This is a genomic window from Cytobacillus gottheilii, assembly GCF_900166665.1.
Taxonomy (GTDB): domain Bacteria; phylum Bacillota; class Bacilli; order Bacillales; family Cytobacillaceae; genus Cytobacillus; species Cytobacillus gottheilii_A.
Window position 1 is genome coordinate 2,912,720 of the sequence record NZ_LT800494.1, and the last position, 57,671, is coordinate 2,970,390.

Annotated in this window: 51 protein-coding genes and 1 other annotated feature (2 of these 52 running past the window's edge); of the genes, 6 read left to right on the forward strand and 45 right to left on the reverse strand. The window is 40.1% G+C overall.

All coding sequences use genetic code 11. The features are described from left to right. Together B7E07_RS14340 and B7E07_RS14345 are read right to left on the reverse strand one after the other, a co-directional pair. Nucleotides 1–374, reverse strand: partial view of a YicC/YloC family endoribonuclease gene (locus B7E07_RS14340; RefSeq protein ID WP_080846502.1) — the 5' portion only. It extends 496 nt beyond the left edge of the window; only the first 374 of its 870 coding nucleotides appear in the window; it begins with the start codon at nt 372–374; its stop codon lies off the left edge, out of view. A 137-nt stretch (nt 375–511) separates the two neighbouring features. Next, nucleotides 512–3,190 (reverse strand): calcium-translocating P-type ATPase, SERCA-type, encoded by a 2,679-nt coding sequence (locus tag B7E07_RS14345; protein WP_080846503.1) that lies wholly within the window; start codon nt 3,188–3,190, stop codon nt 512–514. Between the two features lie 144 nt (nt 3,191–3,334). On the opposite strand from B7E07_RS14345, the gene B7E07_RS14350 reads away from it, so the two are divergent. From B7E07_RS14350 to spoIIP, 3 genes are all read left to right on the forward strand, one after another. Next, complete coding sequence (locus B7E07_RS14350; RefSeq protein WP_080846504.1) at nt 3,335–5,044, forward strand: Rqc2 family fibronectin-binding protein; 1,710 nt, start codon at nt 3,335–3,337, stop codon at nt 5,042–5,044. 727 nt (nt 5,045–5,771) lie between these two features. Next, entirely contained in the window at nt 5,772–6,314 is a 543-nt protein-coding gene (locus tag B7E07_RS14355) for an RNA polymerase sigma factor (RefSeq protein WP_139785640.1), read from the forward strand. Continuing rightward, a complete protein-coding gene (gene spoIIP, locus B7E07_RS14360; protein ID WP_080846505.1) occupies nt 6,301–7,212 on the forward strand; it encodes a stage II sporulation protein P in 912 nt (303 codons plus the stop codon). The genes B7E07_RS14355 and spoIIP overlap by 14 nt, the downstream gene beginning before the upstream one ends. Before the next feature lie 379 nt (nt 7,213–7,591). Here spoIIP and B7E07_RS14365 read toward each other — a convergent pair whose 3' ends face one another. Both B7E07_RS14365 and B7E07_RS14370 read right to left on the reverse strand, forming a co-directional pair. Then, the gene (locus tag B7E07_RS14365) at nt 7,592–8,191 is read right to left on the reverse strand and encodes an alpha/beta hydrolase (RefSeq protein WP_257391458.1); all 600 of its coding nucleotides are present in this window, start codon (nt 8,189–8,191) and stop codon (nt 7,592–7,594) included. An 8-nt stretch (nt 8,192–8,199) separates the two neighbouring features. Continuing rightward, nucleotides 8,200–8,676, reverse strand: coding sequence for a DUF5662 family protein (locus tag B7E07_RS14370; protein WP_080846507.1), 477 nt, complete (start codon nt 8,674–8,676; stop codon nt 8,200–8,202). A gap of 828 nt (nt 8,677–9,504) precedes the next feature. Between B7E07_RS14370 and B7E07_RS14375 the strand changes: the two genes are divergently transcribed. Further along, nucleotides 9,505–10,011 carry an NUDIX domain-containing protein gene (locus tag B7E07_RS14375; protein WP_080846508.1) on the forward strand — a complete coding sequence of 169 codons (507 nt, stop codon included), beginning with the start codon at nt 9,505–9,507 and terminating at the stop codon, nt 10,009–10,011. Nucleotides 10,012–10,370: 359 nt separating this feature from the next. Here the strand turns inward: B7E07_RS14375 and B7E07_RS14380 are convergent, their stop codons facing one another. Further along, nucleotides 10,371–11,534, reverse strand: coding sequence for a GNAT family N-acetyltransferase (locus B7E07_RS14380; RefSeq protein ID WP_306807564.1), 1,164 nt, complete (start codon nt 11,532–11,534; stop codon nt 10,371–10,373). A 351-nt stretch (nt 11,535–11,885) separates the two neighbouring features. On the opposite strand from B7E07_RS14380, the gene B7E07_RS14385 reads away from it, so the two are divergent. Then, a complete protein-coding gene (locus B7E07_RS14385) occupies nt 11,886–12,263 on the forward strand; it encodes a VOC family protein (RefSeq protein WP_066446779.1) in 378 nt (125 codons plus the stop codon). A gap of 135 nt (nt 12,264–12,398) precedes the next feature. Next, nucleotides 12,399–13,271 (forward strand): hypothetical protein, encoded by an 873-nt coding sequence (locus B7E07_RS14390; RefSeq protein ID WP_080846509.1) that lies wholly within the window; start codon nt 12,399–12,401, stop codon nt 13,269–13,271. Nucleotides 13,272–13,563: 292 nt separating this feature from the next. Here B7E07_RS14390 and pyrE read toward each other — a convergent pair whose 3' ends face one another. The 40 genes from pyrE to ftsL all read right to left on the reverse strand — a co-directional run. After that, a complete protein-coding gene (gene pyrE / locus B7E07_RS14395) occupies nt 13,564–14,199 on the reverse strand; it encodes an orotate phosphoribosyltransferase (RefSeq protein ID WP_080846510.1) in 636 nt (211 codons plus the stop codon). Then, complete coding sequence (gene pyrF, locus B7E07_RS14400) at nt 14,196–14,912, reverse strand: orotidine-5'-phosphate decarboxylase (protein ID WP_080846511.1); 717 nt, start codon at nt 14,910–14,912, stop codon at nt 14,196–14,198. The genes pyrE and pyrF overlap by 4 nt, the downstream gene beginning before the upstream one ends. Beyond that, nucleotides 14,884–15,825, reverse strand: coding sequence for a dihydroorotate dehydrogenase (locus B7E07_RS14405; protein WP_080846512.1), 942 nt, complete (start codon nt 15,823–15,825; stop codon nt 14,884–14,886). The genes pyrF and B7E07_RS14405 overlap by 29 nt, the downstream gene beginning before the upstream one ends. Continuing rightward, nucleotides 15,822–16,604, reverse strand: a complete 783-nt coding sequence (locus B7E07_RS14410; RefSeq protein WP_080846513.1) for a dihydroorotate dehydrogenase electron transfer subunit — start codon at nt 16,602–16,604, stop codon at nt 15,822–15,824. Before B7E07_RS14410 ends, B7E07_RS14405 begins: the two co-directional genes overlap by 4 nt. Then, nucleotides 16,601–19,813 carry a carbamoyl-phosphate synthase large subunit gene (gene carB / locus B7E07_RS14415; protein WP_066446794.1) on the reverse strand — a complete coding sequence of 1,071 codons (3,213 nt, stop codon included), beginning with the start codon at nt 19,811–19,813 and terminating at the stop codon, nt 16,601–16,603. The genes B7E07_RS14410 and carB overlap by 4 nt, the downstream gene beginning before the upstream one ends. After that, a complete protein-coding gene (locus tag B7E07_RS14420) occupies nt 19,810–20,898 on the reverse strand; it encodes a carbamoyl phosphate synthase small subunit (RefSeq protein WP_080849204.1) in 1,089 nt (362 codons plus the stop codon). The genes carB and B7E07_RS14420 overlap by 4 nt, the downstream gene beginning before the upstream one ends. Beyond that, nucleotides 20,895–22,181 (reverse strand): dihydroorotase, encoded by a 1,287-nt coding sequence (locus tag B7E07_RS14425; protein ID WP_080846514.1) that lies wholly within the window; start codon nt 22,179–22,181, stop codon nt 20,895–20,897. Before B7E07_RS14425 ends, B7E07_RS14420 begins: the two co-directional genes overlap by 4 nt. Next, entirely contained in the window at nt 22,144–23,085 is a 942-nt protein-coding gene (locus B7E07_RS14430) for an aspartate carbamoyltransferase catalytic subunit (RefSeq protein ID WP_080846515.1), read from the reverse strand. Before B7E07_RS14430 ends, B7E07_RS14425 begins: the two co-directional genes overlap by 38 nt. A gap of 166 nt (nt 23,086–23,251) precedes the next feature. Continuing rightward, nucleotides 23,252–24,550: a solute carrier family 23 protein gene (locus B7E07_RS14435; protein WP_066446800.1), complete on the reverse strand. Its 1,299-nt coding sequence runs from the start codon at nt 24,548–24,550 to the stop codon at nt 23,252–23,254. Between the two features lie 153 nt (nt 24,551–24,703). Further along, entirely contained in the window at nt 24,704–25,252 is a 549-nt protein-coding gene (gene pyrR, locus B7E07_RS14440; RefSeq protein WP_080846516.1) for a bifunctional pyr operon transcriptional regulator/uracil phosphoribosyltransferase PyrR, read from the reverse strand. A 196-nt stretch (nt 25,253–25,448) separates the two neighbouring features. Beyond that, a complete protein-coding gene (locus tag B7E07_RS14445; protein ID WP_080846517.1) occupies nt 25,449–26,360 on the reverse strand; it encodes an RluA family pseudouridine synthase in 912 nt (303 codons plus the stop codon). Continuing rightward, nucleotides 26,332–26,826 (reverse strand): signal peptidase II, encoded by a 495-nt coding sequence (gene lspA, locus B7E07_RS14450; protein ID WP_080846518.1) that lies wholly within the window; start codon nt 26,824–26,826, stop codon nt 26,332–26,334. The genes B7E07_RS14445 and lspA overlap by 29 nt, the downstream gene beginning before the upstream one ends. 76 nt (nt 26,827–26,902) lie before the next feature. Continuing rightward, nucleotides 26,903–27,187: a hypothetical protein gene (locus B7E07_RS14455; protein WP_080846519.1), complete on the reverse strand. Its 285-nt coding sequence runs from the start codon at nt 27,185–27,187 to the stop codon at nt 26,903–26,905. A gap of 869 nt (nt 27,188–28,056) precedes the next feature. Then, the gene (gene ileS, locus B7E07_RS14465; RefSeq protein WP_080846521.1) at nt 28,057–30,828 is read right to left on the reverse strand and encodes an isoleucine--tRNA ligase; all 2,772 of its coding nucleotides are present in this window, start codon (nt 30,826–30,828) and stop codon (nt 28,057–28,059) included. An 89-nt stretch (nt 30,829–30,917) separates the two neighbouring features. Further along, nucleotides 30,918–31,176: a binding site (T-box leader), on the reverse strand. Nucleotides 31,177–31,222: 46 nt separating this feature from the next. Then, nucleotides 31,223–31,738: a DivIVA domain-containing protein gene (locus tag B7E07_RS14470; protein WP_080846522.1), complete on the reverse strand. Its 516-nt coding sequence runs from the start codon at nt 31,736–31,738 to the stop codon at nt 31,223–31,225. Between the two features lie 89 nt (nt 31,739–31,827). After that, nucleotides 31,828–32,601 (reverse strand): YlmH family RNA-binding protein, encoded by a 774-nt coding sequence (locus tag B7E07_RS14475; RefSeq protein WP_080846523.1) that lies wholly within the window; start codon nt 32,599–32,601, stop codon nt 31,828–31,830. A 275-nt stretch (nt 32,602–32,876) separates the two neighbouring features. Then, the gene (locus B7E07_RS14480) at nt 32,877–33,143 is read right to left on the reverse strand and encodes a YggT family protein (RefSeq protein ID WP_080846524.1); all 267 of its coding nucleotides are present in this window, start codon (nt 33,141–33,143) and stop codon (nt 32,877–32,879) included. A 5-nt stretch (nt 33,144–33,148) separates the two neighbouring features. Then, the gene (locus B7E07_RS14485) at nt 33,149–33,598 is read right to left on the reverse strand and encodes a cell division protein SepF (RefSeq protein WP_066446819.1); all 450 of its coding nucleotides are present in this window, start codon (nt 33,596–33,598) and stop codon (nt 33,149–33,151) included. 21 nt (nt 33,599–33,619) lie between these two features. Beyond that, nucleotides 33,620–34,291: a YggS family pyridoxal phosphate-dependent enzyme gene (locus tag B7E07_RS14490; protein ID WP_080846525.1), complete on the reverse strand. Its 672-nt coding sequence runs from the start codon at nt 34,289–34,291 to the stop codon at nt 33,620–33,622. Nucleotides 34,292–34,301: 10 nt separating this feature from the next. Then, nucleotides 34,302–35,120: a peptidoglycan editing factor PgeF gene (pgeF, locus tag B7E07_RS14495; protein ID WP_080846526.1), complete on the reverse strand. Its 819-nt coding sequence runs from the start codon at nt 35,118–35,120 to the stop codon at nt 34,302–34,304. Between the two features lie 64 nt (nt 35,121–35,184). Continuing rightward, the gene (locus B7E07_RS14500; RefSeq protein WP_080846527.1) at nt 35,185–35,451 is read right to left on the reverse strand and encodes a YlmC/YmxH family sporulation protein; all 267 of its coding nucleotides are present in this window, start codon (nt 35,449–35,451) and stop codon (nt 35,185–35,187) included. Nucleotides 35,452–35,696: 245 nt separating this feature from the next. After that, nucleotides 35,697–36,476, reverse strand: a complete 780-nt coding sequence (gene sigG / locus B7E07_RS14505; protein ID WP_066446830.1) for an RNA polymerase sporulation sigma factor SigG — start codon at nt 36,474–36,476, stop codon at nt 35,697–35,699. 488 nt (nt 36,477–36,964) lie between these two features. Then, entirely contained in the window at nt 36,965–37,684 is a 720-nt protein-coding gene (gene sigE, locus B7E07_RS14510) for an RNA polymerase sporulation sigma factor SigE (protein WP_080846528.1), read from the reverse strand. Nucleotides 37,685–37,746: 62 nt separating this feature from the next. Next, nucleotides 37,747–38,685 (reverse strand): sigma-E processing peptidase SpoIIGA, encoded by a 939-nt coding sequence (gene spoIIGA / locus B7E07_RS14515; protein WP_080846529.1) that lies wholly within the window; start codon nt 38,683–38,685, stop codon nt 37,747–37,749. A 426-nt stretch (nt 38,686–39,111) separates the two neighbouring features. Beyond that, a complete protein-coding gene (ftsZ, locus tag B7E07_RS14520) occupies nt 39,112–40,269 on the reverse strand; it encodes a cell division protein FtsZ (protein ID WP_080846530.1) in 1,158 nt (385 codons plus the stop codon). Nucleotides 40,270–40,323: 54 nt separating this feature from the next. Further along, nucleotides 40,324–41,607, reverse strand: a complete 1,284-nt coding sequence (gene ftsA, locus B7E07_RS14525) for a cell division protein FtsA (protein ID WP_080846531.1) — start codon at nt 41,605–41,607, stop codon at nt 40,324–40,326. A 410-nt stretch (nt 41,608–42,017) separates the two neighbouring features. Beyond that, on the reverse strand, nt 42,018–42,380 hold the full coding sequence (locus tag B7E07_RS14530; protein ID WP_080846532.1) for a small basic family protein: 363 nt from the start codon (nt 42,378–42,380) through the stop codon (nt 42,018–42,020). Further along, entirely contained in the window at nt 42,380–43,108 is a 729-nt protein-coding gene (locus B7E07_RS14535; RefSeq protein ID WP_176215209.1) for a DUF881 domain-containing protein, read from the reverse strand. Before B7E07_RS14535 ends, B7E07_RS14530 begins: the two co-directional genes overlap by 1 nt. 142 nt (nt 43,109–43,250) lie before the next feature. Then, complete coding sequence (locus tag B7E07_RS14540; RefSeq protein WP_257391459.1) at nt 43,251–43,940, reverse strand: DUF881 domain-containing protein; 690 nt, start codon at nt 43,938–43,940, stop codon at nt 43,251–43,253. Beyond that, complete coding sequence (locus B7E07_RS14545) at nt 43,930–44,718, reverse strand: cell division protein FtsQ/DivIB (protein WP_080846534.1); 789 nt, start codon at nt 44,716–44,718, stop codon at nt 43,930–43,932. The genes B7E07_RS14540 and B7E07_RS14545 overlap by 11 nt, the downstream gene beginning before the upstream one ends. A 160-nt stretch (nt 44,719–44,878) precedes the next feature. After that, nucleotides 44,879–45,787, reverse strand: coding sequence for a UDP-N-acetylmuramate dehydrogenase (gene murB / locus B7E07_RS14550; protein WP_080846535.1), 909 nt, complete (start codon nt 45,785–45,787; stop codon nt 44,879–44,881). A 54-nt stretch (nt 45,788–45,841) separates the two neighbouring features. After that, nucleotides 45,842–46,945: an undecaprenyldiphospho-muramoylpentapeptide beta-N-acetylglucosaminyltransferase gene (murG, locus tag B7E07_RS14555; RefSeq protein WP_080846536.1), complete on the reverse strand. Its 1,104-nt coding sequence runs from the start codon at nt 46,943–46,945 to the stop codon at nt 45,842–45,844. Nucleotides 46,946–47,249: 304 nt separating this feature from the next. Further along, nucleotides 47,250–48,350, reverse strand: coding sequence for a stage V sporulation protein E (gene spoVE, locus B7E07_RS14560; protein ID WP_080846537.1), 1,101 nt, complete (start codon nt 48,348–48,350; stop codon nt 47,250–47,252). A 91-nt stretch (nt 48,351–48,441) separates the two neighbouring features. Further along, nucleotides 48,442–49,794 carry a UDP-N-acetylmuramoyl-L-alanine--D-glutamate ligase gene (murD, locus tag B7E07_RS14565; RefSeq protein WP_080846538.1) on the reverse strand — a complete coding sequence of 451 codons (1,353 nt, stop codon included), beginning with the start codon at nt 49,792–49,794 and terminating at the stop codon, nt 48,442–48,444. Nucleotide 49,795: 1 nt separating this feature from the next. Beyond that, nucleotides 49,796–50,770 (reverse strand): phospho-N-acetylmuramoyl-pentapeptide-transferase, encoded by a 975-nt coding sequence (gene mraY / locus B7E07_RS14570; protein WP_080846539.1) that lies wholly within the window; start codon nt 50,768–50,770, stop codon nt 49,796–49,798. A 1-nt stretch (nt 50,771) separates the two neighbouring features. Then, nucleotides 50,772–51,218, reverse strand: a complete 447-nt coding sequence (locus tag B7E07_RS14575) for a hypothetical protein (protein WP_080846540.1) — start codon at nt 51,216–51,218, stop codon at nt 50,772–50,774. Between the two features lies 1 nt (nt 51,219). Further along, entirely contained in the window at nt 51,220–52,680 is a 1,461-nt protein-coding gene (locus B7E07_RS14580) for a UDP-N-acetylmuramoyl-L-alanyl-D-glutamate--2,6-diaminopimelate ligase (RefSeq protein WP_080846541.1), read from the reverse strand. A gap of 426 nt (nt 52,681–53,106) precedes the next feature. Then, on the reverse strand, nt 53,107–55,026 hold the full coding sequence (locus B7E07_RS14585; RefSeq protein ID WP_080846543.1) for a stage V sporulation protein D: 1,920 nt from the start codon (nt 55,024–55,026) through the stop codon (nt 53,107–53,109). A gap of 96 nt (nt 55,027–55,122) precedes the next feature. After that, nucleotides 55,123–57,342, reverse strand: a complete 2,220-nt coding sequence (locus tag B7E07_RS14590; protein WP_080846545.1) for a penicillin-binding protein — start codon at nt 57,340–57,342, stop codon at nt 55,123–55,125. Beyond that, nucleotides 57,342–57,671, reverse strand: partial view of a cell division protein FtsL gene (gene ftsL, locus B7E07_RS14595; protein ID WP_080846548.1) — the 3' portion only. Its footprint extends 30 nt past the window's final position; 330 of the gene's 360 nt are visible here — the last part of the coding sequence; the start codon falls outside the window, past its right edge; the stop codon is at nt 57,342–57,344. Before ftsL ends, B7E07_RS14590 begins: the two co-directional genes overlap by 1 nt.

The window sequence follows — 57,671 nt, forward strand, 5'->3', positions numbered from 1 at the left end:
GCGCTTGAAACCTCGCTTTCTTCTATGTACAAAAACTCTTCCCGCATTAAATCTTGTACGGTAAGTCCAGAAAGATCGTATTTTTCACTGATTTTCTTCATGTTTTCATAGTACTGATGCAGCAGCGGCCAATCAATCACCATTTCCTTAGCGGATGCGCCTTCTTTTGTCACTGCTGAAAATATTTCTATTCTACCACGTTTAATGGATTTTGAAAGCCGTTTTTTAACTTTTTCCTCAAAGTGTACATACTGCTTTGGCAAACGCATCATATATTCTGCGAATCGATGATTAACCGTTTTGATTTCGATGGTGATGGTAAAAAGGTCATGTTCCTTTTTACTGCGGCCGAAACCAGTCATACTTCTGACCATTTATATACACTTCCTTTGTAAAACAACATTCTTTGTTCATATGTATGTTATTTGCCAATGTGCTGGCGGAAATCTTGTTTAAATAAAAAAGAAGGTAATAGAGCGCATCTCTACTACCTTAAGGATTATATCATACTTTATTTCTTTTTACTTAGCAAAAATGAAAAGGCAAGTAAAAATGTTGGAACTGCTGATAATCCTAGGATCATTAACCAATCCTTCGCTTCAATTGACACCGTATGGAAAATTGGCTGCAGCGGCGGATAATAGATAACAGCAAGCATAAGCAGAACAGAAGAAATGACGGCCCATACTAAATATTTATTGCCAAACGGATTACGCGACAGCACGGATTTTTCACTGCGGCAATCAAACACATGAATAAGCTGTGCCATTACCAATGTTGCAAATGCAACGGTTTGTGCATAAGCAAGATGATCAGGATGTGCTTCATATGCAAACATAAAGGCAAGCAGCGTAACAATCCCAATGAGGAAACCTCTTGAAACAACCTTCCATCCAAGTCCTCTTGAAAAGACGCCTTCTTTTGGATCACGCGGTTTCCGCTTCATCACATCGTCCTCAGGCTTATCCAGTCCAAGCGCCATTGCTGGCAATCCGTCTGTTACAAGATTGACCCATAGAATTTGAATAGGTACAAGCGGCAGCGGCAGCGCAAGCAGCATCGCAAAAAGCATAACGAGGATCTCCCCTACATTCGATGCCAGCAAATAGCGAATAAATTTACGGATGTTTTCGTAAATATTTCGTCCTTCTTTGATTGCTGACTTGATTGTTGCAAAGTTATCATCAAGCAGCACAAGTGAGGATGCTTCTTTTGCTACATCTGTACCTGTAATTCCCATTGCAATGCCAATATCTGCAGCCTTAATCGCTGGTGCATCATTGATGCCATCCCCTGTCATCGCAACAATATGACCGCGGTTTTGGAGCGCTTTAACAATCTTCAATTTATGTTCTGGAGAAACACGTGCAAACACAGTCACATCTTCAACCACATCTTCAAGCTCTTCTACTGACATATCTGCAAGTGATTTTCCTTCCATCACCTTTGAAGATCCTGTTAAAATACCAAGCTGCTTCGCAATCGCAGTAGCCGTAATCACATGATCTCCAGTGATCATGACGGTTTTAATGCCTGCTTCCTTACATTCCTTAACAGCTTGCTTCACCTCAGGACGCGGCGGATCAATCATTCCCTGCAAACCGATAAAAGTTAAGTTCTTCTCTGCTTCACTTTCTTCTAAAATAACTGTGTTAGCAGGTATTTCTTTAAACGCAATTGCAATTGTTCTAAGTGCATTAGAAGCTAGCTCTTCAATAGCATTTTGAATGTTTCCTGCCATATCCTTAGACAGCAGCTGACGTCTGCCATTCCATAGGATTGAATCGCTGACGCCCGCTAACACATCCGGCGCCCCTTTTGTTACGATGAATTGGCGGCCATTTTGATCTTTCACAACAATACTCATCATCTTTCTTGTTGAATCGAACGGAAATTCGTTAATGATACTGTATTGGTTTAAAAGACTGCCGCGGCTATAGCCCGCTTTCATAGCAGCCACTAATAACGCGCCTTCAGTCGGATCACCGTCAACAATATATTCTTTTTCTTTCTGTTTTACTTCAGCGTGATTACACAGCATGCCAAACATCAGCATTTGCTGCAGGGTTTTATCATCTTTTGGATCGATCCTTGATTCATTTCGGTAAAACTGCCCTTGAGGCTCATAGCCGACTCCATCTACCTTCCACTGTTTACCGCCAGACCAAATATCTGTCACCGTCATTTTGTTCTGCGTCATCGTTCCTGTTTTATCAGAACAAATAACAGATGCACAGCCAAGCGTCTCGACCGCAGGAAGCTTACGCACAATCGCCTTTTTCTTAATCATCCGCTGTACACCTAAGGACAGTGCGACTGTAACAATAGCTGGCAGCCCTTCAGGAATAGCTGCTACCGCCAAGCTGACTCCTGCTAAGAACATCGTATATAATTCCTGACCTTGAAGCACACCTACTGCCACCACTAAAACGGTTAAAAGCAGGGCTGCCACAATCAGAATTTTTCCAAGCTGCTCAAGCTTTCTCTGCAATGGGGTAATCATCGTTTCAGCACTTTGCAGCAGATCTGCAATTTGCCCCATGGCTGTTTTCATTCCTGTCCCGACAACTAGTCCTAATCCGCTGCCGCGTGTGATCATCGTTCCCATGAACGCCATATTTTCCATATCACCAATGCCAATGTTGGCTGCTTTTATGCTGCCGACAGATTTAGAAACAGGAAGAGATTCACCCGTTAATGCTGATTCTTCAATTTCTAAACTGTTTGACTCGATAATTCTTACATCAGCACCCACTCGGTCTCCTGAAGTAAATTTCATTATGTCACCTGGCACCACTTCTTTTGAAGGAATTTTCACCCATTCCCCATCCCTTAAGGCCATAACCTGTGGTGCTGATAACTCTTTCAGAGCATCCAGCGACTTTTCTGCTCTGCGCTCCTGGTAAAAGCCTAAAAATCCATTCACGATGACAATGGCAATAATAGCGATTGCATCAATATATTCACCTAGCAATCCAGAAATAAGGGTTGCTGCCAGCAGGACAATAACCATAAAATCTTTGAATTGACTAAAAAATAAGAGCAAAGCGGATTGCTTTTCTCCTTCTTCTAATTCATTATATCCGTATTGTTTGAGTCGTTTCCTTGCATCATCTTCAGTTAAGCCTTCTTTCATACTGCTGCTTAGAGCCTGCTCAACCTCGCGCTCATTCATTTCATGGAACTTCATCCGGACATCACACTTCCCCCTTATCATACTCACATGCGATAAATTGTTAAAACTCTGCCTCTCAACAAAGCTTATTCATACTCGTCCAAAAAAATGATATGATTCATACATATTGATTGAAATTTAAAGTAGAGGATGTTTTACATGTCTTTTGACGGACTATTTACGAGGGCGATGACAAAGGAATTGTCAGAGTCATTAACAGGCGGAAGAATCAACAAGGTTCATCAGCCATATAAAAATGAAATTATTTTGATGATCAGAGCGGGCGGGAAAAATCATAAACTGCTGCTGTCAGCACACCCAAGCTATTCACGTGTTCAGCTAACAAATGAAGCATATGATAACCCAGCCACTCCCCCAATGTTTTGCATGCTGCTTCGCAAGCATTTGGAAGGATATATTTTAGAAAATGTTCATCAAGTTGAACTGGACCGGATTATTATATTTGAGGTTAAAGGAAGAAACGAAATCGGCGATGTCTCAAGCAAACAGCTGATTGTAGAAATTATGGGTCGCCACAGCAATATTACGCTTGTTGATAAGGAACGAAACATGATCTTAGACAGCATTAAGCATGTATCCTTTGCCATCAATAGTCACCGTGCCCTTTTGCCTGGACAGGAATACAAACTTCCGCCTGCACAGCATAAAGCAAATCCCTTTGCTGCAGATGAAGATGATATTTTAAGAAAAATTGATTTTAACAGCGGAAAAATCGATAAACAGCTTGTTTCAGCCTTCAGCGGCCTGTCGCCTTTGCTTGCTAAAGAAGCATTGTTTCATGCAGGACTTGCAAACCGGACGACCATACCAAAAGCTTTCATGACACTTATGAAAAAGGTGGAAGAACACGCCTATACCCCTTCCATTACAGTGAACGAAAATAAAGAAAGCTTCTATTTATTTCCGCTCGAGCATGCCAATGGGCAATCCTATTCATACCCATCATTAAGCGCGATGCTTGACCGTTTTTATTTTGGCAAAGCAGAGCGCGACCGGGTAAAGCAGCAATCAAGCGATCTGGAACGTTTTATGCAGACGGAAAAAGAGAAAAACGAGAAGAAAATCAAGAAGTTAGAGCGTACATTAACAGAAGCTGCAAACGCAGATCAGCATCAGCTTTTTGGAGAGCTTATTACAGCAAACATGTACAGCATCGAAAAAGGCATGAAAAGCACTGAAGTAATCAATTATTATGACGAAAACGGCGCAACCGCTGAGATTCCGCTTGATCCTAAAAAAACGCCTTCTGAAAATGCGCAAAGCTATTTTAAGAGGTACACGAAAGCGAAAAACTCCATTGCTATCGTGCATGAGCAAATTGATAAAGCAAAGGAAGAAGCCGCATATTTTGATAGCCTGCTGCAGCAAATCCAAACAGCCTCCCCAAGGGATATCGAAGAAATACGGGAAGAGCTGATGGAAGAAGGCTATATCAAGCAAAAGCAAAAACGAAACGGCAAGAAACAGCAAAATGTCAAACCAACCCTTGATACATACACAGCTGGGGATGGAACAGAAATTCTGGTTGGCAAAAACAACAAACAAAACGACTACTTAACGAACAAACTTGCTGGCCGCGATGAAATCTGGCTTCATACAAAGGATATTCCTGGTTCACACGTCGTCATTCGCACCAAAGAGCCTAGTGACGAAACAATCCTTGAAGCGGCTGTCCTTGCTGCATACTTCAGCAAAGCCCGCAGCTCCAGCTCTGTTCCAGTTGATTACACACGTGTTCGCCATGTAAAAAAACCAAATGGAGCTAAACCAGGTTACGTGATCTATGAACAGCAGCAGACTGTGTATGTGACACCTAGCGAGGATGAGGTTTTGCGGTTGAAAAAGTGATTAGAGATGTTGTGTGAAATAGAGTTTGGGTAGGCAATTCTTGTGAATAAATTAAAATTGAGGGTGAGTAATTCCTGAAAAGGCTAAACCATGCTGAGTTCAGGAATCAGAAGTGATTTGTGAATTCCGAACTCCACCATCATGAATCAGGCATTAGAATAAAAGACTATTCCCGAAACCCTACCTTTTGTGTTTCATTTAAGCAGATTTATAAAAGTTTATGAGACGATAAACAAGAGGATGTGACATAAGTATTTAACACACCCATAGAACCGAATGGTTAGTCATCTTTCTAGCCATTCGGTCTTTTTATGATTAAAAAATATATTTTATTAACATGAGTGAAATGGAGCGGAGGACCCTCGACTCCTGTGGGCAATAGAGGAAAAGTTGAGACCCCGCAGAAGCTTTGCTTCGAGGAGGCTCAACTTCCTCCCCACGGAAAGCGAGGGAACGCAGCGCAGGTGGAACGGACTTGTTTAAATACCTTAACTAAGATATTGAATAATCGTGTTTTAGAATATTAATTTTGTTTTGTCCCAACCACTTTTTACGAGTTGTGTTTGCCCATTTATTTTACCTCCCCCTTCCCTTTTAAAGGAAAATGATAAATCGCCAAGAAAATATATATAAATCATTCACTATAAGCTTAGTAAAAATTCTTGTAACTTTTCGATAGGCTCAAACGAGTTATTAGTGTAAAGAAAAAAAGAAAGGGGGAAATCATTTGCATGATCAGGAAAATTTAGAAAAAATGATTCATCAGCTTTATAATCGTCATTATTTGGAAGTATATCGATTCCTAATCTGTTTTTCTGGCAATCAAAATGATGCAGAGGACTTAACTCAAGAAGTATTTATGCGTGTCTTAAACAATTCTTCTACTATACCAAGCTTAATTAACGTGAAAACATGGATCTTCTCAATTGCCAAACATGTCGCTGTTGACCACTATCGAAAAAAAAGATTTTCATCCCTTTTCACTGATGGGTTTTTCAAACAATTTAGATCTCTTGAAAAAGAACCAAATGAAATAGTTGAACAAAACGAATTAAAAGAACTGGTACACACTGCCATTTCAAGATTAAAACCCCATTATAGAGCGGTCGTCATTTTAAGAGGAATCAATGAATTTTCAATTAAGGAAACCTCTTTCATCCTTCAATGCAGTGAGTCAAAGGTGAAGGTAGACTATCATAGAGCCATAAAAGAACTAAGAAAAAAGTTAGACATGAAATCTGTGGAGGTGATCGAAAATGCAAAGGGATAAGGACATTTTTAAACTAATGAAAGAAACCTACCCACTAGAGCCTAGGGAAGAATTTGTTGAGTCCACTTCAAATAAATTAAAACAAAGGGCACGAAAATTAAACAGAAAGAAAAAAATCAAACGATTTCCTATAGCTTCAGCCAGCATTGCTATTTGTACACTTGCCTTATCGTGGTTTTTCTTTTATGGAGAAACAAATCTATTCACCAGTTCCCTCTCCTCTTTAGGAAAAGAAGAAAAACCTCAGTCAATCGTTAACCATCAAGACCCGCTAGTATTCATTTACCATTCACACAATACAGAGTCATTTTTTTCAGAAGCAAAAACGGATGACGCCAATCAGGCATTCCATGAAGATAGAAATATTTCATTAGTTGGAGAGAGACTGCGCCAATCATTGTTAAACAAGGGAGTTAACTCAATCCACGATGAAACGGATATAATGGGGATTTTAGACGAAAAAGGCTTGCCGTTTAGCCAAAGTTATACCGTTTCAAGAGATCCTTTAAATGCTGCTCTTGAAAAAAACCAGAGTATTAAAATGGCATTTGACATACACAGAGATTCAGCCAAAAGAATTGATACCACCGTCACATTAAACGGTAAAGACTATCCTCGGACTGCATTTGTTGTTTCTCAATCAAGTGACTTTTTTGAAGATAATTTAGAATTTGCAGAACTCCTTCACAGTAAAATAGAAGAAAAATATCCCACTTTGTCAAGAGGAGTTCTTATAAAAGCCGATACAAGCAAACAGAATACGTATAACCAAGACCTCATTGAACAATCCGTATTGATTGAAATTGGCGGAGTTGGAAACACATTAGAAGAGGAATATAGAACCGTTGATATCCTTGCTGAGGTAATTGAAGATATTTTAGGCAATGAACCGTATTAAACAATTAAGAGCGTTTCTGATTTTAAGCAGAGACGCTCTTCTTTTTGGCTAGACCTCATTAATTTTTCTCTTCTTGCCCTCCAGATGATGAAACCAGTGAAAAATAAGCGGAGATTTTACCGTTATTTCCAAAATCGAGCTATTTTCGTACAAAATAAGCGGAGATATTCCGGTTATTTAGAATAAAATCGCCTATTTTTCACGTTTTTATGTTAGTTAGTCGGAATTCCTCCGTCTATTTTAGCCAAATTTGAGTGATTTTACGATTTAAGCGGAATTCTTCCGCTTATTTATGAGATAAATAATATCCAACCAAAGCAACTGTGTTTGAAGAGAACGTTACATACCAGTTTGCTTAATCGCAAAATTCCTCTACTCCTTAAAACCCATCAATATCAGCCATCACATCTTTTAATATATCAATAGATTTCAAGGGTTGACCATCTATCTCTAAAGTGTGATTTCCATCTCCAATCAAACTTAATGTTAGATTATTATTCTTCCTCAATAGTTCAAATCGTTCTTCTATAAAACAAGGATCACGATCCCCAATAATACAAAGTCCTTCTTGTTCACTATTTACCATGCTATTAAAGACATCATCTCTTTGCAGCAACGGAGTCAGCCAGACTGCTTTTGCATGATGAAATACCGGGTTATGAAGCAGAACGCTTAATGCAATAGTTGCGATCGATTTCGCCACTATATAAAACTGATTATAATGTTTATCTTTGATGGCACCTTCAATTGCATGATACACATCTCTTGTAAAATCGTCAGCGTTTAGTTCTGCCATTTCTTCTCTGCTAAATCCATAGTTTATATGAAGTACATCAAACCCTTTGGAATAAAATATTCCAGTAGTAAAATGCAGTAACGGAGCTTGCGTTGTGTAGCCTGCTCCTGGCAAAACAATGACCAAATTACTTGTTTGTCCTTTTTGTTCTATTAATCTAAAAGGAAACCTTTTATTCTTCACTGTATAATTCACTCCCTATCGTGATATTCTGCATCTTCTTTTCTCTTTCTCTCCAAGATTATCTCTAACTCTTTTCTGGAATCAGGATGCAGCACAAGTCTGGCGCTTGGGTCTACAGTTGATGGTTTCACTTTTCTTCCCCAACTCCTGGAAAACGAACGCCAGTCACAGACCATTTCAATGAGATATTTCTTAGGCATTGGCAAGGCTGTTTTATTTTGCGGGTCTACAACCCAATATTCAGCATGATGTTTATTTTTATGCTGATGGTGCAGCCAAGCGTATTTCCACTTCATTTCATCTTCCTGATTTAACTCGCCATCTGAGAAGAATTTTTTTGCATATGGGAAAAATTCTTTAGGTGAAAATTTAGATAAATCATGAATAATGCCTTGAATGTACAAACCTTCCTTCCAGCACTCCACTAGTACATTTAATTTGTGATCAAGGATATACAAGAAATTTTTCCAATAGGCCCTGAACATATAATCCTCCCGCTATTTTCTAAATTAATTTTTTTCACTCCTTAGCTTCGTTAAGTTCAGTTTGAGTATCGAAGTATTAAATTTAGATATTCTCACAAAACAAACAACTGATGTACCACGCTTCTTTAGTTTTGGCTGTTTTCGTAAACATTGTTGTGTGAACATAAATGAGTAGAAGTTGATTTCCGCTCCAGGCGCTCGCTTTCCGCGGGTGGGCGCTGAGCCTCCTCGTCACTTACGCTCCTGCGGTGTCTCACCTATCCCACTTCTCCCGCAGGAGTCTCGCACCTTCTGCTCCAATCAACGAGTCTGTTATCAAATAGAAAACTTATCCAAAAACAACAAACTTTTAGAAAAAAGCCATAGTTTTAGATATAATAGCAACATATCCATTTATTGTAAAGTTGTAATTTTCTAGTTATATATAGAGATGATTCAGTTCTTTAAGGAAAGTGGCAGGATTATTAAAAAGGCTGTATAAATTTTATTCCCAAAAAGGAAAATTATGTTATTGTTGAACTAACAAAATTCCTTTCAGGGAGGGCTTTATATTTGAAATTTATGGATGATTTAGCAGGTGCTATATTTGATATTTTTAAATTCATGATAGGGTCGATTAGCTATTTACTTACAGGAATCATAATTGTTGCTGTTCCAATGTATTTGATAGTTTGGATATTTGGTTTATTTCAGTAAACATACCTTACATTAGTATCAATTGAGATCTCAATCCTCTTCAACTACAGGGGGCAGTTTACTTGAAGAAAGATTGTGAAGTTTAATAATAGAATATGAATATGTATTTAAAGTTTAAAGGAGGTTGCATATTTGAGACTTAGACAAATGGCTGTCGTTTTTCTTTTAAGTGAAGATCAAGATGTTTTGTTTCTTCAAAAAAAGTCAAAAGACTCTTTCTTTGCAGGTTTCTTAGTCCCAATAGGCGGACATATTGAAGGCCATGAAATAAATGAACCTCAAGAGGCTTGTTTACGAGAGATTGAGGAAGAAACTGGATTGAAAAGGGAATTCATAGAAAATCTAAAACTTAGATATATCGTACATAGAATAAAGGAAAATCAAGAAATTCGATTACAATATGTTTTCTTTGGAAATGTATCAAAAATTAATACCTTAATTGAGAGTGATGAAGGTTCATTAGCATGGGTAGGCTATAACGATATTTTAAGGAAAAATGTCTCAGCCACTACTATTGAAATAGTTAAACACTACAAGGAAATAGGCAAATCTACTGAAAATGTGTATGTAGGTTCAATGAGGTCACTAAAAGGAAATCCTACTATTACTTGGGGACTTTTAGAGGATTGGGAAAAGTAATTCTTCTGATAAATTAGCTTTTATTATATGTGAAAATAAAAGGTTATGAAGTATTGCACTTAACCAAACAGGTGCTTATGGTTAAGATCGCCTACCTATCCAGCCGACTTTACTTATGTAATAATCGGGCCAGGTTAGTTGAAGATATAAATTTAACTTGTGTTCAAAATTCGGATCATTGTTAAAGTAATAAAACAGGATATTTTAATTAAAGCAGTAAAAAGAGAGGTTATTCTGAAAAACGCTAAAAATCAAATTTCAGAAGCAACCTCTGTTATAATTTTAATTGTTAAAATATTTAATATTAACTAAAATTATCTGCTAAAAGTATTTAAGTGAATAAGGCGCTATTTGCTATACTAATTCTTGAGTGACTCTGAAAGTATGCGTGCGATCTGTTCGCTATTCTCTTCTCTATAAACATATTCATGATAATGTGGCTGGTGGATATCTTTCCAGCCCATTTCTATAGCCTTTTTATAATAATGTTTTGCTTGTTCCTTTTCGCCGGTCAAATAAAACATACAGGCTGCATTCCAATATAATGCCCTATCTCCATTCCAGTCCCAGCCTTTATCAAGTGCTTGAGCATAACTCCAAGCCGCACGGGCATAATCTATCTCCACGTCATACCTATAATCACCACGCATATAATGATTTCCGTTGACAAGGAGGTTGTTTAAAGGATGATTCCATCCAAATAGAACAGGGAAATCCGCCAGCAGTTTGAAACCAACAGACAGAGCTGTTCGCTGAGAAGCTATGTTGTTTGACCAGCACTGCCAACCAACTTTTCTGATACCTCTCTGTTTTGCGAGCATGAGTGTACCTAATGCTGTTTTTCGTGCCCACCCGTTACGCTGATAGTTTTCTTCTGTTTCAATACCTATTTCACACTCATCATCAACTACCCAATCCGTTAGGCACCAGCTAATAATAGTCGGCCCCTGCTGCGTATCTTGTATAGCGACACAACCAAACCCCTTATTCTCATATGTTTCTATTGAAGGCCAGTTCTCTAGTATTTCACTTATTACATCACTAAGCCCTATTACGTCTTGACGTTGCAACAAGTTTCCATTTATCGGAAAAATGCTATTATCAGCGGGAATGTCCATACTGCTCAAATTGTGAGTGAATGTCAGTCTCCCACTTCTCATAGGCAATAAATCCTTCATAACGATCTGAAGAACGCCATTCCATTTTTCATCTGTAGGATAAAATAGTACATAGTCTAGCTCTCCCTTTGAGACAAGCCCAGGTAACAGCTCCTCTTTGACTAAATTATTGGTTTCTTCAAAAAATAGATTGTTCTCTGTACTCCCCCCTAAAAAAATCCCTTGAGGGTTTGACAACAACGCTGTTTTACAGTCATTAGACAGAAAAACCCTGCCTGGCACAGTACCTTTAATGACACCTTTAATTGATAAATGATGTTTCAAAGGTTCAAAAAGATTTGCCGCTCTATAAAAGTTTTCTCTAGTAAGTTCAATTCCTTGAATCATGTTTTTTGAGTACATCATATCCGTTTGCCTCCCATGAGCTTATGAGAGGTTTTTTAACTAGAAATATAAACCTCTCACTCGCTTCTCGATTTGTTCGTTCTTAACCAAACACCATCACTCCCTTAAACGTATTAGAGGATATAATCTAGATGCTTTGAATCTTATGCCCTCACCTAATTATGGAATAATTATACAATTATTTCAAGATGTATATTATAATAAATGCAATATTTGTAAGGTTAAGTCTGATACTTGAAGTATTTGATGAGATATTAGAAGTCAGCTTAGACCATGCAAAAGTGTCTATTTATTTGATTCACTTACATGTACAAAATCTTAAATTAATTGAATTAAGAGAGGAATGGTAATATGAGTGTGCTCTTTAGAGTTGAATTGTATATAAGGGATATTGAAAAATCTATAAGCTTTTATCAAAATATCATTGGATTAGAACTCTATGGAAGAAGCGAACGTTCTGCACGCTTCAATTATGATTGTTTTTCATTATTACTTACTTCTGAAACCATTTTAGCTGATGATCATTATTTTAATAAAGGTGTAAAGGGAGATATGAGAGGAAAAGGGTTTGAATTCATTATTGTTGTTGAAGAATTAGAATCAGTTTATCAACGGTGTATGGATTACAATTACCCAATTGAAGTTGAGATAGAAAAATATCCTTGGGAAATGAGAGGATTCAAAATTGCCGATCCGGATGGGTATTTTTTAAGGATTACATCTAAATGAGAATTTTGAAGAAATGTGCTACGGCTGTCATATAAGGCAGCTTTTCTTATGTAATAAATTGGGCAGGATAGTTGAATAAAGATATCGAACTTTTATTATATGCAGTTAAATAAATTGAATAATGAGGATAAATGGATGAAGCATATAAAAGGAATTGTTGACTTATTAATAAATGAAGGGTTGATAACCAAAGAAGATTTAGAATTAAAGAGATTAAATAGTGGCACCACCAACGGCACAATATACACTCTTCTAATCGAAAAGGTTCCAACTTATGTCGTGAAAATTGATGATTCTAAGATTATAAGTTCTACCAATCTCTTTCTTACTACATATAAAGATGTAAAGTTGTTACCATCCATTCATTATATCGATGATAAACAAGAATTTATTGTCTATAGTTATATTTCTGGAGATACACATTATAATCGCGGTCCTAAATTAGAATGGATGACTGTGTTAATAAAAGAGTTATTCATTAAATACCATCAAGTTGAGAAAGATCTTTCTTGGGGGAGAATACAGGGAATACCGAGGAAATCTTGGTCAGACTTTAACCAAGCGAGTTTTGAATCTGCCCAACACAACATAGGAAACATACTCCCAATGAGCGATCATAATAAAGTAATGATGTTGTTAAATAAATTGAAAACATCTTATAAGCAAGAAGATAAATATTATCTACACGGAGATACTGGTGTTCATAATTTTGTATTCTTTTCTAATAGGTTAAAAGGTGTAATTGACCCATCTCCTTTAATCGGACCTAAAGTTTACGATTTTACATATGCGTTTTGTTCATCTCCAGATAGTTTGAATTTAGATACACTTTTTTCATTATTTCCTTTATGGAACAACAGTAATGACTTTACTGAGGAAAGGATTTTGGATGAAGTACTTTTCCAGTTGTACACACGAATTGGTGTATGTATTAAGGTTCATCCCCACGATCTAAATAAGTATTTGGAAGCCTGGAATGAATTGAAAAAGTATCTTCCTTCTATTTAATTTGTTAGGTAGATCTATAGTGTAACTAACCGGGCAGCATTCCTGTAATAAATGAAACCCGTTTTTATAGGTTAGTGAAATTATGTACTTAAACTATGGCGTACTTCAGTTAAACAAAACCATTCTATCAAAAAAGAAGAAAAAGCTTGAGGCTGCTAAGTTTCCCTCAAGCTTTTAGTATACAATTGTATTGTTTTCACCTTGTTATTCGCCCTGCAAAAACCGTATATTATTTATGAAGCCTTTTTAGATTTCCCACGATACCGAATCTACTTAACAAGCATTTACTTTCTTATAACCGAACAGTCTTCCCCCAAGCTTCCGGGTCTTTTCTCCATTGTGCCAGGCTTTTCACATCTTTTTCTTCAATATGACCTTTTGCCTCGGCCAATTCTGCTAGTGTTTCAAAATCACTTAATGCATGGGCAGTTACGCCGGCAGCACCCAGCTTTTCTGTACCAGCTGTCAGTCCATATGTAAAGATTGCAGCAACACCAAGTACTTCTAGTCCTTCTTCGCGCAGTGCTTCGACAGCCGTAATTGCACTGCCTGCAGTTGAAATTAAGTCTTCAACCACAACGACCTTTTGGCCAGCTGTCGCTTTGCCTTCAATTTGTTTGCCTTTTCCATGTCCTTTTGCCTTTGAGCGCACATAACACATTGGCAAATCCATCAGGTCACTTACCCAGGCAGCGTGCGGGATGCCTGCTGTTGCTGTGCCTGCGATTAATTCCGCTTCTGGGAATTGTTCTTCAATGATTTGTTTCAAGCCAGCTGCAATTTGTTTGCGTACTGCTGGATAAGACAATGTTAAACGGTTATCACAGTAAATCGGTGAGCGCAGTCCAGAAGACCAAGTAAATGGATCGTTTGGACTTAGAGCAACAGCCCCAATATCCAGTAAGCTTTGCGCAATTTCTTTTTTCATTGTAGTACGCCCTCCCATTGTGATTTCATTTGTTTATATTTTTCAAGCGGATTAGGATCGTTCGTGATCGACCTGCCAACAACGATCGCTGATGCACCAGCCTCTTTTGCAAATGCAGGAGTAGCGATTCTTTTTTGATCACCCTGTTCATCAGCTGCCGTTCGAATACCAGGAGTTACGGTTAAGAATCCACTTCCGAGCAGCCTTTTAATTTCCTCTGATTCAAATGCCGAGCATACGACTCCATCTAAGCCTGCTTCTTTCGTTAAGCTCGCATATTGTAAGACAGATTCTTTCAAGGTGGCTGAAATAAGCTGCTCTTTTTGCATTTGTTCTTCAGATGTACTTGTCAGCTGGGTAACTCCAATTAAGTTTGGACGTTTTTGGCTAGATAACGTACCTGCCTCTAAACCAGCAAGTGCTCTCTCCATCATTTCCTTGCCGCCGGCAGCATGAACATTCACTAGATCGATCTGCAGACGAGCAAGGCGTTCCATCGCTTTGCCTACTGTGTTCGGAATATCATGAAGCTTTAAATCCAGGAAAACCTGGTGACCTTTTTCTTTTAATTCTTGAACAATCCTCGGCCCTTCCTGATAAAAAAGCTCCATCCCTACTTTTAAAAAAAGCTGTTCATCGTTGAACTTTGAAAGAAATCTGTTCACTTCTTCTTTTCCTGTAAAATCAAGCGCGATGATAAGCGAGTTTTTCATGTTTGCCCCAGCTCCTTCCTGTACATTCTGAAATATGATCAAATCCTAATTCCTGCAACAATACTGGAAGTTCTTCAATGATCTTCGGACATACAAATGGATCGACAAAGTTGGCTGTTCCAACGGCTACTGCACTTGCACCTGCATAAAAGTACTCAATCACATCTTCAGCACTCTGTACTCCACCCATGCCGATGATTGGCAGTGATACATGCTGGCTTACTTCATGAATCATTCGAATCGCAACTGGTTTAATAGCTGGACCGGATAATCCTCCTGATTTATTGGCAAGAATCGGCTGAGCTGTTTTCAGATCAAGACGCATACCTAATAAGGTGTTGATCATCGTTAATCCGTCAGCACCGCCGTTTTCAACTGCTTTCGCCATCTCCACAATGTTCGTCACATTAGGGGAAAGTTTGACGTAAACAGGGACTTCCGAAACTTCCTTCACCTTTTTTGTTAAGTTTTTTGCCACCTCTGGGATCGTACCAAAGGCAATGCCGCCTGTTTTCACATTGGGACAAGATATATTTAATTCGAGGGCATGCACATTTTTCGCCTTCGATATTTCTTTTGCAACTTCTACATAATCCTCTTCCAGCGAACCAGCAACATTAGCAATAATCGGAACATCAAACTGTTCAAGCCAAGTCAGTTCTTCATTCAGCACTTTATCCAATCCCGGATTTTGCAGTCCGATCGCGTTGAGCATGCCTGCTGTTGTTTCTGCTACACGAGGAGTTGGATTGCCAAAACGCGGTTCAAGGGTTGTTGCTTTGATCATGATCGCACCAAGCTGAGTTAAATCAAATAACCCGCTGTATTCTCTGCCAAAACCAAAGCAGCCGGATGCAGGCATGATCGGATTTTTCAAGGAAAGACCTGGCAAGCTGATTTCTAATGACTTCATAAAACAACCTCCCCTGCTTTAAAAACGGGACCGTCACTGCAGACTTTTTTATATGTGTAGCCAGTTGGATCATCTGCTGTATGGCAAACGCAAGCAAAGCACGCACCAATGCCGCAGCCCATCCGCTCCTCAAGTGATAAGTAAACCTTTTTATTCTTTCCATAAGAAGCTTCCAAAGCTCTTAGCATCGGAGTTGGTCCGCAAGCGTATAGGATATCAAAATGTACATCCTCGTTTGCTATAACATCTGTAACAAATCCGGCTGTTCCATAGCTTCCATCTGCCGTTGCAATATAGGTTTCACCTAAACTCTTAAAATACTCTTCATAAAAAACTGCTTCTTTAGTTTGGAAGCCTAAAATATGTGTGACAGTGAAGCCGGCAGCTGTAAGACGCTTTGAAAGCTCATAAAGCGGAGGAACACCAATACCGCCGCCAACCAGCAGAACAGTATCTCCTTGCTCACTCGCTTCTACTGGAAAACCATTGCCTAGTGGTCCCAGTACATCTACAAAATCTCCTGCACTACTTTCAGATAAAAGCTTTGTTCCTTTGCCTTCTGCACGGTAGATCATTGTAAATTCACTGGTGTCCTTGCTGATGCTTGAAATACTGATCGGTCTTCTTAACAGTGGGCCGAATTCTCCGCCTGTTTTCAAATGAACAAATTGACCAGGTTCGTTCATTTCGCGGACAAGCTCACCACTAAGGGTGAGCTCATAAATATCCTTTGCTATTTGAGATTGGCTGACAACCTTACATAGCTCCTGCTTGATCATACGAGCACTGCCTCCTGTCCTGCCTCCGGATGACTCATTGCTTCTGCAGAAAAGTTCATTGATTCAATTACTTGTAAAATCGCTGAAGCTGTATCAAGAGAAGTTAAGCATGGTACACCATTTTCAACTGACTCGCGGCGGATTCGGAAGCCATCACGCTGTGGCTGCTTTCCTTTTGTCAGCGTGTTAATGACAATTTGTGCTCCGCCATTCCGGATGGCATCGAGCAGGTTTGGACCTTCAGAACCAATTTTGTCTGTTACATCAACAGGGATGCCGTTTGCTTCTAACACTTCAGCCGTTCCGCTTGTCGCCATGATTCTATACCCGATTGAAACGAATCTTTTCGCAAGCTGCAGTGCCTCTTCCTTATCTTTGTCTGCAACCGTCATTAACACTGTGCCAAACTTATGAATGTTCATACCGGAAGCAACAAGGCCTTTATACAATGCTTTTTCAAGTGTTGTATCCTTACCCATTACCTCTCCGGTTGATTTCATTTCAGGTCCAAGTGTAATGTCTACACGTCTTAATTTAGCAAAAGAGAAGACTGGAACCTTTACATATACACCTGAACGTTCTGGTACAAGTCCAGTTGAATAGCCTAGTTCTTTTAATGATTCTCCCAGAATGACTTTTGTTGCTAGATTGGCCATTGGCACATTTGTTATTTTGCTTAAGAATGGAACGGTGCGGCTTGAACGCGGATTGACTTCAAGCACATAGACCTCTTCTTTTGCGACAACATATTGAATGTTTAACAGTCCAACAATGCCTAATCCCTTTGCAAGCTTTTCTGTATAAGTGATTAGCTTTTCTTTTACAGCTGCAGAGATATTTTGCGGCGGGTACACAGCAATGGAGTCGCCTGAGTGCACACCGGCTCTTTCGATATGCTCCATAATTCCAGGGATTACTACTGTTTCACCATCACAAATCGCATCCACTTCGATTTCTTTGCCTGTTAAGTAGCGGTCGATTAACACAGGATGCTCGGGATTTACTTTTACCGCGTTTTTCATGTAGTGCAATAATTCTTCTTCTTTATAAACGATCTCCATTGCTCTTCCGCCCAGTACATACGATGGTCTTACAAGCACTGGATAGCCAATTTCAGAAGCGATCAGAACCGCTTGCTCAACCGACTTTGCTGTTTTTCCTTTTGGCTGCGGAATTTGCAGCTCTGTTAAGGCTTGTTCGAACTTGTCGCGGTTCTCTGCACGATCCATATTTTCAAGAGTTGTACCTAAGATTTTCACGCCTCTTGCCACTAATTGATCAGCAAGGTTAATGGCTGTCTGACCGCCGAATTGAACAACTACACCTTCAGGCTGTTCAAGATCGATAATGTGCATGACATCTTCAATCGTCAATGGCTCAAAATATAGCTTATCTGAAATACTGAAATCAGTTGAAACCGTTTCTGGGTTGTTGTTGATGATAATCGCTTCGTAGCCAGCTTGTTTAATCGCCCATACAGCATGAACGGTTGAATAATCAAACTCGATTCCCTGCCCGATGCGGATTGGACCAGATCCTAAGACAATGACACTCTTTTTCTCTGTTACAATCGATTCGTTCTCTTCTTCATATGTGCCGTAGTAATATGGAGTTTCTGATTCGAATTCAGCAGCACATGTATCAACCATTTTGTATACCGGCATTAAATCCTGTTCTTTTCTCCACTCGTAAACATCCAGTTCCGTGCTATTCCACAGCTTCGCGATCACTGAATCGGCAAAGCCCATTTCCTTCGCTTTTTTCGCAGTATCATACTGGAATGGATGATCCTTTACTTGTTGTTCAAAAGCAATGATTTTTGAAAATTTATGCAGGAAGAACAGATCAATTTCACACCACTCATGAATGGTTTCAATTGTGATTCCGCGTTTTAATGCTTCTCCGATATAAAATAAACGCTCATCACCAGCTTTTCTAATCCGTTTTTCTAAAAGGGCATCATCAATGCTATCTGCATCATTTAAGGCAAGATGGAATACATTTGCCTCTAATGAGCGAATCGCTTTAAGCAGGGATTCCTCAAACGTGCGCCCGATGGCCATAACCTCTCCCGTTGCCTTCATTTGCGTTCCCAGTGTGCGGTTGGCCGATTCAAATTTATCAAATGGCCAGCGCGGAATTTTTGAAACCACATAATCCAATGCTGGCTCAAAGCTTGCATATGTTTTTCCTGTAACAGGATTCATCATTTCATCCAGTGTCAGTCCAACAGCAATTTTTGCAGCAAGCTTTGCAATTGGATAGCCTGTAGCTTTTGAAGCAAGTGCCGATGAACGGCTTACCCTTGGATTTACTTCAATGATGTAATAATTGAAGCTGTAAGGATCTAGGGCAAGCTGCACATTACAGCCTCCTTCAATCTCAAGTGCACGAATGATTTTTAAAGACGTATTGCGCAGGAGCTGATATTCTCTGTCACTTAAAGTTTGGCTCGGTGCAACAACGATTGAGTCGCCCGTATGAACACCGACTGGATCAATGTTTTCCATATTACATACGACAATTGCATTATCATTTGAGTCGCGCATTACTTCATATTCAATTTCCTTGTAGCCAGCAATGCTTTTTTCAAGCAAACACTGTGTGACAGGACTATTTTTTAAACCGCTTGTAACAATTTCAATCAGTTCTTCTTCATCCTGGCAAATTCCGCCGCCAGTGCCGCCTAATGTATAGGCTGGGCGGACAATAACAGGGTACCCGACACGCTCGACAAATGTATAAGCTTCTTCGAGATTGTGAATAATGTCGCTCTCTGGGACAGGCTCTCCCAGTTCATGCATTAAGTTTCTGAAAAGGTCACGGTCCTCTGCTTTTTCAATTGCTGTAAGCTTTGTGCCGAGAATTTCAACGCCGCACTCTTCCAGCACCCCGGATTTCGATAATTCGACTGCTAAATTGAGTCCTGTCTGTCCGCCTAAAGTCGGCACAAGTGCATCTGGTCTTTCTTTGCGGATAATTCGGCTTACAAATTCAAGCGTAAGCGGTTCGATATAAACGGCATCTGCTATTTCTGTGTCTGTCATGATTGTAGCAGGATTGGAGTTTACTAGAATAACTTTGTAGCCTTCTTCTTTTAAGGCAATACATGCTTGTGTTCCTGCATAATCAAATTCTGCAGCCTGGCCGATTACGATCGGGCCTGATCCGATGACGAGAATGCTTTTTATATCTGTACGCTTTGTCATTTGTTTACACCTTCCAATTTGTCAGATTCAATCATTGCTAGAAATTGTTCAAAAAGTCCATTTGCATCCTCTGGTCCTGGCGAAGCTTCTGGATGGTACTGGACCGTGAATGCCGGATAATCTTTATGTTTTAACCCTTCAATCGTACTGTCATTTAAGGCAATATGTGTAACTTCTAATCTTGTATCCTCTAAAGAGGTCTCGTTCACTGTATAACCGTGGTTTTGCGAAGTCAGTGCCACCTTGCCTGTCGCTAAATCTTTTACCGGATGATTGGATCCGCGGTGTCCGAACTTCATTTTCTCAGTATTCGCTCCACAGGAAAGGGCAAATAATTGATGTCCAAGACAGATGCCAAACAATGGAACCTTGCCAAGCAAACCCTGGATCATACTAATTGCTTCCGGAACATCCTTTGGATCTCCAGGTCCGTTAGAAAGCATGACACCATCAGGGCTAAGATTTAAGATTTCCTCGGCTGTAGTATGATACGGAACAACAATCACGTCACAGCCTCTGTTGTTCAATTCACGCAAAATGCCGTGCTTCATTCCGTAATCAACCAGCACAACTCGTCTGCCGCGGCCAGGACTTGGATAAGCTGTTTTGGTAGAAACCTGCTTCACTTGGTCTGTTCTTAGTGAAGTGGAGCGGAGCTTTTCGATCACATCTTCTGGATTTTCTTCTATTCTGCAGATAATTCCTTTTAATGTGCCGTATTTGCGGATGATTCTTGTCAGTTTTCTCGTATCAATTCCTGAAATGCCAGGGATATTGCGCAGCTTTAGAAAATCGTCCAATGAGCGTTCATTCCGCCAGTTGGATGGGAAGTCAGCTGCTTCCTTGACGATTAACCCGTTGATTGCAGGGTTAATGCTTTCAAAATCATCGCGGTTAATGCCATAGTTTCCGATTAAAGGATATGTTAAGGTTACAATCTGGCCACAGTAAGATGGGTCCGAGAGTATTTCCTGATAGCCTGTCATTCCAGTATTAAAAACAACCTCTCCGCTAAGCATTCGTTCTCCGCCAAAGCCTTCTCCGATAAAAATCGTTCCATCCTCTAAGATTAGTTGTCTTTTCATGATGTCACACGCTCTCTTTCCCATACAATTTTTCCTTCTGAAATCGTCATCGCTGGATAGCCTGTGCATTCCCAGCCTGCAAATGGTGTGTTTCTTCCTTTTGATAAAAAGGTTTCAAGGTCGATCTCTTCTCTTTGTTCTAAATCCAGCAATACTAGATCTGCTGCTGCTCCTACTTCTATCGTTCCTGATGCTAACCCAAAGGTTTCAGCTGGTTTTTTCGTTAGAAAATCTATCAGCTGCTGTAAGGATAGAATTCCTTTTTGAACTAAGTGTGTATATAGAAGCGGGAACGCTGTTTCTAAGCCAACAATTCCGAATGGAGCCAGCTGCATGGATTCCGCCTTTTCTTCACTTGAATGCGGGGCATGGTCTGTTGCGATAAAATCAATCGTGCCGTCCAAAAGCCCTTCAATAAGTGCCTGACGGTCTTCTGTTCCCCTCAGCGGCGGATTCATTTTATAATTTGTATCCAGTGAAGGAATATCTTCATCACACAGAAGAAGATGATGAGGAGTTACCTCCGCTGTTACTTTAATGCCTGCCCGCTTTGCATCTCTGACTACTCGGACAGACTCTTTTGTACTGATATGACAAACATGATAATGACAGTCTGCTGCTTCAGCGAGCAGAACGTCTCTTGCAATATGTACAGATTCACACACAGAAGGAATGCCATTTAATCCATTTTTCTCTGAAAAAGTTCCTTCGTGGACAGATCCTTTATTAATTAAGGTATTTTCTTCGCAATGAGCCACAATCGCCATGTTGACTGCAGCTGCCTTTTTCATTGCTTCTAACATCATTCCGGCAGATTGAACACCAACACCATCATCTGTAAAAGCAAATGCTCCAGCTTCCTTCAATGCTTGGAAATCAGTTAATTCCTTTCCGGCTTCTCTTATTGTTATAGATGCATACGGGAGCACTTTTACGGCAGCACTTTCAGCAATTCTTTTCTGCATCCATTCCATTTGTTCCTTGCTGTCTGGCACCGGACGCGTATTTGGCATAGCTGCTACAGTTGTAAAACCGCCTCTAGCAGCAGCGTTTGTTCCTGTTTCAATCGTTTCTTTATGCTCACCGCCAGGCTCGCGCAAGTGGATATGCAAATCAATAAAACCTGGGGATAGGACTAGACCGCTTGCATCAATATTTTGCTCGGCTTCGCTCTTAATCTCTTTTGCGATTTCGGCAATCTTTCCATCTCTGATCAGCACATCTGACTGCTGAAGCTCCCCTTCTTTAGTTAGCAACTGTGCATGTTTGATTAGAATTGACATAGTTTGCACTCCCTTTCCCATTTTCAATTGATCTTTTTAAAACAGCCATTCGGATGTATACACCATTTTTCATTTGCTTAAAAATTCTTGAGCGTTCACATTCTACTAAAGAATCTGCAATCTCAACGTCGCGATTGACTGGTGCGGGATGCATAATGATGCTTCCTTTTTTCATGCGCTTCTCGCGCTCAACCGTCAATCCATATGAATGGTGATAATCTTCTGCTGTCATCCCTGACTGATCAGCATGTCGTTCGTGCTGAATTCTCAGCAGCATGACTACATCTGCCGTTGTGATTGCCTCATCAATATTTTCGTAGCTGCATTCTTTCATCATCTCTTCATCAAACCAAAACTCCGGTCCGGAAAAAACCACTTCTGCACCTAATCTAGTCAAACTTTCTGCATTTGATCTTGCCACCCGGCTATGACGGATATCACCGATGATTGCTACCTTTAGACCAGCAAATCCACCGAATTCCTGCTTAATCGTCAAGAGATCCAGCAATGATTGTGTAGGATGATGCCCGCAGCCGTCACCGCCATTTAAAATCGCTACATCCGTTTTACCAGTTAATTGATCAAAATAGCGATCTTCCTGATGCCGGATGACGACGGCATTGACGCCGATCGCTTCTAAGGTTTTCACGGTGTCATATAGTGACTCACCTTTTGACACACTCGAAGTGCTTACTTCAAAAGGTATGATATCAAGGCCTAGCCTGCGTTCTGCTACTTCAAAACTGCATTTTGTTCTTGTGCTGTTTTCAAAAAACAAATTTGCCACAAAGGTTTTATTGGCAGGTGTCCATGTTCCCCCTTCAATAAAATGCTGGGCGTCAGCTAAAATGATTTCGATCTCATGATTTGAAAGTTCCGTCATGGTCAGTAAATGATTTTCCATGGGTATAACCCCTTCCTGTTCCTCTTGATATAAAAATAAGCACCCTGACATTTTTGGTCAGGGTGCTGAAGAGTTGAAGGTTTTAGGCATACGGGTATACTTCCCCTGATATACCTAATGTGCTTCAACACCCTTGTAAGCCTCTCTGGACTTTTCTTAAAAGGCGTTATGCCACATCATCATTGTGAGATTCGTTTTCATCTAAATCCGCCATTTTCTCTCTGCCTGGAAGGATCAGGTTTAATAACACACCGCTGATTGCTGCAAGTGCCATTCCTTCAAGTTCAAAGTTTCCAATGGCGATATGTGCTCCGCCAATTCCTATAACTAAGATGACAGATGAGATGACAAGGTTGCGGTTATTGCCAAAGTCAACTTTGCTGTCAACTAGCAGTCTTAAACCAGATGAAGCGATAATTCCGAACAGCAGAATCGATACGCCTCCCATTACTGGAGAAGGAATGGATGAAATTAATGCAGTTATTTTTCCAATGAAGCCGAATAGGATTGCGAATACCGCTGCTCCAGCCAAAACATATACGCTGTAAACCTTTGTAATCGCCAGCACACCAATGTTTTCTCCATACGTCGTTTTCGGCGGTCCGCCAATTAGAGCGGAAATCATTGTAGCTGTTCCGTCTCCTAAAATGGAGCGGTGTAAGCCAGGATCTTTAATATAGTTCTTGCCTACAACCTTACCAAGGACAAGCTGATGTCCGATATGCTCTGAAATTGTCACAATTGCTACTGGAGCCATCAGGAATATTAATGTCGAAGTAATGCTGATATCATAATGCACAATCGGGAAAATAAAATCTGGCATTTCAATCCATGCTGCTTCTCTTACTCCTGTGAAGTCAACAATGCCGATTATCACTGAGTATAGATATCCGACGATGATTCCTAAAAGGATGGATACCATTCCAAACATGCCTTTGCCGAAGATTGAAAACAAAATTGTTGCTGCAAGTGTTACAATCGCTGCTGAGAAGTGAAGCAGACTGTATTCTCCTGATGCAGGGTTATTCATGGCCATGCCAACTGCTGTACCTGCTAGAGCCAAACCAATTACGATAATCACCGGACCAACAACAACTGGCGGTAAAATATTCATAATCCAGCGGAAGCCTGCTTTTTTAATGATTAAAGCCACTATGCCGTATACGAGACCAGCTATGAAGGATCCGATCATCGCTGCGCCAGGTCCGCCAATCTCATGAGCCGTGGTTAAAGGAATGATGAAGGCGAAAGACGAGCCAAGATAGGCTGGTACTTGAAACTTAGTGATTAAGAGGAAAGCAAGCGTCCCTATACCGCTTGAAATAAGGGCCATTGCTGGGCTTAAGTCAACTAAAATGGGTACAAGTACGGTTGCACCAAACATGGCGAATAAGTGCTGTAAGCTAAGTGTAAGCCATTGAAATGGTGATGGTTTATCTTTAATATCTAGAACTGGATTTCTCATAAGGCTCTCTCCCTTTACATTCATTTAAGTAAAAAACCCTCTTTGCGTTAGGCTGCAAAGAGGGTATAAGAGCACAGCAAAAGAAAGACAATTCTCTTGCCGGTTCCCCTTTGTCAGCCTCACGGGACTGCTTTTAAAAAGGGTATGAAATTTTTAATGATTGTTTTCGTATATGCTGACTTGATCACTTTCGTCGACTTCTTTTAGTTCGACGACAATTTTCTCCAAGCTCGATGTCGGGATATTCTTGCCAACAAAGTCAGCTCTGATCGGCAGCTCGCGATGACCGCGGTCAACTAGCACTGCCAGCTGAATGGAAGATGGTCTGCCTAGGTCAATTAGTGCATCTAATGCAGCTCTCACTGTTCTGCCTGTGTATAAAACATCGTCTATAAGAATAACCTTTTGATCTTTTATATCAATTGGGATACTTGAGCCTTTTATAAGCGGCTCTTCGTTTGGTGTCTTTTTTGTTAAGTCATCTCGATATAACGTGATATCTAGTTCACCAACTGTAATTTTTGCGCCTTCGATTTCTTCTATTCTTTTAGCCAGCCGGTTAGCTAAGTAAATTCCTCGAGTTTTAATCCCGATTAATATGCAGCCTTCGATTCCTTTATTTTTCTCAATAATTTCATGAGCAATCCTCGTTAATGCTCTGCGGATCGCTTGTTCATCTAAGACAATTGCCTTCTGCGGCATTCTATTCACCTCGTCTTGTCTTATCTTTGTCCAAACAAAAAACCCTCTCACAATGCGGCGAGAGGGTAGATTTGCAGAATTCACACACACAGAAACTGAGCATGTATGGTTCTAATCCGACTCCTTCTCAGCCTCACGGGACTGTCTTAAAGGACTTATTCAACTGTGTTTATCATATAGCAGTTATCGAATTTTGTCAACGGTTATTTCTTAATGAATCAAGCAGTTCAGCATAATCAGCTGGAATTGGTGCTTCAAACTCGATATACTCACCAGTGCGGGGATGATCAAAGCCTAATACTCCTGCATGCAGAACTTGTCCATTAAAATCAATTGTTTTCCTTGGACCATATTTCGGATCGCCAGCAAGCGGGTAGCCAATATATTTCATATGAACACGAATTTGATGTGTTCTTCCTGTTTCGAGCTGACATTCCACGAGTGTGAAGTTCTCAAAACGTTCGAGTACCCGGAAATGAGTGACAGCATGCTTGCCTTCATCTACTACTGCCATACTTTGACGATCTTTAGGATCCCGTGCAATTGGGGCATCAATTGTCCCATAGTCATGGGGAATCAAACCATGCACAACCGCTTTGTATTTACGGGTAACCGTTTTTTCAACAAGCTGATTGACAAGACTTTCATGAGCCATGTCATTTTTAGCAACCATCAAAAGACCAGAAGTATCTTTATCAATTCGGTGGACAATACCCGGTCGCATTACACCATTAATACCAGAAAGGTCTGTACAATGCGCCATTAATCCATTTACAAGCGTTCCCGTTTGGTGTCCCGCTGCCGGATGTACAACCATCCCTTTTGGTTTATTCACGACAAGAACATCCGAATCTTCAAAATAAATTTCCAAATCCATTGGCTCTGCTTCAATATCAAGCTCTTCAGGATCAGGTAAAGAAATTTCAATTTGATCGTTCAGACTGCATTTATAGTTCGTTTTTATGGTTTTCCCGTTAACAAGCACCAAATTCTCTTTAATCCACTGCTGTACTTGTGTTCGGGACCATTCTTCATTTACACTTGAAAGAACCTTATCAATTCTTTCTCCTACTTGTTCCTCAAGAACGATGTGTTCCACTTTTTCCATCTTTTTTCTCCTTCTTAGCTGCTATTTCCTCTAAGATCATTTGCAGCATTAACATTCCAACACCAATACATAATGCGGCATCAGCTACATTAAAAATAGGGAAATCATAAGAAAAGATATACGTATTAATAAAGTCTACAACTTCCTGATGTAAAACCCGATCAATAAAATTTCCTATCGCTCCACCAAGCATTAATGCTAAAGATACACCCAACAGATGGTTTCCTTTTGCCGCTTTTTGCATGTAATAAACAATTCCAATGATGACAATAACGGTTATGATATAGAAAAACCACATTTGCCCTTCCAGTATGCCCCAAGCAGCACCAGGATTGCGATGGGATGTTATATACAGAAAATCTTCAATAATTTCAACGCTTTCACCAAGCTCAAAATTTTTGACAATCAGCCATTTTGTCAGCTGATCAAGCGCAATGACAAATACTGTAATTATGTAATAAAACACAAAGGCAACCTCCACAATTCATATCGTTACCTTAGCATTTTAGCATAAACAGTCTGAAAGCAACAGTAAGCATTCTTTAAAAGAGTGCTTTTCGGTAAAATTTCCCCAGGCTTGTGTAATCGTCTTTTGACTTGAGAGTTGGAATTTCTTTTAGCAGTTCTGTTGGCAGAAGTTCTCCCGAAAGCTCGCACATGCCATAATTGCCTTGTTCAAGTTTTCCAATTGTTCTTTCAACATCGTGCAATTCTTCAAGAAGGATAGGTTTAATTAGCGGATTACTGGTACCATTCATTAGCCTTTCTAAAAGTTCTTGTCTCGTGTTACGGAGTTCTGAATAAAGATCGTTAATGTTTGCATCCATATCTTTTCCTCCGTTCATTTTGTTTCTTATATTATTTTCCGCATGCTCGAGCATGACACGGGAAAACATTTAACATAAGGAACAACATTTGACGGAGGTGGTAATAATCAACAGATAATATGAATGCATACATTCATTAAAGTAAGGGTTAAAATGATTTCCACTTCAGAGTGCTCGCTTTCCGCGGGTGAGAGTTGAGCCTCCTCGGCGCTATAGCACCTGCGGGGTCTCAACTTTCTCACTTCTCCCGCAGGAGTCTCGCACCCTTCCGTTTCAATCAACAAGTGTAGCTGTTGACAAAATTCTTATAAAAAAATTCAGTCCATAAAATTAATAAAGATAATGTTTTTCACCTCTGTAGTTTTCAACTCAGGAATGAAAAAAAGCTGTGGACTTATCTGATTTCCCTTCCTGCCCTGCATAGGAGGAATCAGTGAAATAAGCGGAGATTTTACCCTTATTTTCAAAATTGAACTATTTTTGAGCAAAATAAGCGGAGTTTTTCCGACTATATTGAAAAAAATCACCCATTTTCATGCTTTTCGGGTAGTTAGTCGGAATTTTTCCGTCTATTTCAGCACATTTTCGGTGATTTTGTGATTTAAGCGGAATTCTTCCGTTTATTTATGAGGTTGTGTAATTCCGATGTTGCTGGAAAAAGGTAATTTTACACTATGCCTTGATTTAAGACTCGCGCTCTTGCTCAGCACCCGCCTCACAAGAAAGTGACTACTCGCAGTGTCTAAGTAAAAACATAAGTTTACAGCCAATATTTTAAACAATAAAAAAATCCGAATGATTAGAAAGTGTTATTTCCTAATCATCCGGATACAATGCAAGGCTAAGCTCCAGCCCCTGTTTAGTTAAATTTATGCTAAATGGCTATAGTTGTTTTTCACAACATCTGCACAGCGTGGGCAGAGAGTTGGGTATTCTTCGCTTTGGCCAACCTCTGGAGTGACTGTCCAGCAGCGTTCACATGTTTCACCTTCTGCTTTTGAGACCACGATAGCTGTGTTCTCAAATTTAACAGCATTTTCAGGCGCTTCTTCGTATGTGCCGGCAATTTCAAATCCGGAAACAATAAATAGCTGCGGCAGATTTTCGCTGATGGTATCAAGCAATGCTTTTACTTCATCATTTACATATAACGCAATTTTTGCTGTTAATGATTTTCCAATTACTTTTGCATTACGAGCTTCTTCTAGCGCTTTTAATACGTCGTCGCGCAGCTTCATAAATGACGTCCATTTTTTCTCCAGTACTTCTGCATTTGGAAGATCAACATATTCTGGCATGTCTGTTAACTGCACACTTTCTTCCTGAACATTTGGAATAAAGCCCCACACTTCATCAGCTGTGTGCGATAAAATTGGCGCAGTAAGCTTCGTTAAAGCAATTAAGCTTTCATAAAGTACCGTTTGAATCGCACGGCGGTCCTCATGATCTTTTGCCTCAATGTACAGAACATCTTTAGCAAAATCAAGATAGAATGCACTTAGATCTAACGTACAGAAATTATTGATGCTATGGTAGATGGAAGCAAATTCATAGCGATCATAAGCAGCTACTGAATGTTTAATCAGCTTATTCAGCTTCACAAGCATAAACTGATCTACTTCACGCAGGTTTTCATATGCTACTTTATCTTTTGCCGGATCAAAATCAGCTAGATTTCCAAGTAAGAAGCGGAACGTATTACGGATTTTCCGATATACTTCTGCCACTTGCTTAAGAATAGGATCAGAAACGCGAACATCTGCCTGATAGTCAACTGATGCTACCCATAAACGCAAGATGTCAGCACCTAACTGATTCATTACTTTAGCAGGCACAACAACATTTCCTACAGACTTACTCATCTTTCTGCCTTCTCCATCCAGTACAAACCCATGGCTTAATACACCTTTATATGGTGCTTTGCCTGTTACAGCAACAGCCGTTGATAATGAAGAGTTAAACCAGCCGCGATATTGGTCAGATCCTTCTAAATAAAGGTCTGCTGGTCTTTGCAGGTCTTCTCTTTCAAGCAGAACCGCCTGATGGGAAGAGCCCGAGTCAAACCAAACATCCATAATATCTGTTTCTTTCGTAAATTGCCCATTCGGACTTCCTGGATGTGTAAATCCTTCCGGAAGCAGTTCTTTTGCTTCTTTCTCGAACCAAATATTTGAGCCATGCTCTCTAAATAATGCTGATACATGGTCAATGGTTTCGTCTGTAATGATCTCTTCGCCATTTTCCGCATAAAAGACTGGAATTGGCACACCCCATGCACGCTGACGGGAAATACACCAATCACCTCGGTCGCGGACCATGTTATACAAACGAGTTTCTCCCCAAGCTGGAACAAACTGAGTATCATTAATCGCTTGAAGCAATTCACTTCTAAAATCTTTAATCGATGCAAACCATTGTGCTGTTGCACGGAAAATAACTGGCTTTTTCGTTCTCCAATCATGCGGATAGGAGTGAGTAATGAAGGAGATCTTCAGTAACGCGCCAGCTTCCTGCAGTTTCTCAGTAATTGGCTTGTTGGCCTGATCATAAAATAAGCCTTCAAAACCTGGTGCTTCATCTGTCATATTTCCTTTATCATCAACTGGACATAATACTTCAAGGCCATACTTGCTGCCGACATAAAAGTCGTCTTCCCCATGTCCTGGTGCTGTATGAACACAGCCCGTTCCAGCATCAGTCGTAACGTGTTCACCAAGCATTACGAGTGAATCACGGCCGTATAAAGGATGCTCCGCTAAGATGTTTTCCATCTCCGCGCCTTTAAATGTTTTAACAACCTTATGCTGTTCCCATTCAAGCTCACTTGCAACAGCTGAAAGAAGGTCTTCTGCAATAACAAACTTCTCTTCATTTGCTTCCACAACAATATAATTTAATGTTGGATGCACTGAGATCCCTAAGTTTGCTGGAATCGTCCATGGCGTTGTTGTCCAGATGATGATTTTCGTATCAGCATCAAGAACATTTTTGCCATCCTTTACAGGGAAAGCCACATAAATGGACGGAGAACGCTTATCTTTATATTCAATTTCTGCTTCAGCAAGTGCAGATTCTGAGGAAGGAGACCAATAAACTGGCTTTTTGCCTTTATAAATATAGCCTTTTTTCGCCATATCCCCAAAAACTTTAATTTGCTGCGCTTCGTATGCTGGTTTTAGTGTGATATATGGATTTTCCCAATCACCTCTAACACCCAGTCGTTTAAATTGCTCACGCTGGCTGTCGATTTGCTCATACGCATATTCTTCACAAAGCTTACGGAATTCAGCAACCGTCATTTCCTTACGTTTTACACCTTTGTTTGTAAGCGCCTGTTCAATTGGAAGGCCATGTGTATCCCAGCCTGGCACATATGGTGCATGAAACCCGTTCATTGATTTAAATCGAACAATAAAATCTTTTAGGATTTTATTTAAGGCGTGACCAATATGAATATCTCCGTTTGCATATGGAGGTCCATCGTGAAGAACAAACATTGGACGATCTTTTGTCCGCTCCTGGACCTTTTCATAAATGCTCATGTCTGACCATTTATCCTGTACTTCTGGTTCGCGTTTTGGCAAGTTGCCGCGCATCGGAAATTCTGTTTGTGGCATTAATAGTGTATCTTTGAATTCCATTCCTGTTTCCTCCTGTCATCTCTATCGACCATCATAACCTTTTTTTCGGGTAAAAATCCGCTGAAACGCAAAAAAACCTTTTCATCCCATAAAGGGACGAGAAGGTTTTAATTCCCGCGGTACCACCCTTGTAGACAGAGAAACAGCCTCTATCCGCTCAATTAGCATTCATAACGCGAATGAACCGTCCCGCCTAGCAGCTAAAAGCGTTCAGCAAGGAACTCAAGGGTGATTTTCTAAGTCTCAGCTTATACCAGGATCCCACCTCTTCCCGGCTCTCTGCAAGCGTCCTTTATGTCCGCTTCTATAAACATTTGAGAAATATACTGTCCCTCTCAACGATTTAACATTGATGATTTTGTGATAAAATTATATGCGAAAACTTCTTATTTCGTCAAGCGTATGAATCTTCTTCTTCAGCATTTTTCAATTCAGTCGCATCAAGCTTGTATTCTAACAAATGATCCCAGTCATCGTTATTAAGCATATCAAGCTGTGCTTCAATCAGCATTTTAAAACGAGTGCGGAATACCTTCGACTGTTTTTTTAATTCCTCTATATCAATAGCTATTTTTCTTGCTTTAGAAAGAGATTCATTGACAATGCGATCAGCATTTTTTTCAGCTTCCTTAATAATCAGCTTTGCTTCCTTTTGAGCATTTCGCTTAACTTCCTCAGCAGCTTCCTGTGCAACAACGATTGATTTGTTTAATGTCGTCTCAATGGTGTTGAAATGGCCGATTCGCTCATTTAAATCATTTAGTTTTTCTTCAAGTTCTTTTTTCTCACGGATAATTAATTCATAATCTTTAATGACATTGTCAAGAAATTCATTCACTTCATCCTCATCATATCCGCGGAATCCTTTACTGAACTCTTTATTATGAATATCTAACGGTGTTAATGGCACTGTTGCCACCTCCCAAATCAATTGTTCTTTTTATGTACTCGATAACCAATTATTCGACATACTTTCGCAAATTCCTGCAAGATCTAAAATTATTTTTGCTTACCTGCTACAATCCGCCACTTATCTTTTTTTGTTTTCCCTTCAATCTCCATCATTTTAGCACGTCCAAATCCCCTCGCAGATATCATATCGCCTTCTCTGCATTCAAAAGAAGGGTTTTCAACCACAGCCCAATTAACTTTTACTAGTTTAGAATGAATATAGGTTTGCGATTTTTGGCGTGATATATTAAAAATAGCTGCCAGCACCGCATCTAGTCTTAATGAGCTGCATGTGAGGTGGGATTCTTGCCATTGTTCCTCAGATTCTAAAGCCTCTGTTAAGGGGATTTGTTTTAAGTTTATGCTCGCCCGTCCAATTGATTCGAGCTGGAGGGTGATATAAGGCTCAATTTCTTTCGACACAATTAGCTGAACACTTTCCTGCTGAATGAGAATATCCCCAAATTTACTTCTTTTCAGGCCAAGTGACATGAGGCTGCCTAAAACCTGAGGATGCTCGATTGTAACAAACTTCTTTGCATATTCTACCGCAAATAAGCTGATTTGAAAATCCTCTTCTTCAATTTGATAATAATCAGGGTATATAAATGCCCGCTTTCTTTCTGCGCCATCATAGCCGCCAAAAAAGGCGTATTTAATTTCACCAGTTTCTCCAATGATTGATTTAACAATTTGCTGTTCGCGCGGATCTAGAAAATCTGTCAGCTTTCCGGCGTATGTACTTTCGACTTGGTCTCTCCAATTCAGCACCTGATCAATAAATTCTTTCTCTTCTGGTCTGAAGTGTTGATAAATACTCATGATAAAACTCCTTATTATAAAAGGCTGTTTTCGCAGACTTTGCTGCTTTTACATTAATGTACAACGATTTCCACTTCAGAGTACTCGCTTTCCGCAGGGCGGGTGCTGAGCCTCCTCGTTCCACAGTAGTCTCGCACTCTTTTGTTTCAATTAAACAAACATATTACTAAAATGCTCCTTTAAAAAGGGATTATTAAAACAACAATCGCTCAGAAAAAAGCCTTATAAATAAAAATGGACATACAAAGTAAAAAAGGACTTGAAGAAGCCCTATTTTACAATACAATCCATCTATATAATTGATCTAATCCGCTTACTGCAAATCGAAGAACAAAAATAGCAACAAGAGGTGAAATATCAAGCATGCCAATAGGAGGGATAAATCTTCTGAACGGCTCTAAATATGGTTCACATATTCTCGCTAAAAACTGTCCAATTGCAGATTCTTTTGCATTCGGAAACCATGACATTAAGATATAAATAATTAATGCCCATGAATAAAGACCAATCACATTTTGTAAAATTCCAAACAAAAAGCTCATTCCAACTACCACCTCGTATTATCGAATTCTTGCTCTTGCATGAGTTGCGAAATCGTTCCAGACACTTCTACATTGTCTGGTGTACACAGAAAAATATCATTTCCTACTTTTTGAATGTCTCCGCCGATTGCATAGACGGTGCCACTGAGGAAATCAATGATTCTTTTAGCCTGATCTCTTTCAATTCGCTGCAGATTCACTACAACAGCTCTTCTATTTTTTAATTGATCTGCTATGTCCTGTGCCTCCGCATAAACGCGGGGTTCCACCAATACTACCTTTGATGATTTTTGGACACTTTGCAGACTGACTACATTTTGCTTTTGGACAGACTGCTGCTTTTGCTGCGAAGGCTGTTTAGCCGGTGCTGCTTCCTCTTCGAGCATATCCTCTTCTCTATCATCATATTCATCATCTAAAAAGAAAAATGTCTTAAATTTAGATTTGATGCTCATATTCTCCTAAACCTCCTTACCTTATTGGCCCACTAGAGCTGTTCCAATTCTAATCATTGTCGCGCCTTCTTCAATGGCAATCGTATAATCATTGGACATTCCCATCGACAATTCTGTGCATGGTGCAAAAGGTTCTTCCATTGCCTGAATATCCTGCTGAAGCCCTTTCAGTTTTCTGAAGCAGCTGCGCAATAGATTTTCATCGTCGGTTAATGGCGCCATTGTCATGAGTCCAGCAACCCGAATATTTGTATATGGCTTTAATGAAGAGATAAAGCTTTTAACCTCTTCAATTGGCAAGCCATGCTTAGATTCTTCTCCGGAAACATTCACTTGAACAAGACAGTTTACTGGATCAATTGCTCGTTTTTGTATTTCAGCTGCCAGCGACAGTCTGTCCAGCGAGTGAATATATGCTGCTTTATCAATAATATTCTTAACTTTTTTTGATTGCAGTGAACCTATAAAGTGCCAAGTAGGCTTGTCCTCTAATACCTCCCATTTTGCAAGGAGGCCATCATCACGGTTTTCGCCTAAATCTTTAATTCCAGCATCAAATGCTTCCTGAGCACGTTCTATAGAAACATATTTTGTCACAGCAATGATTTTCACTTCGTCCTGATTGCGGCCGGAGCGCTGGCAGGCTGCATCTATCTTTTGCTGAATTTCCTTTAAATTATCTTCTACCTTCATTGTACTGCTCTTACTCCTCCTTCCAGCCCATAAAACTGATCATTCTTCCTGTCTTTCCGCCATCTCTGCGGTGAGAGTAAAACAAATCAGCATTACAGCTGGTGCAATAATTCGAAATGACCAAATTCTTTTCTGCAATTCCGCTTTGAATCATAATTTGCCTGTTTAACTGTTTTAAGTCTAATTGATATTGACCTTCTGAGATTTCTTTATACGGTGCTGGCACATCATCATTTTTCCACCGATCTGCAGCTTTTACCACCCTGTCATCTACGACGTAGCAATGCTTACAAATGGATGGTCCAATGACTGCTTCCACTTCACTAGCTGCAATTCCTTCACTATTAAAAGCGGCAATCATTTTTTCCGCGATGCCATGCACAGTTCCTTTCCAGCCAGCATGAGCCAGACCAATCGTTTTGGTTTGACGATGCAGGAAGTATAATGGAACACAATCAGCATAACATAAGGTTAAAAGAATTCCTTGATTATTCGTATAAAATCCATCTGTTTGAGGAAAAGAGCTCTCATATTGCAGGGCTCCAAGGCCCCCATCTTTTGAGGTAACCTTTGCAACATTTACCTCATGAGTCTGATCGGCTCCAATCCAGTCAGACAGAGAAAAATCCAATTTACCAGCAAGATGCTCGCGATTTTTCAGCACAGCCTGCTGGTCGTCTGAAACATGAAACCCCATATTCAATCCTGTAAAATCCCCATCGCTGAAGCCGCCATTTTTGGTCGAAAAGCCAGCGGCAAGCTGAGGAAAATCGGACACCCAATGATTAATTGTTAAATACTCTTTTGTTTGCTTAGTAAATGGTTCCATCAATTATCCTCATTTTTTCTCTAGTTTACCATAAGGATGGCTTTGTTTACAGTTTTATGTTGCTTTATCCTTCATCTTCTGTAAAACTGTACTCTTCTGATTTATAACGGACGAGAATCACATCTTCTCCAATTTTAATGATATTTTTCCACGGGATAATAATATCTTCATCTTTTCCAAAAAAACCAAGCATTCTTCCGCTACCGCCTACAATCACAGCTTCAATTTTACCGCTGTTTAAATTAATATCAATATCGCCAATATTCCCCAGTCTTTTCCCATCTGAAACGTTAACAACATCTTTCATTTGAAAATCGGAAATTTTAATCATCCAGGTCAGCTCCCGCTTTTATTCTTACTTTACTATATGATGAATGGATAGAAATTCATGTTAGGAAAAAAAGAAAACGAGGGGGAAGTTAGGAAAATAAGCAAGTAGAGAAGCTTACAGACTGGCAAGCCTGCAGGGAAAACTATTATTAGTTGCACAGATTCTTAATTCGAATTAGCAACTGCGGAGAATCTCTTCACACATCATATTTCTTAAAGTGCAAAAAAGTCTGCCATGCGGCAGACTTAACTTTGAATATTTTTGTTCATTTGTTTAATGGCCGCTTTTTCTAAGCGGGATACTTGAGCTTGAGATATTCCGATTTCTTCAGCAACTTCCATTTGCGTTTTTCCTTGGAAAAATCTTTTTCTAAGTATAAGTTTTTCTCTTTCATTAAGTCTTCGCATGCCTTCCATTAGTGCTATTTCCTCAATCCATTGGATGTCCTTATTCCGCTCATCACTGAGCTGGTCCATCACAAAAATAGGGTCTCCGCCATCATTATAGATTGGCTCAAACAAGGAAACGGGATCTTGAATTGCATCGAGGGCGAATACGATATCCTCATGCGGTACATCAAGTTCCTTTGCAATTTCTTCTGCTGTTGGCTCTCTAGATGTTTTGCTCATAAGCCGCTCTCTTACCTGCAAGGCTTTATAAGCAATATCCCTTAATGAACGGGAAACGCGAATAGGGTTATTATCACGTAGATACCTTCTAATTTCCCCAATAATCATTGGAACAGCATAAGTGGAAAACTTTACGTTTTGACTTAAATCAAAATTATCAATAGATTTCATTAGGCCGATACATCCAACCTGGAACAGATCATCCACAAATTCCCCTCTGTTATTAAAACGCTGGATGACACTTAATACAAGCCGTAAATTGCCATTTACGAGTTTTTCCCGGGCCGTTATATCTCCCTCATGCATTTGCTTGAAGAGTTCTCTCATTTCTTCGTTTTTTAATACTGGAAGTTTTGATGTGTCTACACCGCAAATCTCTACTTTATTTCGAGTCAATTCTTTCCCTCCTCACAGGAGTTGCTGTACAAAAAACAGTATCTCCTTGAGAAGGAAAAATATGCATGATGAAATAGAGCTCAAAAATTCAGAATTGACAGAGGTTGCTGCAGTAGGATTTAGACAAAAAAAAATTTGGATTTAATGTCTAGCTCGAGCGCCTTCCGCTTTTCCTGCTGTCCAGCTACAGGCGCTAGGGACTCGAGGTCTTAAGCCAATCTGTCAAGAAGGTTAAAGTGCAACCTTCTAGCCATCTTGGCTTATGCTTGGGGCCCACAGGATGTGGGTTGTGCAGTCGTTGCCACAGGACGTGGCGGTTTTAGACTGCGTTCCTTAACATGGGCGAGCGCCTTCCACTTTTCCTGCTGTCTAGCTACAGGCGCTAGGGACTCGAGGTCTTAAGCCAATCCATTCAAAAGGTCAAAGTACGACCTTTTGAATGGCTCGTCTTAAGCTTGTCGTCCCTGGGCGAGCGCCTTCCACTTTTCCTATACCATTTTATTAAATTCTTTTTTTAGTCTTTTTATGATTCTTTTTTCTAGTCTGGAGATATAGGATTGCGAGATGCCTAGAAGGTCTGCTACATCCTTTTGGGTCATTTCATCGCCAGGTCCAAGGCCAAATCTTAGCTCCATTATTTGTTTTTCTCGGTCAGTCAGCTGATGAAGGGCATTCAGCAGCAGCTTTTTATCAACGTTTGCTTCTAAATCTTTCGTAATAATATCGTCGTCCGTGCCTAAAACATCGGAAAGCAATAACTCATTACCGTCCCAATCAATATTCAGCGGCTCATCAAAAGAAACTTCTGACCGGATCTTATTATTTCTTCTTAAGTACATAAGGATCTCGTTTTCAATACAACGGGAAGCATAGGTAGCTAATTTAATTTTCTTTTCGGGATTAAAGGTATTAACTGCTTTAATCAATCCGATCGTCCCAATGCTAATCAAGTCTTCAATATTGATTCCTGTGTTTTCAAACTTTCTCGCTATATAAACGACCAGTCTTAAATTCCGTTCAATTAAAATGGATCGAGCTGCCTTATCTCCTTTTGGCAGCTTAATGAGTAAATGTTCCTCTTCCTCTTTACTTAACGGGGGCGGTAATGCTTCACTTCCGCCTATGTAGTATACTTCATCAGATTTGATGCCCAGCTTAATCAGCAATTTATACCAGTAATAGGATAATCGAAGTTTTAATTTTTTCATGATTTGTCCTCCTTCTAAATTGTGTTTTTCTGAGTATAGTAATATTAAGCCTTTTACCTGCGTTATCCTGCTCGTATCTCTGCAGATACTTGTTTAGCACTGGCCATCATCTTAGGGTGAACAATGCATTGAAAGGCATTGTCACTTGAAAGCTCCTGCATGGTAAACGATATTAAACCCCGATTTACTTCCAGCACTTCCTCTGTTTTTATTAATTTGATGCATTCAGGTTTAATGGCAATAATGAGCTGATGATCCTGTCCAACTACCTTATAGGGGATAATTCTAATTTTATGTTCCCAATCCGGTGAAACAGTATGTTGTCCAAGGACGAGCTTTTCTGGATCTTCTGCCATAGCTTGAATTTCATCAGGAAAATCTGTCTCTTTTCCTTTTATGGAGATAAACATGACAGGCATTTTTGAAATAGGATCGTATAGCTGGTTTCCGCTATCGATCAGGCCTTTAAAAGCATATATTTTACCGTTCAGCTTTACTTCCACATCAATTAATGAGTCATATTGAATTTTCACCATTTCAAACGTCTCGATGTTTTTCCTGGAAAAATGCCAGGCCAGCGGAAAACCAATCATAACGAAAAGCCAGCTAATCGGATCTCCAAACCCTTTAACACTTCCAATCATGACTGCAGCCGACAGTTCAAAATCAAATTGAACAAAATAATGAGCACCAATTAGAACGCCGCCAATTAAAAAGGTGGTTAAATAAAAGGTCATCAGACTGCTAAAGAAAAACTTTAGTCTCTTATAGCCAAATGCCGTATAAACCATAAACACTGAGAATAATAATTTCATTAGCGGATGTCCGGCAAAGGTATGCATCGGGGTAATCGATAATAAAATAATGATTGAACCGATGAAACCACCTGTTATGAGCCTCCACCATTTCACATTACGCTTTAAAATAATGGCCGTTAAGTAAAGCAATAGTGTGTCGAACAAAAAGTTTAAAGCCCAAATGACATCAAGGTAAATCGCCAATCATATCCCCCCTAAAAGTCTGATGCGGGATCATTTGGGATGCTAAGTACAACTCAATAAGAATATAAGCTGCAATAAATGAACAAAATTCCCTGAAGTTTAAGTACTCTTTGACCACTATTAAATCTGTTACGAAAAAGTATAGCGCATCTGTTTAGATAAAGATGTCACTTCCTGTAGTGAAAACTTGAGAAATTTTCACTATAATCTTCGTTTTTTGTCAATATTTCTTTTTCGACTAGTTTTTGCTTTGGATTTTAATCCGGACTAATCTTGCAAACTTTGTTGCTTTTATAAGTAAACAGCCTAAACTAGAACCTCTTAGATAGATTTATCTTTAAGAGGTTCTCGTTTAGGCGTTAGAGTCTTTTACAATAAAAAAACCTCGGGACAATTCATCCCGAGGGTGGTATTCAATCTTTTTGTTTATCTTCTGCGATTGCGGTTGCGTAAGAATGTTGGTATATCTAGTGTATCTTCAGCATTATTTGTAGAAGTCGTGCGCACTGGCTCCTGCTGAGGCTCCTCACGCTTCGGCTGCTCGCGTTTCACCGCACCTGCTCCAGTTCCTGCGCCCATTGCTGGTTTTTGCTGGCCAAATGATGGTCTGCTTGGTTTAGGCTGAGCAGCCTCTTCATTAAATCCAGTAGCAATAACTGTTACAACAATTTCGTCCTTAAGATTTTCATTAATAACAGAACCGAAAATCATGTTTACATCGTGATCCGATGCAGAGGCAACAATATCTGCTGCTTCTTGAACCTCATATAAACTAAGGTTTGAGCCGCCTGTAATATTCATAAGAACACCTTGCGCTCCGTCAATTGAAGTTTCTAGTAATGGAGAAGAAATCGCTTTTTTAGCAGCTTCAGTTGCACGGTTATCACCTGATGCAATCCCAATCCCCATTGATGCAGAACCTTTATTGGACATAATGGTTTTTACGTCAGCAAAGTCAAGGTTGATTAATCCAGGAACAGCGATGAGTTCAGAAATACCTTGAACCCCTTGGCGAAGCACATTATCTGCTTCACGGAAAGCTTCAAGCATTGGAGTGCTTTTATCCACAATTTCTAAAAGACGGTCATTTGGAATGACAATTAATGTATCCACAGCTTCTTTCATAGAAGCGATGCCGCCTGCTGCTTGTGTTGATCTTTTTCTTCCTTCGAATGTGAAAGGTCTTGTCACAACACCAACTGTTAAAGCTCCTAAATCTCTAGCGATCTGAGCAATAACTGGTGCAGCTCCTGTACCTGTTCCGCCGCCCATTCCAGCAGTAACGAACACCATGTCGGCACCTCTAAGTGCCTCTTCAAGCTGTTCTTTGCTTTCTTCCGCAGCTTTTTTACCTACTTCAGGGTTAGCTCCAGCTCCTAGACCTCTAGTAAGCTTTCCGCCAATCTGCATCTTCACTTCAGCTTTTGATAGATTTAATGCTTGCGCATCTGTATTTACGGCTATAAAGTCAACACCTTGAACACCATGTTCAATCATCCGGTTAACCGCATTGTTACCGCCGCCGCCAACGCCGATTACTTTTATCGTTGCTAATGAGTCTAAATTTGTATCAAATTCTAACATGACAAATCCTCCTAAATCGATATCCTAGCGAACACTATTTCGCTTGCTAAAAGCCTATTCGAAAAAGTATCCGAAGAACTTTTTTACTCTCGATGTAATTTTTTCTTCCGGCTGCTTCTCCGGCTTTGCTTTTGGTTGCGGTTGTTTTTGAACTCTTCTTTCCTTTGCTTCAGTGCTTGCGACTGGAGTGTTCATCTTCCTGCCCTGCACCTTCGCATTTTTATAGGCGAATTTTATCAATCCGACCGCGGTCGTATACTGTGGCTCTCGTACACCAATATAATCAGGTATAGCGATTCGAACGCGGTTCTGGAAAATAACCTGAGCCAATTCGAGTATACCTTGTGAATTGGCAACTCCTCCTGTCAGCACATATCCGCCAGGAAGGTCGTATGCTCCAAGACGCTTTACTTCATGTTGAATCAGGTCAAAGATTTCTTCCAATCTAGCTTCTATAATATCAGAAATTTCAAGTTGATTAAATTGCTGATGTTGATCACTGCCAATAATCGGAACACTGAATACCTCTTCTTCAGAAGCATGATCATAAAATGCATACCCGTATTTAATTTTTATTTTCTCAGCATCTTCTGTTGAAGTGCGCAAGCCAATTGAAAGGTCTTTTGTAATATGGTCTCCTCCAACCGGCAGTACACTGGTTCCTTTTAAGATCCCCTGTTCAAACAAAGTCACGGTTGTTGAGCCGCCGCCAATATCTACTAGAGCAACTCCAAGATTTTTTTCATCCTTTGATAGGGCAAAAGCTCCAGCTGCTAAGGGCTGCAGGCTAATATCGACTATTTCAAGACCGGCACGCTCTACACAGCGCAAAGTATTATGTAAAATTGTTTTAGAGCCAGTGATAATAGTTCCTTCCATTTCAAGCCTTACACCAATCATGCCGCGCGGGTCACTTATTTCATCCAAACCGTCAACAATAAACTGTTTCGGAATGACATCAATAATGTCCCGTTCTGGAGGAATGGATACAACTTGTGCTGCATCTATTACTCTTGCAACATCTTCATCTGATATTTCCCTGTTTTCACTGGATACTGCTACTACACCATGTGAGGGCTGAAGCATGACATGGTTGCCAGTGATCCCCACAATTACGCTTCTAATTTCCATGCCAATCATACGCTCGGCTTGTTCAATTGCCCGTTTTATGGAATGAACGGTTTCATCTATATCAACAATGGAGCCTTTTCTTAACCCTTCAGACTTTACATTGCCAACACCTATAATATTTAAAGAGTCATTGACCATTTCACCAATGATAACTTTTACACTGGATGTACCGATGTCAAGACTTACATATATTTCGTTGCTGTTCATTCTCTGGCACCTCCTTCTGCAATTCGTTCTATTGAACAACAAATGTATTTCTAATTTGATTTCTGCAGTGCTGTTCTTCACTTCAGGGTACTCGCTTTCCGCGGGGCGGGTGGTGAGCCTCCTCGGCGCTTTTGCACCTGCGGGGTCTCAACTTCCCACTCTTCCCGCAGGAGTCTCGTACCCTTCCGTTTCGACCAGCACAAGTTAATGTGTACTATAATTCAACTGCTTCGAATAAGCATCGAATGATAACATAATAAAAGCTATTCTAAAGTAATTTTTCATTTACTGCTATATATACTATAAATAATAAGGGATCAAGCAGACCAGCCTCTTTATTTATAATCATTTATTTACAGCATAATACTCTACTAATTCGTCAGAAGTTAGACTATTCCCTTTTTTAAAACTTAATTTTTTTCAGTTTTTTCACGGGGGATAGACCACTTGGTTAGCAGGATTCTTCTGATGACTGCTATGTTTTGAAAGAGCCTGACACCAAAGGCGAATACTGCTGCTAAGTACAAGTCTACACCAAGATGTACACCTAGGAAAGCTAAACTTGCTGCAAGGATGATATTAAAGAAAAAGCCTGATACAAAGACCTTTTCATCGTAAATATTCTGCAGCTGTGCGCGTATTCCTCCGATTAATGTATCAAGAGCTGCTAATACAGCAATAGATAGATAATTAGAATACTCGGCCGGAATTCTAATATCAGCCATCAGTCCAAAAAAGACACCTATTATAAGGCCTAACACAGGCAGCCACATTACGATTTTCCTCCTTTGTCAGGCTCTACAAGTTCCAAGTCTCGGATACGAATACTATCCTCATAAGCCGGGATGGTTATGGCAGATTCCGGTTTGGCAATCTTCACCCGCAAATTATCAATAAAAAATTCTTCAGCCGATTTTGATACTTGCATACGATTATATAGTTTTTCAGCGGCTTGTCTATTTTCTGCTATAACTTTTATTTCAATCGGAAAATCATTTAGGGAATATCCATTGATTTTTGTTTCTCCGTTTATGTCTCGGATGACCGTTGTGTTTATAACACGCTGACCCCCTATTGAAACATGAAGTGCATCATACATATTCAGTTCATTTAGTAACCTCTTCAGCAGATCAGGAGATAAAGTTGTGACCTCTGTTCCCATCAGCAGATCCTCATAAACTGGTTCTATCGTCAATATAATGCCGAAGCCTTCGATTTTACTTAAACCGGCCTCTTTCTTGAGTTCCTCAAGTGTATCGCGCAGTGCCAGCTCCCTGCTCTGCTCCCTTTCTGATTCATATTGAGAAAGAATATCCTCTTGAGAACGTATTTCCCTTAACAACTGTACTTGTATGTCCTTCTCTTTCTCAAGATCCTCCCTTAGCTGCCAAGTATCTCTCGTATCACGGACAATCGGTTCTTGTACGGTATTGAATTGCAAGGCAAGCATAAAGCCGACAATAATTGTAATAAAGGTAAAGCTCATCCACTTCTTGTCCACGGTATTTACCACCTTGCTTTCACACACCTATTTTATGTGGACATTTATTTTACGATCTGTAATCCTAAATCATTTTTCATATTGCATCATATTTATTTGTGTCCCGCTTTTAGGAGAAAGCAAATACGTTCACCAAGAAAACTTAACTTCCGTAGATCGGCTCCATCACAATTTCTTGTTTTGTTTCTAATGAGAATAATATATTATCATTCACTAAGCGATCTTTTACACCGCCGGTTAAATTTAACGCTGAAGCCATAACATCCGCATCGCCGATCGCTGAAATGACAAATGGTGCTGGATGCTGGTAGCCATCCACTTCTATAACAGGACCATTGCATAAAATATACGAATTTGCTTTCAGCCTTTGTCCATTTATCGAAATCGCTGACGCTCCTGATATATATAGCTCATTAATCACGCGAAAAACATGATGTTCATGAACGATATAATTATTAATGTTTTCTTCATTTGGATCATAATTTCCGTCAGATAGCCTGACTTCTACCCCTTGGCCTTTTACTTTCACTTTTCCAAGATACATCCGATATTTTTCAGCATCTTCTGCCATGTTAAAATAAATCTGCTCTTCTTCTGCAAAACTTTTTTCAATATCTTGGATTGTTTCTTGATTTGCATTTAAGTCTTTTTGCAATAACCGGTTCTTCTCTTCCACTTCTACAATTTGGTTACGGAGATTCAAGTCTCTTTCCCATTGCTTGGTAGAAATATCAGCTGCTTCATTTTCGCCATTTGTTAATCGAAATGAGAAGGTTAAGATAAACCCCAGTACAAGAAATACAAGCGAAAAAATAACTTGTCTACCCTTCACCTTCTGTTTCCTCGTCAACACTCTCAGCCCCTTCTTCTTCAAAAGCTTTAAAATAAGAGCCAACTTCTAAGTCAATAATCCCTTTTTGATTTGCATCAAGCTGACTTACGATTGAAGGATAATGTGCCATTTTTTCTGAGAAACTTCTGAGCGTAGCACTTACTTCAAATCCATCATTCATAAATAACTGAACATGAAATCGATCGGTTTCCTTTGGGCGATAATGGACTTCTGAAATTGAATTTTGAATTTCAACTGGCAGGTCTTCTAATTCCTGTATCATCAATTCAAGGGGTTCGCCTTCATCAAAGCCAATTAGAATCGGTGCATTTGCCGGAATTTCACCAGCTTGTCCTTTAATCGTTTTACCGTTTTCCAGTACAGGCTTATATTCTTTTCCGTTCATTATGTATGCAATTCTTTTCATTTCATCGACCGTAATGCTAACTGTTCCAGGCAGCCTGGTGGTGACTTGAACATTCTTCACCTCAGACATTTCTTTTACCTTTTTCTCAATCTCCTGCTCATCTATTTCCCATATATTCGCCGTTTGCGAAATACCACTGTTTTTAATAATCTCTTCAGTGCTGTAAATAGTATTGCCTTTCACTACTATTTCTTTCACATGACTTAACGAAGATTGAAAATAGATCACGAATACAATCAAAATAAAAAACAGGATCAGCAGAAAAATAAGTCTTCGATTTGCTTTCTTTTTCCTCTGCTCTTTCAACTTAGGTATGCGATCTTCCAGAGATACTAATTTTCCATTACTCATTCTTTTTCACCTCTCAAATAAAGCATGTCATTTATTCCAAATTGGAATTTTTATCATCAAAGAGAGGGATAACGGCACGCATATACATGCCGCTATAACTGTAAAATTCCAATACATTATTATATCACAATATATGGAATATGGGAGGAATATCCCCCTGTTACTTTCGACCTATTATTTCTACTTCTGTCTCTAAAGACACGTTGTATTCATTTTGGATTTTGTCTTTTGCATATTGAATTAAGTCCAATACATCCTGTGCTGTAGCATTTCCAGTATTGACAATAAAATTGCCGTGCATATCAGAAATTTGCGCACCGCCAATTGTATAGCCTTTTAGACCTGCCTCTTCAATAAGTCTTCCTGCAAATTGAGGCAGCGGATTTCGAAAGATGCTCCCAGCACATTTATAGTTCCATGGCTGAGTATCTTTGCGGTAATCTTTGTTTTTTTGCATTTCAGCAAAAATTTCATCCTTATTGCCTTCTTCAACTTCAAAAATCGCTTCAAGTACAATGCCAGGACGTTCTTTTTGCAATACAGATGTCCGGTAGGAAAACATCATTTCTTCATTTGTAAGCCACTGCATTTGGCCATCTTCAAATAAAATGTGAGCACTTTTTAAAATCTTAGATATATCCGAACCATGTGCACCTGCATTCATATAGACTGCTCCGCCTACAGAACCAGGTATTCCGCTTGCAAATTCAAGTCCTGAATAGCCTTTTCTGCTAATCTGGGTAGACAATGCAACAATCGAATATCCAGCTCCTACTTTTAGCTCTGAGCCTTGTAAGTCCATGTGATCGAGACCGCGTCCTAATTTAATAACAGCTCCTTCGATCCCCTTATCAGAAATAAGCAAGTTTGATCCTCTGCCAATTGCCGTCCATTTGAAATTATGTTTTTTTATAAGCTCCATGATTTGGCTTAAACCTTCAACAGAAGATGGTTCTATATAAAGATCAGCTGGTCCGCCAATTTTCATTGTTGTATGGTTTGCAAGCGGCTCATTTTCTTTGATTTTGCCTGCATTTAATGTCTGTAGCTCTCCGATAAACTCTTTCATACATACCTGCCTTTCGATTGCTGTTTTTCAATTATAGTTTATGCAGTGATTGGGCTATTTGCGCTTGGCAGCACTTAGCTCCTTCATCAGACGATAAAGCTGGTGTGCCGCATCAGGTATCCCCAGCTCTTTCGATTGCTTCTTCATCTGCTCAATTTTTTCTTCATTGATTAAAATATGATCAATCTGCTCAACCAATTTTTTTCCTGTTAAATTCTTCTCCAGCAATAATTCCGCTGCTCCGTGATCACTTAAAGCTCTTGCATTTTTTTCCTGATGATTATTGGTTACATAAGGACTTGGAATTAAGATGCTCGGAATTCCCAGCGAAGTGAGCTCGGCTAATGTCGTGGCACCAGCACGGGTTACCGCTAAATCAATGCCCGCAAGCACTTCAGGCATGTTATGAATAAAAGGCTTAATGATTACATTAGCAGGGTTTCCAACTAGCTCGACTTCCTTTTTGACATCTTCAAAGTGAGCATCACCTGTCACATATAAAAGCTGATATGGCTTCGAACCAAATTCAGCAAGTGATTTCACTACTGCTTCATTGATCGGTCTAGCCCCTCTGCTTCCGCCAAAAATAAGAACTGCAGGTGTTTTGGTGTTTAAGCCAGCTGAAAGCCTGCCCTGAATTCCATCTTGACCAAGAACTTCCGAAGCCCTGGGATTTCCTGTGAGTATAACCTTTTTCTCAGGGAAAAAGGCTTTTGCCTCTTCAAAGCAGACGGCAACTCGGTCGACATACTTACTTAAAAATTTATTTGTTAGTCCAGGCACACTATTTTGTTCATGAATAACCGTTGGAATGCCTAGCTTAGCCGCAGCGTAAACAACCGGCCCGCATACATAGCCACCAGTGCCAATTACCACATCTGGCTTAAATTCCTTCAGCATTTGCTTGCTGTCTTTTACACCTTTTAAAAAACGCATAATTGTTTTTACATTATCCAGTGAGAGCTTTCGTTTAAAGCCAGTTATATGGATGGATTTAAAAGGGATATTCTCTCTTGGGACAATTTTGCTTTCTAAGCCTTTTTCTGTCCCTATGTATAAAAATTGCGCATCTTTATGCTCTTTTCTAATTTCTCTAATTAAGGCCAGCGCAGGATATATATGCCCTCCTGTACCGCCGCCGCTTACTGCAATTTTCATAATTTCACCTCAAAGTTAATTGTTGTCTCACATTGTTGTAGGTTCATAAAATTTGAAGGAAAGAAAAAACCATATCCTCCACTTTACCCTATTCTACTATATTTAAAACACTATGAAGAAATGGAAAACATAATGTCATGCAAATGTAATGAATCTGGAAACAGAAACGCTTTTTCTCCATCTAGATTAAATACTTAGATCCTGTTACAATCCAATTTACATAGATTCATGGTAATTGTAAAATGATTTCTGTTTTAATCCGCTTTTTTCACACAAAAAAACCCTGCAAAAGTACAGGGTCAGATCAATAACGAGCGTATCGGCTTATATTCAGCAAAACACCGATCGCCATCAGCATTAATGTTAAGGAAGAACCTCCGTAGCTCAAAAATGGCAATGTAATTCCGGTAACAGGCATTAAACCAGTAACAACGCCAACATTAATCATTACCTGAATCGCAACCATTGCAATGATGCCAACTGCAAGAAAGCTTCCGTATAAATCAGGTGCACCTAACGCGATGCGAATACCTCTCCATAATAACAAGGCAAATAATAAAATAACAAACGATCCGCCAATAAATCCAAGCTCCTCAGAAAGGATGGCAAAAATGAAATCGGTCTGCGGTTCAGGCAGGTAGAAGAACTTCTGTCTGCTTTGTCCGAGTCCTAATCCAAATAATCCTCCCGGCCCAATTGCATACAAGGATTGAATGATTTGAAAGCCGCTTCCGAGCGGGTCTTCCCATGGATCTAAAAACGAGGTGATCCGCTTCATTCGATATGGAGCAGAGAGAACAAGTGCCACAAAGCCGGCAACCCCTATTAAACCCAGCATGACAAAGTGACTAATCCGGGCACCAGCAACAAAAATCATCACTACACATGTACCCATCATCACTGTACCGGTCCCTAAGTCAGGCTGCATCATGATCATGGCGAATGCCAGAAAAGCAAGTCCAAGCGAAGGTGCAAGTCCTTTTTTAAAGGACGTGATCAGTTTCTGCCTCTCTGATAAAAACTTTGCCATAAACACAATCATAGCCAGTTTCATAAACTCAGAGGGCTGAACAGAAAATGCACCGACACCAATCCAGCTTCTGGATCCATTTCGTACATTTCCTACTCCAGGAATCAAGACAAGCACTAGCATAACAAAACAAACAATGATAATAAGCTTGGCCCATGTTCGCCATGTCCAGTAATCAACGTTCATGATAAAAAACATAGCGACAACGCCTGCGACCGCAAATAGCAATTGCCTTTTGGCAAAAAAGAAAGAGTCATCAAATTTATAATCCGCCCAAATGGCACTGGCACTGTAAACCATTGTCAGTCCAACCGCAAGCAAGGATAAAGTAATGATGATCAATATTAGGTCTGGAGTCGTTTTTTTTGTCGGCAATGCAAACACCTCTAACGGAAGTATTAGGGCTGCAGGAATGATTGCCGAAACTGCGGGTAAGAACAAATTGAAGATTCAGCAGACAAGCCCTTTACTTAAGCTTATGCACCGCATCTATAAAAATGTCTCCTCTAACCTCAAAAGTTTTATATTGATCCCAGCTTGCACAAGCTGGTGAGAGCAAAATAACATCGTTAGCTTCAGACAGATCAAAAGCGGCCGGCACAGCCTTTTCAACATTATCGACACGTTGAATCATTTTTATTCCGGCTTCCCTTGCTGCCTTTTCAATTTTTCCAGCCGTTTCTCCAAAAGTAACTAATGCCTTTACTCCTTTTAGCGACGGCACAAGCTCGTCAAATTCATTGCCGCGGTCTAACCCGCCAGCAAGCAGAATAATCGGCTCATGAAAGGCCGCTAATGCATTCTGTGTAGCAAGGATATTGGTTGCTTTCGAATCATTATAAAAACTTCTGCCGGATACTTCGCCGACGAATTGCAGACGGTGTTTAACACCTGTGAATGTATTCAATACCTGAAAAATAGCTTCATTGCTGACACCCGACAGCTTTGATGCCGCAACAGCAGACAAAATATTTTCGAGATTATGAGCTCCAGGCAGTTTAATATCCTTGATCTCCATAATCCTTTCCCCATTGAATAGAAGCCAGCCATCATTTGTATAGGCACCGTGATTAAGCTCATTGTGAGGTGAAAAAGGGATCCGTTCAGCATTTGATCCTTCACTTACAGCCACGACCTCATTTTGATCACCGTTATAAATAAAATAATCAACTGCTGTTTGATTTTTGGTAATGAGTGCTTTAGCTTTAACATACTCATTCTTCGTTCCATGATAATCTAGATGTGCATCATACAGATTTGTAAGAATAGCCGTTTTTGGTTTGAATTCATCTATGCCCATCAGCTGGAATGAAGATAACTCAATCACGATGGTATTATCATTCGTTGCAATTTGGGCAACCTCTGAAGCAACTGTTCCAATGTTTCCTGCAATAAGCGGCTTTTTCCCGCCGGCAAGCAGCATTTCATAGATAAGAGTCGTCGTCGTTGTTTTTCCATTTGTCCCTGTAATGGCGATAAATGGCGCCTCGCTGATTTGATAGGCTAGTTCAACCTCCGTTATGACAGGAATTCCTCTCGCAAATGCCCCTTCTATCATAGGATTATGATACGGAATTCCGGGGTTTTTCACGATCAGCTCAAAGCCTTCATCAAGCAAATCAATTGGATGTGAACCGCAAATAACCGTAATGCCCTGCTGCAGCAAACCTTGCGCCTCTGGATTTTCAGACAATGGCTTATAGTCATTAACCGTCACAAATGCACCAAGTTTATGTAATAGCGAAGCTGCACTGACTCCGCTCTTCGCCAAACCAAGCACTAATATTTTTTTATGAAGATAGCGATTGACCTGTTTCACTTTACATCCACACCTCTATATATATTCCAAGGACTGCAAGCAAAAGCCCAACGGTCCAAAAGGTTACAACAACACGCCACTCTGACCATCCTACCAGTTCATAATGGTGATGAAGAGGACTCATCTTGAATATACGTCTTCCTGTTGTTTTAAAAGATATTACCTGTAAGATAACGGATAGTGTTTCAATAACGAAAACGCCACCGATGATAATCAAAATAAATTCAAGCTTCGTTAGGATGGCTATTGTTGCTATTGCGCCGCCTAATGCAAGTGAGCCTGTATCACCCATGAACACTTTTGCAGGATGAGCATTAAAAACCAGAAACCCCAGAACAGATCCTACAACAGCAACAGCAAAAATCGAAATCTCAAACTGCGACTGACTCCATGCCAAAACAGCGAATGCACCAAAAGCGATTGCCGATGTTCCGGAGACAAGCCCATCCAATCCGTCTGTTAAATTGACGGCATTTGAAAAGCCAACAAGCCAGAAAATAATAAAGAACACATACGTCCATCCCATATCAAACGAATAATCCGTTAAGGGAATATGAACAACAGTCGAGAAATCATTTTGCTGGAAAACCAGATAGAAAACAATTGATATGATAATTTGCCCAAGCAACTTTTGCTTCGAAGTCAGGCCTAAGTTCCGTTTAAGAGCCACTTTTATAAAATCATCTAAAAAGCCGAGTAAACCAAAGCCTAGCGTTACAAGCAAAAGCAAATAGGTTTTAACGGTTGGCTCAGAGAATTTCCCTGTCATCACCAATGTCGTCACGGTAATGGATAACAAAATCATGATGCCGCCCATAGTCGGTGTTCCTGTTTTCTTTTGGTGAGACTGTGGCCCTTCTTCACGAATGCTTTGACCAAACTTCAATCTGCGTAAAAATGGTATAAATAAAGGCGATAATAACACGGTTATTAAAAAGCCCATTAATATTGTGAAAAAAATGACTTGCTCCATCATATTACTCCTTACCCCCTAGCCGGCCGTCTTCATCCAGTTTGGCAAAGAGCATACGGAGCTCTTCTCTATACTCAAACTCATCGGGTATTACAGCGCTATTTACATGAAAGTTGGTCCAGTTACCTGAACTGCTTCCCATATTTTTTGTTTTTTGTTCATAAAGTTTCATCATATCCAGTAAACCTTTCAATACATTATTCGAGAAAAAGAGCGGAAAGTGATTTGGTGTAAACTTCGGGACATCAGCTGATTCATCCCAAACCGCTGCAATTGCACCATTTTCCAATGCTGTTTTCAATCCCTCAGCACTTAGCGAGGTTGAAATATAAAGTCCTTTCGGCTGCGGAAAATCAGGTGAACATGTCACATGATAAAAAGACAAATCCTCATTTGCAATGCCCCTTCGTTTTGGAAAAAGCTCTGCAATGTCCCGATATGTTAAAAACATCCTATCGCTCCTCAATAGCCTTTTTAGCTTCAATGCGGTCATCAAAATCAAATATCTGATCTCCAATTTGCTGATATGTTTCATGCCCTTTTCCTGCGATTAAGATGACATCACCAGCACTTGCCTGGCTAATTGCATAGCGGATCGCTTCTCTGCGATCAGAAATGATTTTATAGTTATTGCCAGTTGCGCCAGCTTCCATGTCCGCTAATATGCTGTTAGGGTCCTCGCTGCGCGGATTATCAGATGTAAAGATTGGATTGCTGCTATATGCGCAAGATATTTGGGCCATAATCGGACGTTTTGTCCGGTCACGATCCCCACCGCAGCCAACAACTGTAAAAATGCGTTTGTCTGCAAATTCCTGTATAGTCTGCAGCGCATTTTCCAAACTATCTGGTGTGTGTGAATAGTCTACAATGACAGAAAAGTCCTGTCCGGCATCAACTGTTTCAAACCTGCCTGAAACACCCTCGACTTCTTCGATAGAAGCAAGAATGCGATCGATTGGAATGCCAGCAGCTACCCCTGTGCTGATTGCAGCCAGTACATTATACACGCTAAACTTGCCGATTAATTTCATATTGACATTAAAAACGCCCAACGGACTGTCTAGAGTAAAACTCGTTCCTGATGCCTGTATCGTTATGCTGTGTGCTTTAAAATCTGCAGCCTGATCAATCCCATATGTAAGTATATGAGCTGAAGTAGATCTTATATATTGTTCAGTTGCTGCATCATCGGCATTTAAAATGGCATACTTAGGCGCATCAGGCTGAAAACGGCTTCCAAGCTGAGCAAAAAGCAATCCCTTTGCTCTTTTGTATTCTTCCATTGTGCCATGATAATCTAAATGATCTTGTGTTAAGTTCGTAAAGACGGCAATGTCAAAATCACATCCGTGCACTCTTCCTTCATCCAATGCATGAGAAGAAACCTCCATTACAGCTGTAGACACTTCAGCGTCCACCATCTGCTTGAATGTTCTTTGGAGGGTTAAGCTTTCTGGTGTGGTATTTTTGGTCGTGAAAACATCATCGCCAACCTTTGTATACATGGTTCCGATTAATCCAGTTGTCTTTCCAAAATCCTGTGCCATTTTTTCAATTAGATGACTTGTCGTTGTTTTGCCATTTGTCCCTGTAATTCCGATCAGTTGTAATTTATGGGTTGGATGCCCATAAAATGCATCTGCTAAAACCGACATGGCTCTTTTTGTATTTTTAACCGTAATAACCGGAACCTCCAAAAGCAGTTCGCGTTCGGCTATAACAGCCACTGCTCCTGCTTTTACCGCTTCAGCAGCAAGGTCATGACCATCGACTGTAAATCCTTTAATGCACACAAACAAACTTCCTTGTGTCACTTTACGATGATCATTTTCTATAGAAGAAATTTCAATAGAATCTCCATTATAAGTTTGGTAAGGCTGCAGCACTTGCAGCAAAGTATGTAATTTCATTCTTTCAACCCTCTCAATCACGTAGTACCTCTGTAAAATAGCCTCTATATGTAATCCATACGAAAAATAAATAGACCTTATTCCACTATTAGGCCATTCTCTGTTCTAAAAAAGAGAATTAGCGATTTATATTTTACATGAAAAAACAATAATATGCTATTTGTTATTTAAAGAAAACATTCAGACCAGGTGGAAGAAAGATGAATAAGCTGATGAGCATGACCATTAGCCTACCCGGAAATAATTGACCTCACGCTCAAAAAGAAGTGCTTGTCCAGCGGCAAAAGGATATGGTTATGAGATATGGTGACTAAACGCCCTTCAAGACACTGACTGTCCCACAAAATGAATGGCCAAAAATATTTTTGAAACGTGGAAAAAAGGCGGCGCAACCATAATGGAACGCCGCCCCGAATCATTATGTCTTTACTCTGATGAATCAAAATACAGCCTAATCGTAGATCCTTCCTTAAGCTTAACACCTGGTTCAGGTGATTGCTTCACCACTTTGTCACCATTACCGCTCGCATCAATTTGCAGATTGACATAAAGTTCACTAATTTCTCGTTTTGTAATGCCAACAAGGTCAGGTACTTCAATCATTGGTGTATCCGGCCAAGTTAATTCCTTCTCAACCTGCTCTTTTCTTGGCTCAACACCCATTGCTCTTAAGCTATCTCCAATAATATTGCCGACAATCGGTGCTGCAACGACCCCACCAAACTGAACAGTTCCTTTTGGATTATCAACCGCTACATAGACAACAATCTCAGGATCATCAGCTGGAGCAAAGCCAATAAAGGATACAATATGGTTATTTTCAAGATAACGTCCGCCTTGCGCCTTTTGGGCAGTTCCTGTCTTGCCGCCAACACGGTATCCATCTACAAATGCTTTTTTACCAGATCCTTGAGCAACAACCGTTTCAAGTGCATGTCTGATTTCATCAGAAGTTTCTTTAGAAATGACTTTTCGTTTTGCCGTCGGTGATTTTTTCATAACGGCTTCACCTGTTGTCGGATCAATAAGTTCCTTTGCAATGTACGGCGTGTAAAGTGTACCGCCATTAATTGCAGCAGAAATAGCTGCTACCTGCTGAATTGGCGTTACAGATACACCCTGCCCAAAAGCAGTGGTTGCCTGCTCCACTGGTCCGACACGATCGAGATTAAAGAGAATTCCTTTTCCTTCGCCCTGCAGATCAATTCCTGTTTTTTCACCAAAACCAAAATCTTTGATGTACTTGAATAACGTATCTTTTCCTAAACGTTCACCCAGCTCAACAAATCCCGGGTTACATGAATTCTGAACAACTTCTAAGAAGGATTGACTTCCGTGGCCGCCTTTTTTCCAGCATCGCAGCTTCGCACCACCTACTTCTACAAACCCGGGATCATGAAAATGATCTTCCTCCAGATCGACCTTCCCTTCTTCCAGAGCGGCTGCTAAAGTAATAATCTTAAAGGTAGAACCTGGTTCATACGTGCTCCAAATAGGCAGATTGCGGTTATACACATCTGGTTCTACATGTCTAAAATTAGTCGGATCAAAAGATGGCCGGCTGGACATGCCAAGAATTTCACCTGTATTCGGATCCATTGCGACTGCAATCAGTCCATCAGGATTATAGGTGGCTTCAGCTATATCCAACTCACGCTCCATAATGGTTTGCACCTTCGAATCAATGGTCAGCATCAGGTTATTGCCATCCACAGGAGCCTGATAGTCATCAGCCATTTCATTCATTCGCTCGCCTTTGGCATTAGCATAAAATTTAACGGAACCTTTTTCGCCTTGTAATTCTTTGTCATAATAAAGTTCAAGACCCATTAATCCCTGATTATCAATACCTGCAAACCCTAACACATGTGATAAATAATCACCAAACGGGTAATGACGTTTTGAGTCCTCGCCAATATAAACGCCTTCTAGTTCTAATGCACGAATTTCTTTTGCTTTTTCATGAGTGATCTTTCTTCCTTCTTTAATTCTTACATTTGACTCTTTTTGCGTTATTTGTTTATAAGCTTCTTCCTTTGACATATTCAAGACAGCTGCCAGCTTTTCTGCTGTTGCAGCTGGATCTTTTATTTGCCGCGGTACTACATAAACTGTTGGTGCACTTACATTTGTTGCAAGCGCCACTCCATTTCGATCGACAATTTCACCTCGTTCAGGTTCAAAAGGGATGTCCCTGCTCCACAGCTCTTTCGCTTTGTCTGTAAGATCATTGCCCAGGATCATTTGCACATAGCCTAGACGCAAATCTATGATAAAAAACACTAAGATTCCGACAATCAAAGCAGCTGTAAGCCTTTTACGCACTGTTACGTTTGATACACGCATCTTTGAACGAACCTCCTCCGTTTAAAGCTCGTTCAAATATATGCTTGTACACAAACAATTAGAACGCACCAACCTATGATTGGTGCGTTCTGTTCATCAATCCGTTACAACTTCTTCCTCTTCAACTTGATCCTTTGCTGTTTTTTCTCTTTCATATTGCTCCAAAGGTGTCTCAAATTCAACGATCAAGTAATCTCCTTCAGCAAGAACAGAACCTGCGGATAAATTTTGCTTCATGGCATAGCCATTGCCAACTGTATTCAGCTTAAGGTTCGCCGCTTTTGTAAATTTCAGCACATCCCTTAAAGACCAGCCCATCATATCAGGGACAACGGTTTTTCCATTTGTTTTGAGAATAACTTTTTCACCTTCTAACATGGAAGAAGTTTGGCCGGGGAACTGTCCTTCCACTGTTTTGCCATCTCCAATTATGACTGGTTCCAAATCTTGTTCCGTCAGTTTCTTTTCAGCTTCCTTTACAGACATCCCGATCAAGTCAGGCGCCTGACTGCTTTTTGCTTTAGGCTGCTCAGTTGGCTCAATATTTAAATATTGTAAGCTGCTTTGCATTACCGGTTTGAAAATTTCAGAAACCGGCTCTGCTCCATTTGTGCTTTCGTCAATATCAGGCTGCTGCACGGCAACATACATCACAAGCTCAGGATCATCAGCTGGTGCCATACCTAAAAATGAGAATACATAGTTGCTGTGTCCTGTTAAGTAACCGCCGCCCTCCGGATTAGGAATTTGCGCTGTGCCTGTTTTACCCGCAACCTCGTAACCATCAATATTAAACCTGCCGTATCCTGTTCCATTTTCAGAGGAAACAACTGTTTCTAAAATATCCCTGACTTCCTTGGCCGTTGCTTCAGAAATAGGGGTACCTGCTTTTTCAGGACTTGTCTTTTGCACCGTTTCTCCTGAATTTGGGTCTACAACCTTGCTGATCACATGCGGTTTTTTCATTGAACCATCTCCCGCAACAGCAGTTGCCGCCTGCATCTGCTGAATTGGCGTAAAGGCAGATCCTTGTCCAAAACCGATTGACGCTTTTTCTAAAGGCCAATCATATTTAATAAGCCCGCTCGTTTCATTTGGCAAGTCTATACCTGTTGGCTGATCAAAGCCAAACGTTGTTAAATACTCGCGAAAAGTTTCATAGCCAAGCTGTTCATTTACAATTTTTGCGAAAGCAACATTAGAGGAGCGCTGAACTCCTTCCAGATAGGTAATCTCGCCCCATCCACGCCCGCCGTTATGGTCTGGGATGGCAGGTGATCTTTCTGTCACTTTGTAGGAACCAGATTTATACGTATTATTTTTATTAAAGACACCCTCTTCTATCGCGGATGCTAGTGTAAATACTTTCATGGTCGAACCTGGCTCATATGAATCTTCAACCGCTAAGTTGCGCCATGTGTCTTCAATTCCTTCTCTTGTTTTCGGATGGAATGATGGTCTTTGTGCCATTGCTAAAATATCTCCCGTTTTGGGATCTGCTACAATTCCAATCATTTTTTTCGGGCTATATTTCTCATCTACCTTACTCATCGCGTCTTCGAGAAAGATTTGAATGGATTTATCTAACGTTAAGTAAACATCCTGACCATTTTTGGCCGGTTCAATGACTTCATCACCATTTGGCAGCAAATAACCCCAAAGATCTGCTTCATAGCTGAAGCTGCCATTTGTACCTGTTAATAAATCATTTAAGCTTTGTTCTAATCCAAGCATTCCAACCGTTTCGATGCTGCCATCTTCCTTTTCCTGTTTTTCAACATAGCCAATTAAATGAGAAGCAAATAGGCCATTCGGATAAAATCTCTTTGTATCTTGAATGAACGAAATGCCCGGAAGCTCCAAATCTTCTATCTCTTTCTTTTTTTGCAGAGTAAGATCACGCCCAGCAGTACCGAATTCCACTTGTTTTCGATCACTTGTCAGTTTGCTATAAATCTCGGATTCTTCCATATCAATTAAACCTGTAAGCTTTGCAGCAGTTTGCTCAGGATCCACGACATGTCTTGGATTTTTATCGTCTGTTGTTAATTCCTCATCCAGGATCGCTACAAGTTTATAGGAGTTTGCATCTTCAGCAATAACCTCTCCATTTCTGTCGTAAATCGTCCCTCTTCTGGCTTCAAGAGTCTTTTCTCTTTCATATAATGAATGTGCTTTTGCAGCTACAGCCTGACCGCCTGCTTCTCCTGTAACTTGAATAGATATAAACCGAAACAATATGACAAAAAAGAGCAGACTGAATATTATAAATAATATCACTGCTCCAGCATTAATATTTCGTTGCTTTTTAATCATTAGTCACGCACAGCCTTAACATTTTTTTCGTTGAATGTTAAGCCAAGCTCTTCTGCTTTGGCCTTAATTCTCTCGTATGTACTTAATTCCGCCACCTGCATACTTAAATCCTTATTTTGTTCTGTTTGTCCTTGAATCGCTGCTTCTGTCTGCTGAATATTTTTATTTACTTCATAAAGTGCAGAGTGATTTGACACCATTTGAACTGCACCGATACAAACTGCACCAGCAAAAAGGATACCAAGTATTTTTTCACCTGGAGAAAACAAGGTTTGGCGCTGAACAGATTTTTTAGGTTTTTGTACCTGCTGCTGTCTTTGCTGCTGTTC

Excerpts from the sequence above, each read along its gene's own strand:
- B7E07_RS14490 (WP_080846525.1), bottom strand. The coding sequence starts at position 34,291 with ATGAAGGTAGAAGATAATTTAAAGGAAATTCAGCAAAAGATAGATGCA.
- B7E07_RS14390 (WP_080846509.1), top strand. The coding sequence starts at position 12,399 with ATGAAGCATATAAAAGGAATTGTTGACTTATTAATAAATGAAGGGTTG.
- B7E07_RS14475 (WP_080846523.1), bottom strand. The coding sequence starts at position 32,601 with ATGAGTATTTATCAACACTTCAGACCAGAAGAGAAAGAATTTATTGAT.
- B7E07_RS14370 (WP_080846507.1), bottom strand. The coding sequence starts at position 8,676 with ATGTTCAGGGCCTATTGGAAAAATTTCTTGTATATCCTTGATCACAAA.
- carB (WP_066446794.1), bottom strand. The coding sequence starts at position 19,813 with ATGACAAAGCGTACAGATATAAAAAGCATTCTCGTCATCGGATCAGGC.
- B7E07_RS14455 (WP_080846519.1), bottom strand. The coding sequence starts at position 27,187 with ATGGATGCAAACATTAACGATCTTTATTCAGAACTCCGTAACACGAGA.
- B7E07_RS14345 (WP_080846503.1), bottom strand. The coding sequence starts at position 3,190 with ATGAAGTTCCATGAAATGAATGAGCGCGAGGTTGAGCAGGCTCTAAGC.
- ftsZ (WP_080846530.1), bottom strand. The coding sequence starts at position 40,269 with ATGTTAGAATTTGATACAAATTTAGACTCATTAGCAACGATAAAAGTA.
- ileS (WP_080846521.1), bottom strand. The coding sequence starts at position 30,828 with ATGGAATTCAAAGATACACTATTAATGCCACAAACAGAATTTCCGATG.
- B7E07_RS14435 (WP_066446800.1), bottom strand. The coding sequence starts at position 24,550 with ATGAGAAATCCAGTTCTAGATATTAAAGATAAACCATCACCATTTCAA.
- pgeF (WP_080846526.1), bottom strand. The coding sequence starts at position 35,120 with ATGGAACCATTTACTAAGCAAACAAAAGAGTATTTAACAATTAATCAT.
- spoIIP (WP_080846505.1), top strand. The coding sequence starts at position 6,301 with ATGCAAAGGGATAAGGACATTTTTAAACTAATGAAAGAAACCTACCCA.
- B7E07_RS14425 (WP_080846514.1), bottom strand. The coding sequence starts at position 22,181 with ATGTCAATTCTAATCAAACATGCACAGTTGCTAACTAAAGAAGGGGAG.
- B7E07_RS14445 (WP_080846517.1), bottom strand. The coding sequence starts at position 26,360 with ATGGAAAAAGTGGAACACATCGTTCTTGAGGAACAAGTAGGAGAAAGA.
- pyrF (WP_080846511.1), bottom strand. The coding sequence starts at position 14,912 with ATGAAAAACTCGCTTATCATCGCGCTTGATTTTACAGGAAAAGAAGAA.
- pyrE (WP_080846510.1), bottom strand. The coding sequence starts at position 14,199 with ATGAAAAAAGAAATTGCGCAAAGCTTACTGGATATTGGGGCTGTTGCT.
- B7E07_RS14430 (WP_080846515.1), bottom strand. The coding sequence starts at position 23,085 with ATGGAAAATCATTTACTGACCATGACGGAACTTTCAAATCATGAGATC.
- mraY (WP_080846539.1), bottom strand. The coding sequence starts at position 50,770 with ATGATGGAGCAAGTCATTTTTTTCACAATATTAATGGGCTTTTTAATA.
- B7E07_RS14500 (WP_080846527.1), bottom strand. The coding sequence starts at position 35,451 with ATGATTAAAATTTCCGATTTTCAAATGAAAGATGTTGTTAACGTTTCA.
- B7E07_RS14405 (WP_080846512.1), bottom strand. The coding sequence starts at position 15,825 with ATGAAGTCATTAGAAATCAGCTTGCCAGGTCTTTCCTTGAAAAATCCG.
- B7E07_RS14410 (WP_080846513.1), bottom strand. The coding sequence starts at position 16,604 with ATGATCAAGCAGGAGCTATGTAAGGTTGTCAGCCAATCTCAAATAGCA.
- ftsA (WP_080846531.1), bottom strand. The coding sequence starts at position 41,607 with ATGAACAGCAACGAAATATATGTAAGTCTTGACATCGGTACATCCAGT.
- B7E07_RS14350 (WP_080846504.1), top strand. The coding sequence starts at position 3,335 with ATGTCTTTTGACGGACTATTTACGAGGGCGATGACAAAGGAATTGTCA.
- murB (WP_080846535.1), bottom strand. The coding sequence starts at position 45,787 with ATGAAAGAGTTTATCGGAGAGCTACAGACATTAAATGCAGGCAAAATC.
- B7E07_RS14380 (WP_306807564.1), bottom strand. The coding sequence starts at position 11,534 with ATGATGTACTCAAAAAACATGATTCAAGGAATTGAACTTACTAGAGAA.
- B7E07_RS14585 (WP_080846543.1), bottom strand. The coding sequence starts at position 55,026 with ATGCGTGTATCAAACGTAACAGTGCGTAAAAGGCTTACAGCTGCTTTG.
- pyrR (WP_080846516.1), bottom strand. The coding sequence starts at position 25,252 with ATGCCGCAGAAGGCAATTGTCTTAGATGAACAAGCGATCCGCAGAGCA.
- sigE (WP_080846528.1), bottom strand. The coding sequence starts at position 37,684 with ATGAAAAAATTAAAACTTCGATTATCCTATTACTGGTATAAATTGCTG.
- B7E07_RS14485 (WP_066446819.1), bottom strand. The coding sequence starts at position 33,598 with ATGAGCATCAAATCTAAATTTAAGACATTTTTCTTTTTAGATGATGAA.
- B7E07_RS14590 (WP_080846545.1), bottom strand. The coding sequence starts at position 57,342 with ATGATTAAAAAGCAACGAAATATTAATGCTGGAGCAGTGATATTATTT.
- B7E07_RS14420 (WP_080849204.1), bottom strand. The coding sequence starts at position 20,898 with ATGAAAAGACAACTAATCTTAGAGGATGGAACGATTTTTATCGGAGAA.
- B7E07_RS14580 (WP_080846541.1), bottom strand. The coding sequence starts at position 52,680 with ATGAAATTACATACTTTGCTGCAAGTGCTGCAGCCTTACCAAACTTAT.
- B7E07_RS14575 (WP_080846540.1), bottom strand. The coding sequence starts at position 51,218 with ATGTTTTTAACATATCGGGACATTGCAGAGCTTTTTCCAAAACGAAGG.
- murG (WP_080846536.1), bottom strand. The coding sequence starts at position 46,945 with ATGAAAATTGCAGTAAGCGGCGGCGGTACAGGAGGGCATATATATCCT.
- B7E07_RS14385 (WP_066446779.1), top strand. The coding sequence starts at position 11,886 with ATGAGTGTGCTCTTTAGAGTTGAATTGTATATAAGGGATATTGAAAAA.
- B7E07_RS14545 (WP_080846534.1), bottom strand. The coding sequence starts at position 44,718 with ATGAGTAATGGAAAATTAGTATCTCTGGAAGATCGCATACCTAAGTTG.
- B7E07_RS14480 (WP_080846524.1), bottom strand. The coding sequence starts at position 33,143 with ATGAGCTTTTTGTTTGGAATTTTACAAAATGTGATTGGTCTTTATTCA.
- B7E07_RS14530 (WP_080846532.1), bottom strand. The coding sequence starts at position 42,380 with ATGTGGCTGCCTGTGTTAGGCCTTATAATAGGTGTCTTTTTTGGACTG.